This window comes from Ligilactobacillus agilis DSM 20509 (assembly GCF_001436215.1).
In the GTDB taxonomy this organism is placed as follows: Bacteria; Bacillota; Bacilli; order Lactobacillales; family Lactobacillaceae; genus Ligilactobacillus; species Ligilactobacillus agilis.
Map to the genome: position 1 here is coordinate 47,215 of NZ_AYYP01000063.1, position 51,424 is coordinate 98,638.

A 51,424-nucleotide genomic window follows, 5' to 3' on the forward strand; every position below is an offset into this window, starting at 1 on the left:
TTTGCGTTTCATTTGAGTTTTAACGGTTTTATAACGAGCAATCACGGTTCTAATTACAGATTGAGCCATTTGTGATTTAAGCATAAACAAACTACGTAAATTAGTATACAAAACTTTGTTTAATCGACTTTGTTTCATATCAAAATCATGATTAAAAATGTATCCAGAAACGTAATTACAAGCTAAGCGATATTGTTCCATCGTATTAGTAAAACTCGAAGCAATATCTGCGTTAACAAGATTTAATTTCACTTTAACAGCAACTTGCATTTCCATTAGGTTCACCTCACTTTCTTCACGGATAATTATAGCACTTTTGTTCGGCAAATACACATAATAAGGAGGCGAAAGGGTAAAAAGTAGATTCTTACGAATCTAAAGTGAGGGCTATCCCTCCAGTGGTTAAAACCACTGGTATCCCGCCCTAAATTAATGAATTTTTTGTAAAAAAATAAGCCCACCTCCCGCAGGAAGTGAGCAGTAAACATATTTAATAATGCAATGTTTGACCTACAAAGATTAAGTTAGCATTACGAATGCTGTTCTTACTTTGCAGATTATAAACGCTCGTACCTAACTTAGCAGCAATACCGCTTAAAGTATCACCGTAGCGCACGATGTAAGTTCGTTGAGCGTACACATTTCCAGTTACCTTTAACCGTTGTCCCGGATAAATTCTGTTAGGGTTGCTTAGACCATTCAACGCTTGTAATCTTTGCCAAGTTGTTCCATAATGACTAGCAATCCCACCTAAAGTGTCCCCGTATTTAACGTTATAGTAGCTTGAGTTGTTAGATTGAACTGGAGTTGTTGTTTGTAGAATTTCTACATCAGATTTGCTAATCCATGACATAACACCGTCTAGCAACACTTTATTACCAGATACTTGGATAACTTTATAAGAATTACCCTTGATAAAATTAGGAACATATTGACCTGTAGCCCAGCGAGTAGCAGAATAGTTCACTTTAACAGTATATCCTACTGTAATATCACGCTTAGGTGTGTTATCAGCTTTAATACCTGCATCAATCGCTTGAGTGTGTGTCTTAGGTTTCTCTGGATTACCATTCTTGTAGCCATTGTCAGTAATCCCAGTTAAGTCAATATCTCCGTCCAATCCACCAGCGATGTAAGTTGAAGTGAATTGAAAAACACCGATGTTCTCAAAGCTCGGGAAATAATTGTAGTTAGGCTCTGGCGTTACGGCATAGTTTGGATATTCCGCTAACCACAACTGACACAAAGTGGATAATAATTTTAAATCAGTGTTATTAACTAAGTAATCCTTATATCCATAAACCATCGGTGTATATCCCGCTTCTTTAATACGTTTAATTGCGTGAACAATTGCCTGCGTGTTCTGATAACCAGATTCAACGTCTAAAGCCACAATCGAACCTTTTGGAGTTTGAACCTTTGGTAAAAAATAATTCAATACATAATCTGCTTGACTATTTGAAGTCACATTCTGCCACCAAATATACGTATGTGCCCTCTTATTTTGCGCAATAGTTGAGCTTACTTGTGTTGGGTAAGTCCATTGGTCATATAAATCCCAACCAGTAGTGGTCCCACCAATCTGGCTGATTGAAAACTTGTCATGCGCGTATCCCCAAACACCATTTGTGCCTTGATACTTAGACCAATCGACACCATGGTCTCCTTTAGCAGCATAAACATTTACAGGCACTAAAAAAAGCCCAACCAAAATGGTTAGACCTAAAAGCCGTTTCTTATTTAATTTAATCATGCTTACCACCTTTTTCTTGGTGCTGAGACGCGAGTTTTAAAGCCTCGTTCGCAGTCTTGTCAATAGACTTTACTGTTTCCGTGTCGACAGTAACTCCATCGACCAAACCTAAGATACCGCCAATCGTCAAAATCGTATTAACCAGGTCCATGATTTGGCCGACGTCACCTGTGAATTTCAGGTTAAAAATCGCACACAGCTGCTGCGCTAGAACAATCAATAGTAGTACTAAAGAAGTAACTGTTTTGCGATTCAGCTTGCCATCTTTATCAAGAAATGCCTTAAATACTTTTTTCATTTTATCCCCTCCAATCGTTTAATTTTTTCATCGTGAAGTAGAATCGCCTTATCATGTTCTTCTACTTCATCTTCCAACTTTTTTAAGCTTCTGCGTTGTTCCTCAAAGTTATTATTAAGTTGCTTAATCGTACTAGTTAATTCTTTAAATTGCTGTTGCAGTGGATAAGTTCCAACACCAATAGCATTATTCAGTACTTTAGCGCCATGCCGAATTAACCAGTACACCGAACTAAAAAGGACGGAAATAACCGCCAAGATTGACGCTATCTCCGCCCAGGAATATCCTAGTAATGTATGCACATGCATTCACTTCCTTAAATTTAAACTACCTCCCACCCACCACTAATAACTAAGCTGTCAAAGTATTATCTTCTGGGAACATTTTATTGTAATCGTCCTGACTGAATTGTTTAACCTCTAGTAACAACTTAACATCATCCTTAGTGAAAAGCCCCATTTTATAAAAACTATTAACAAAACTATAAGTGTACATCTATTTTTCCTCCTTATTTACTGCATTTTGTAAAACTAATGTCTTAACTGCCCCTTGTAGGTCTTGCACCTGCTTAGTTAAATTGGCAATCATTACTACCTGCTGCGCCTGTAACTGCTCGGCTTCTGTTGGTTCTGGTTTAACTTCTGGAACTATATATTTTTTCTTCCATTCTTCTTCTGTCAAACTATCCCAAGAATTTGTACTTTCATTCCACGTTGGATTATATAAACCCGCCCCGTTACTATCTACCGGTTCAACCGTTGTTGCGTTTTCTGGTAAAGCGTAATTATCTGGATAATCGCTTACTGGATACATGTATCTTTTTGTTTCTTTATCGTAAATAAAAATTAACATATGATAACCTCCTACTTATCTTCTACTGATTGTACTCTAGCCCAAGGTCCCCATACGTTATTTGTTCTAATTCTGTAAAGCATCCCTACTCCAACTAATATCATTATCTGTGTGCAAATTTCAGTACTTGCTCCTATTTGTAACAGTGTTCCCCAAGCATTGATTTTTGAACCTTGTTGAGATTTTGGCCACGAGGAGTTTGTAGCTTCTCCCCACAAACCTACTGTATGAACACCTTGCGTTAAGTTGTTCAAATCCGTACTTGCTCCAGCGCCAATAAATTTGCCAATCTTAAAATTAGCTGTATCTTTTTGGTTTAAAGCCGTTACTCCATCATCAATAGTTTTAACCTCTTTAAAATTAGCGTTAATCTTATCCAAACCATTTTCATCCCCACGGGGAATACTTGTAATATTTACCGTCATTTTATGACCACTCCTATCTTAAATAAATTGCCTTATAGCCCACAAAGGCACAATAGACACCGTTTTGTAAAACTAACTTAGTATTTTCTGCTAGTTTATTGAAGCTAGATTGAAGTTCAATCGTGCTCTGACCGTTAGTACTTGCTATCACTTTGGCCGTTAAAGCTTCCCTGTTGCCTCCACCAAACATCCCTTTAGGTTCCGTTCCAATTGGAACTAAACCTAAGCTGTACTCTTGGTACATCAGGTTGACTGTGCTATCAACTGTTAAACTCTTAGCAACTACCAAACGGACTCCTCTCGTTCTAACCGTTATCGTCGCCTTCGTTCCTTCACGTTTCCCATTGTAGGCTGCAACACTAAACTGGTAACTTGTATTAGGCTGTAAGCTACTGAAACTATAACTTTTAGAACTGATAGTTGTTACTAAACTAGAGCCATTATAAATTCGATAATTCATTTTTCATCACGTCCAACTTAAAGTCACGCCACTAGATGTAACATTACTTGATGATAGATTACTTACATTAACTAAGGCTTCATAAACAGTTATTGTAAGCATATTAGAGGTTTTCCCGGCTAAACTAGCAGTAATCGTGGTAGTACCTACTCCCACCGCACGGACATTTCCGCTATTATCTACAGTTGCTACCTCAGTATTAGTACTTGCTAAAGTTGGGGTTCCGCTAGTCTGGTTAGGTGGCGTTACTGTCACCGTAATTTTAGCCGTACCACCAACCTCTAAACTAGTTTTGTCGATTGCTAAGGTGATAGTTGCAATTAGAATTTCTGCTGTTGTTACCGTGATAATATTAGACTTAGCGCTTTCTCGCAAACCATTGTAGGCTGAAACAGCGTAGCGATAAATTGTCTTAGGCTGTAACCCTGTATCCGTATAGGTTTTTGCATCCGTCACTTCTGCAATTTTGGTTAATTCACCAGAAGAGCCTACCCCTCTGTAAATATAAAACTTCATTTTAAAATCACTCCCAAATCAATTTCTCTGTAGTATCATTAATAGCCGTTGCATGTAAATTTTGTGGTGCTGTAATAACATTATTATCTTGGGAAGTGCTGTTACCACTATTTCCCTTAATAGCTGCAGTTGTATCAACAGTTCCTAAATCAAAACTTAGCGCCTTATAACCATCAATCAAGCGCCATTTATCTTGCTCAAAGATAGGCGCCCCTGTTAACCGATAATTGGTTGGTAAATGTACTAACACAGTATTAGCATCTTTGTACTCCACCGTAGCTGGCACATCAACGTTATTAGTTCCACCAAACGAACCCTTAGGTCCTGTCCCAATTCCATCCGGTTCCGTTCCTAAAGCATATTCGTAGTAGCGGACTTTTACATCTGGGTTCCTATTTTGATTATGCTTGATAGTGACCGTAAACCCACTAGGAACATAGGAACCGATTAATTGCTCTAAATATTCTATTCGATCATCTAGCGTTAAATAAGCACCATACCTTGAACTACTTCTTGCTAAAATAACTTCACTATCCTTAGTAGCGTTAGATATCACCGACTTAAATGCATTTTCTAAATCGGTCTGCCTGCTCTCAACTTGTGTTTGTCTTGCTACCAGGTCATTTTTAGTTCTAAGCACATCTAATTTAAAGGCAGCTTCGTCATTAACTAAATATTCCGCTATTTTTGCAGTAAATATCGTCCATTGTGCTAAAGCTTCGCGAACATCCTTACCATACATCTTTTCTCTCAACCACTTGGCTACTGTTTGCGCCACACGATCGACATCGCCAACCGATACATTACCATTCAATTTTCTAATGTCTTCATCTGTAATCGGCGTTTTATCTCTATACGTCACTTTCTCACTTCCTTTCAGTTAAGATAAGCCTTGAATTTGTCACTCGGTTCCGTATTCATATCAACGTTGCCAGTGATTCCAGACACACGGCCTTTGCTTGTATATTGCCAGAGATCATAAGGATGTGTAGGCTTAGTACTATTGACGATAGATCCATCATTTTGTCCATAGCTTGGGATCCAGATTGCACCAGCTCGAGCTGTGTTCAGATTAAAGCTATCATATAGATGATTAGCGATATACAAGACTATCCTGTTGTCTGGAACACCTAAAGCATTCAACTGTGACATAAACGCTTCGATCCCGGCTCGCATTTGCGACACATTGCCACCCATTTCTGTACTCTCGACATCGATCGCATAAAAAACAGGCTGTTGCTTACCTGCAACAACCCGTTGTGTACGTTCGTAAAAATCTTTAGCTTCTTGCTGTGCATCTGCTGTTGATGTGCCACGGAAGTACGCATATACTGCATACTTTCCACCAGCAGAGATACATTTCTGCAGATTTTCCATGTATTTGAGATCTTGATGCGACGATCCGTCTTGTATTCTGATAATGCTTAGCGTGACATCATCGCTAACAACAGCATTCCAATCGATCACGCCTTGCCACTCGCTAACATCGATAATCTTACCGATATGCAGAGGCTGAGGTTTATCTGGTGTCTGTGCGTTTACTTTATTTTCGAGATCTTTTAACGCAGCGCTTAGATCTTTAATTTCTTGTTGGGAGCTATTAAGTTTTTTTAGCAGATCTAACGTGCTCATTTTTTGATCACGGATCAAGCTGTAAAAAGCATTTCGTTCAGCTTCATAAGCGTCTTTAGCATTACCTAAATACTCATTAAGGGCTAACGGATCGTTGCTAAGAGTTACTGTCGTGTTCTGCACTTGGAGCAGATCAATCGTCATTGCGATCACCCTCTCGCTGATCTCGATACCTTGCAACTGATTAACAACTGCGATTGTATCGCCACAAGCTAACATATCAGCATTGTCATTAATATAAGACAGATCAACGTAACTTAATTGCAATTCGTATTTGATCGCTTTTTGTGACGCTAGGTAATTTCTGCCTTTTTGTAACAACATATCAGCCGTTGTGACATCATCCCACGTTTGCGCTTTTGTTCTGATTCCAAACTCTTTGATCAACTCTTCATCACGCAGATATACATCGCCGTCATTTACGCTTGCAATCGTTAATCTTGGACTCGATACCTCTGTCTTATTTTCATCCTCGTTGTGTCGCTCCTGCGTTGCTCCTAGTGGCTTTAACACTGTGATCACTTCGGTAGGATCAATATTTCTTGAGGATGATAGCATGTTATGTGCCAACTGGATCTTCTGCTTTGCTGCATTTCCAATCATCGGTTTATAGTCCAAGTACAAGATCCCTGCTTCATTTCTAAGTTTTATTTCACCACCTAGACGACTAACAAGCTTGTCCTGAATGTTTTCATAGGTGTCTTTAGTATCATCAACGAAACGATAAACGTTATCGGTAGAATTTGTTACGGTGACATCACCCAGTCTGATCTGCTTATAACTTTCGACTTGTTTGTTATGCTCATTTATAAGCGCCTGTAAGAAGTCTCTAGGCGTTGTATTATGATACTCGGCCCAAGGTTGCGCACTATCATGTAAAAAGCCCTCTAGTCCCTCACAGACAGCTGTTTTTTGAATGATTCCACTTGTGTCCATACTATCGGAGTAAGTCAAGACACGCCCTTCAAAAAGTACTCTATTCAGATCTGGTCGAACCACTTTAACAAAAAAATTGTACGGCTTAATGACTGAGTATAATTTGTGTGATGGATCCAGCGTAAAAGTAAAGCTATCATAAGCACTCACGCTTTTTGAAATGCTTGCTGATACTAATCTGATGCTCTGATAAGCGTCAGAATTAAGTAACATCTCTGTACCGTTCCAACCTTGTCGGATCGTAACACGGTAACCTTTACTCATTACTAAATCACCTCTTCAGTCCAATCAAATGATACTTTGCCATTTCCCACGATCGTGAGTAAATTTTCACCTTTAGCCAAGATCATATCTTCACTTGAATTACCTCCAGCACGCAGATGATATCTTTGATCACCTAACACTAGATCAACCGGCTTCTCGCATGTCACTTCTAATGTAGCTTCTTTATCGCCTGTGTTGATAAGTAAGATGTTTTCATACTCGTGCACATCAAACTCAGTCTCTTGTGCAGCATCAAGATCAAAGCAAAACGGATCCCACACATCATCAAATCGCTTTTTAAGTCGGTATGCGTCACACTGAAAGACAATCGTCAACTTTGAAAAGTTGTAATTTTCTTCTAACGTTGGCGCCGCTTGTACTTCACCCACAAAAGCATAGTTAGGCATTGCATCATCACGTAAAATCACCTTGCCGATCGGCTGATACAGCCAATTAGTGATCTGTGTCACTTTGCTATATAACTCATACGGATCTTCGCGTCCATATGGTAATTTGCACGGAAACGTAATCGTACGTTCATCATAGATGTTTTGCCCGTAAACATTGCTTAAATCGATGACTTTTGAACTATACGGCAAAGTTACTAAACTCTTGCGCTTAGCCGGTAATGTGATCTGTTTTGTATCTAAGACACGCAAACCAAAATCGCTTGAATGATGTCCGTTAAACGTAAAACCATACGGCTTAGAATTTGACATTTACCGCTAGCCCCCTTCTTCCTAAGTTATCTCTTTGCGATCGCTCTCGTGCGCCGTATTGCTCATAAGCTGTAGCAAAGCTACGTCCATCCACTTTGATTTGTTTGTCTGCGATTGCATCTAATTTTCGGTTGATCTCGGCAATTTGGCCACTGTAATCAATCGCGGCTGAATTTGAACCACCATTCGAGGTTACAACTGGTTGTGATGTGCTAGGCATCGTAGCATAGCCGTTGACTCCACTCGTCCGAGCACCGTCAATAATATGTGCAATCTTAGCACTAAAGCTATTAGGGTTGATCTCAGCGCGTTGCTTGATTGCGCTTGCTAATAAGCTATCAGCGTTCGGCTTGCGATTGTTGATCACAAACTCATCGCCGTCCTCTGCGATCCAAGCTAATTGTTTATTATAGACGTGTCCACCGTTGGCATAACCGTGACCGTGTCCGATCACAGCAAGCATGTCAGATCCGTAGCGAGCTTTAGCATAATGGATCGCTGCTAACATGTTATCGTACCCGTTAAAAATATCTTTATGACCCGGAAACGCGTGCGCGTTGAACGTCCTTGAAATAGTTTGTAATAACCCTTTAGCCAAATCACCACTGATTGTGTTTTGATCAACGTACCCATTTTGCACTGCTTTCGGATTGCCTCCAGATTCGCTTTGGATTTGACGCAACCAAGCTTGTACATAAGCATCTGATGTTGGCAAACCGTTAGCGGCTAACGCCTTTTTAACATATGGTTCCCAGCGTTTTGCACCTTCGCCCGGTGGGTTACCGCCAGATTCGTCAAACTTCTTCTTAAATCCGTCTAAAATACCTTTAAACCAGTCAACTGCTTGTTCAGGCACATATTTACCAGCACCCTCTCCGATGTCATGCCAAATAGCTTCAGCGCTATTCTTGCTCTTTTTGAAAAGTCCAGTTAATACACCTAACGGATCCTTGAGTGCATCTTCTAACTGATCAATCTTATCAGCTAGCCATTCACCAACATCACCACTGACATCACCGATCCAGTCTGCTGCTTTTCCTAACCAGTCGCCAAACCCGCCCTTATATTGTGGCAAGCCAAGCAACATAGCGGTTTGTTTAGCCGGCATAACAGCATCACCTGCTTCGAGATGTGTTAAGACGTTGCGCTCTTTCGGAACTTCAATAGATCCATCGCGTCTGAAAATAGCTTCTCGATAAGTTGGGCTTTCTTCGTCATTGACCAGAGCTAATGTTGATCGTGACATTCGACCACCCTTAGCAAGTTTAGGTATTGGTGAAATCGTTTGTTTCTTACCGCCGAAAAAGTGAACGACGTTGTTGATTCCACCAATACCGCCATTAAGGAAATCAATGACAGCGTTTAAGCCATTTCTAGCATTTTTCTTGATGCTATCCCAAATACCAGAGAAATAATCTGAGATACTACTCCAAACACGCTTCCAAGTTTGACTAATAGAATCGAGAATGCTAGACATGGTATCTTTCAAAGCGTTAAAGTTTTTTGATGCTTTATTTTTAGCGTTTGCGCTGTGTTCGCCGACATAATCGCTGACACTCCCCCACGCTTTACCAGTCACGCTTTTTACAGCATCCCACTTCTCACTAACTGACGATTTCAAAGCTTCGGTATTCCTTTTGGCAACTCTGTGCGCTTTATCGGTCATGTTACCGATCGTATCTTTGATGTTATTCCATTTATCGGACGTAAATTTTTTGATATTATCCCATTTGTCTCCGATCCAGTTACCGACTTTAGTGAAAGCTTTATGCACTGGCTTATAAACAGCTTCTGTTGCATCCACCACTGCATCTTTAATGCCGTTCCAGATTTTAGATGCTGTCTTTTTCAGTCCGTTCCAAAGATCTGTAACAACTTGGACTACCTTATCCCACGCTTTTTTGATAGGCTTATAAATTGCCAGCGAAACATCAATCACGGTGTCTTTGATACCATTCCAGACTTTTTCAGTTGTCTTTTTGATACTGTTCCAGACGCTTGAAGCGGTTTTAGATATTGCTTTCCAAGCCGCTTCAAGTGGTTTATGCACAGCTTTCCAGATGGCGACGATCGTAGCTGACACTAGGACGATAGGCGCTAAGATCACGGCACCAATCGCCTTAAATGTGATCTCAGCAACTTTCTTGATAGCATCCCAAGTAACAGACAGTGCCTTGCTCAACGGCTTCCAGACTTTTACTATGCCATCAATAATCGATTCCCAAACTTTCACTAAAGCTTTCGTTGCACTTTTCCAAGCGTTCTTGATCGTATCAATAACGCTATCAGCCCACTTCTTAAAGCCTTTATTGTTGTCATACAATAGCTTAATAGCTCCTGCGATCGGGTTAACGAGTAATAGACCTAGACCTTTCCAGTTCTTCTTGATCCAACTGATCACGTCTGATATACCATCAACGATACCGTGATAGATCTGTTTGCCGACTTTAGCGACTCCAGACCCGAAACTCTTAAGTGAGTCCCAAGTCTTATTTACCCAATCTCTAAATGGCTTGAAGTGTTTGTAAGCCTCGTAAACTGCGACTCCTAAAGCGATGACTGCACCGATAATCAAAACAACCGGATCTATCGCCATAACAGCATTAAACGCCGCCTGAACACCAGTAGCAATTTTAGTCGCATTGGACAAGGCTGTAACGCCTGCGCTAACACCATCAAAAATCACTTTGGCACCTTTAAGCGCTACAATAGCTGTACCAATACTTCCGATCGCAACACCTACCGCTTTTAATTTACCTTCATGCTTAGTGATCGCCGAAGCGCCTTTACCAGTATCGTTAAGTGCAGGAATAAGAGGTGATATTTTATCAAATGCAGCACCTAACGCTTTACCAACAGCATTGAGCACATCCGCGAATGTAGCGAATGCTGACTTAGCAATGACGCCCGCCATTTCTCCTAATGCTCGAACTACTGGCTTAATAAAATTCAAGACAATGTTTAAAGATTGTGAAACAGTTGAAAATACGCGTGCAACACCGCTAAAGTCCATTTTACCCTTAGCTTTATCAGCTTCATCGCCTGTTAGTCCTAACCCCTTAGCTAAACTCCTTACAATATCCACAGCTAGCGAAAATGCGCCACCTGCGATCACGCCTAAAAGCCCACCGATTGCTTGTTCGATAGGCTTGATTGCTTCCATCACTCGATCAAAGCTCTTCTTAAAACTTTCGACATTTTGAGTGACTTCTTTATTATTCAACACACCCGCCACGTTCGCCTTGAAACTCATCGCAAACATTGATAAAGTGTTACCGATTGCTCCAAATACACCGGAAAATACACCACCAAGCGCATCAATGACTTTTTTGTTATTTTCGATTGTCTTTGTAATCTTGCTAAACGTATCTTGAACAATGTTACCCAGACCATTGATAGGGCCCGTAAACTTATCTTTACCAAATGCGTCAATGATGTTCTTCATACCGTCGACAACTGCCGCTTGCAGGTTACCGATCGCACCTTCAAACGTTTTAGTTGATTCAGCCGCCTTTTTAGCGCCATCTGTTTGACCTAATTTAGTGATCGCGTCAGCAAATTCGTCAGCTGTGATCTGCCCATCAGCCATCGCATCCCTAAAGTTACCCGTATATGCTCCAGCATCTTTCATTGCTTTTTGAAGTACACCAGACGCCCCGGGGATCGCATCGGCTAATTGGTTCCAGTTTTCGGTAGTCAGTTTACCAGCTCCGGCGGTTTGAGTAAGCATCATTGCGACAGATTTAAACGTTTCAGCATTACCACCGGCTTGAGCATTTAAGTTCCCCGCGGCTTCCGTTAAGCCCATATAGTTCTTGATGCCGTTAGCGGCTAACTGAGCTGTTGTGTTTGAAATGTCATCAAGATCATAGACCGTCTTATTGGCGTATTCCATAACCTCATCAGATGTCTTCTTGATTTCCTCTTCACCGAAACCGCCAAGTTGCATCGTGGATCTAAACTTATCCATTGCATCCGAAGCATTTGCCCCTTCAACTGCAATATCCTTTAAACCATCTACAACGGTAGTAACACCGCTCGAAACAGCGCCACCAAGAAACGAGCCAGCAACGATCGTCTTTAGACGTGCAAAGCCTGTTTCTGTACTCTCGACCTCACTTCGGATAGCCTTGAGTTTATCACTAGCATTATCGTTTAACTGGACATCTGTCAGTAGCTTAGGCGGTATTCTTTTGAGCAAAGATTCATAATCGATCACTTCATCTTTTTGTGCTTGTGCTAGGATCTCTGTACGTAGTTTTTTAGGTACTCGCTTTAAAAGGCTTGTAAAATCATCTATGCCGGCTTTTCTAGCATCAGCGTCTAACTTTACCTTTTGCTCTTTTGGAAGCTTACGGAGGCTAGTGATGACTTTTTGCGTACCTTTTTGAGCTTCGCTATCATCAACTTTAGGTGTGATCGTAGCTGTTGGCTTCTTTAGTTCGTTGTCAACATCTTTTTTGACAGCTTTAGCTTCGCTGACAACATTATCAGCTGACTTTTTAAATTCATCATCCATCTTGTCACCGGTATTTTCACCGATTGCTGACAAGATCTTATTAATTTGTTCTTTGTCTGACTCCAGTTGTTGCGTCTTGACATCAAAATCAATAACAACACTTGCATCTGCTGCCATTCACTAGCCCCCTTTCCTAACTTGACCTTGCATAGCTTTAAACATAGCTGACAGTGCTGACGTTTGTTCAACTTGATCCTGTTTTTCTTCTGTAACGCTTGAATCATCTAACATATAGTAGTTCTTTGCTTCGTTCAACTGCTGTTGCGCTTTACTATCATCGATCTCGCTTAAATCTCGCTGTCTAATGGTGATTATGCGTTGCATATAAGATCTATCGCTCAAACCGTCAAATAATGCTTTGAACGTTCGCCAGTGCATTTTCCCGCGCTGTTCAAGTAAATTAATATGATACTCACTCATAAAGCTCGCAAAAATCGCTTCTGCGTCTTGTACGTAATCAAAATACTTAATTGGCGCTAGCCCAAAAGGATTTCCACCCTGTGCATTATTTCCGTAAGGTTCTGAGGTTATTTCTTCGCTTATCGCATCAAATACTAACTCGTAAAAATTTGGATCACTGGGAAGATCTTGATCATCTAAAAAAAGTTTGATCGCACAATCGGTCTTTTCAGCATCCGATAGATCTGCATCAGAAGATAACTGCAAGTATTGGATAACAGTATCAAAAGCTAAGTCTAGGTGGTATGTTTTACCCTCGAAAATCACTTTATTTAACGGATCTCGCGTTAAACTTAGCATATTACGTCACCTCTAGTGGTTTTTCTTGTACTTAGCTCGACGTTCTGCACGGTTTTTAGCTTTATTTTCACGCACAGCATCATTTGCAGCATTATTCAATAAGGCAACCAAGGCAGTCAATGCTTGAGTTGATTCATTGTAGTACTTATACAAGCGTTCGCCCTCACCTTCGCCTAACAGTTGATCTAAGGCGTCAACAACTACTACCTTGCCTTTATCGAAGGCTGCCATTAATTGTTCTTTTTGTTCGGCATATTCTTTCTTGGCAAATTGCTCTAGTTTAGCATCGTCATCAAAGTCTTTTGTTGCTTCTGCTACCTTAAGTTGCATATCAGCTACAAGCTTGGCAAATTTGTCGTTAAAGATAAGTTCATATTCTTCGCCACCGATTTGTACGATCTTTTTGTTATCGACTGTTAATTTTTGATCTAAGTTAAGTACTGACATTTAAATTACCCTTTCTTATTTCGTCTCACTTTTCTCGTCTCTGTTTTTAAATTTTATGTTTCTAGTTTTGGCTTGGTGTGATCACAGTTGTAGCTGGTGCAACTGTTGCTGTGTACGTTCCGTCACTATCTGGGCGATCGCTCATAGTCAACTTGCCATCGATAGCAACCGGTGCACCGTTAAATACGATCGTAACTTGGAAAGTTTGATTAGCATTAGCGTTCCCACCAGTTGGAACGATGTTAGAGAGTGTTACTTCTGCTAAAATGGCTTCACCGTTATCAATCCAAAGAGCACGCGTATGCAATGCGTTACCGATCGCAAATTGTTTAGATGCAACATAATCTTGTGCAGCATCCCCAATATGACGCTTACCAGTAACCGCTAATTGATAACGTTTTGATGTGACCTCAGTAGATCCAAAACCATTACCAGCATAGTCAGCATCAGATTGTGATGTTTCGTTGGCACTTGGTGTGATCTGCGTAATATCTAACGCTAACCACGCCCATTTACCTGTAGTAACATCATCTAAGTCTGTTGCATCTGTTGTATCAAGATATAATTTATTAACAACGTTTAGCGCTGCGCCATTTGTAGTTAATTCTGTACCCGCAATGGGTTTTGTATTTTTCGCCATTTATACGGCCTCCTATCGTTTTGTGTATACAAAAACGGCGATGTCTAATTCATACATCACCGTTCCTGCTGTATCTTCTAATAATTCACTTGGCGCACTCGATACTTCTAAATTGTTGAACCGGAAACTACCATTATCGCTTAATAGTTCATCTAAACCGTTCAAGTAGTTACTGATCGCAAATAATTTTTCTTTAGCCTCTCGTGCGCTTTTTGTTTTGATCGTGATCGCATAGTTGTATTGCCAAAGCTGATTACCTGAGTAGTCAGCTTCAACAACGTGTGATCCTTGCACAGGTACTAAGCCAATATCGCTATCAGGTGATAGATAAGCCACTTTGAGCTTTTGCCCTGTACCTTTTATGATCGACTTTGCTAATGACTCTTGAAGATCAAGGTCCATTCCACTGAGCCCCCTTTACAAAAGCTTCTTTGACTAATGCCATATCATGCTTATTACCTTTTAGCCGTAGATCCCAACGCCTTGAAGTACCCGGGGTCGTGTAATTATGCACGCGATACCCGGGAGCAGGGCCTACAAACCCGTAAAATTGAGCTCTAGCATAAACAGCACTGTAATTGATACTAGTCCCATCGCCGTTCACAAACGACATGCTCCGTAAATTTGTAGAAGCATCTGTGTGAAGCATAGGCACATACTTTTCCATTGCTTGATGCGCGTCATTAGCCGCTGCCTTTCGCCCACGAACTAAACTAGCATGACTAAATTTTCTCCTTAGTCCATCGCTATGGATATCAACTCTGATCCCCACTCAAATCACTCCCAATTTATATTGATAAAGTTCATTGCTAAAAGGATCTCTGGACTCACTGACGTTTGTCAAAGTGTATTCAACACCGTTATACTCGATCTTTGATCCAAGATGATTTTTGGTCAACTCAATAAACGGCGTAGTGATTCCAGCATATAACATGATTGTCGCATTAGATACGATCTGCCGATTGTTATTAGATCCTTCATAAACAGTTCGAGCATGGACCACGCAATTATCTAATTTGATCTCGTCGAAATTAGTAGACTCGCCGTAAATGTCGTCAGGATCTTCAACTTTAAGTTTCAAGATAATACTTTGATTGCACATGCTCTTTGGTGGTTTCAACATACGTCCACACCCCCAAATAACAGGTCCGTCTGATAGAGATAGTCTAAAGCGACATTATAGATACCTTTTGTACTGCTATCCTTGAACGTTCCCTCTGTTGTAACAGTGGTTCCATCAATGGAGACGCTTTTCACTGCTTTTTGAGCCATATCATATTCAGTTGATGCACCAACATCATTTGTGTAATCGATCTGAGCGACTAAAGCCAATTTGAACATCTTAACACGCCATTGATCTGGATCTTCATCAATGTTGTTTCTGATGTAAAACATTTGTGTAGCTGTATTCAAAAGCTTTGTCGCATCCCGTTCCAGCTTGATATATACCTCTTCATCTCTTACTTGTCCACCAAGTTCTTGGTACTCCGAAAAGCTCAGCATTTAGCTCAGTCCTCTCTTAAGCTCCTGTGCCACTTGTTGCAACTTCTGCACCCGGAACTAATGCAGGATCTAATTCAGCTTTGTATGCCACAACACCGATCGTACGTGGATCAATGCCATCTACAACTTCCCAAGTACTGGACTTACCAAATTCGTCCATGGTTGGGAATGTGCCTTTGGCTGGTGCAAATGATGATTTTACAGATGTACCAGCAACGTGGATCGTGCCTACACGTTTTTGAACGATCACATCAGTACCACCGTCTTTGATCGGATCATATTTAGTTTCAGTACTTGCTAAAATGCTGGAATAGCGAACTGCACCCGGAGCAAAAATATAAGATGTTGTTGTTGGCTTTTGCTTGTTGCTCAAGTCAACTGGAATATCGTCATCAAGTACGATCCGCAAGCCGTTATACGCTTCGAATGGCAAAGCACCATTTTGTGGCTGGATCGTTTCGATAAGATTTTGCATCTTCATCATCGAGTAAGTAGCAGAGTTGACCGCAATCGCACCAAAAGAAGTATCTTGCAAGTCGCCCATCAAACCGATAGCGGCGATAAATCCTTTAGCGCTAAATGCTGCATCTGTTGGCGTTTTAACAGTAGCGTCATAGAATTTTGCATTTTTTACTTTGCTGACTCCCATCACACCATTTAAAACAGCAAGCAACATCTTTTCATCTGCTCGTGTCCAGAAATTAGCAAAGCGATTGCCGATCGTTGTTTGAATAGGTGCGCCAGAGATCATTTGTGACAACGAAGTGTACCCAAAAGCTTTAGTTTGGTAAAACTTCAAGCCTAATTGCTTCCCGGATGTGAGTTGATTTACTTGAATATCATCCGTATCAGTCCAGTTGTCCGGATCTCCGTCTAAATCATTAATGAACGGTACTGTGATCTTTGTGCCAGCCTCTAATAAACGTGGTCCAAGATCTGGATCGGGTGTCAAAATACCACTTAGCACAAAGCGGTTAGTTTTAAGTGCTGTATTCAATACATAGTTCCCAAAGACCTCAGGAACAATCATATCTGATAAATGTGTTGTCATTAAAATTCCGCCTTTCTATTTATTGTTATTGCCGAACAAACTTTGCCATTGCGAAGGATCTTTTCGATATAGATCGGTCTGTTCGTCTAATGACATATTCTTAGGATCCTTAGCCACGTTAGAACTAGGATTACCACCGGCAAACAGGTTGACAGGGCCCTTTTTCTCTAGTTCTATTTGTTTTGGTGTAAACAAATAGGCATCCGTCTTTTGAAGTTCTTCTAACTGTTCGGCAATTCCGAATAGCTGACCATCTTCATCAACAGATACCTTGTCTAAATCTAACAGAGCAAGAACCGCTTTGGTATTTTTAGCCCCTGCATCTTTCAAAGCATTAGTGATTGCAAAATCTTTAGCTTGCTTCGTGATCTTACTTTGATAATCTTTGGCAGTTTGCTCATTTTCTTTTCGCAACTTATCAATTTCTTGGGCTAACTCTTGATTATCACCAACAGTCTTCTCAAGTTTCTTCAGTTGTTTGTCACGATCACCGATTTGATTTTGCAAATCTGCTACCTGTTCTTCTGCTCGTGCAAGTTTTCCCTTGATCTCATTTGTCGACTTACCATGTTGAGCCAAAACGGCTTGCACTTGATCGTCACTAAGTCCTAAATTCTGCAAAAATTCTCGTTGCATTATGCGATACCTCCTAACGTATTTATTTTACGTGGAACGCCCCACGCTGATCTGATTGCATAAAAAATAAGCCTTTTTACGACTTGCTTAGGTCAAATATTAGAGTTTTTTGTAACAAAAAACACCGGTTTCCCGATGTTTAAGCTTTATCCCAAATCGTTTCTAACTTAACTGCGTTATCAGTTGGATTACCATCAGGTGTATAAGCAGCACTTTCTGTAATGGCCAACAAAACTTTATTATCAAGATAATCACAACTTTTATCAGTAACAGCCAATCTTATTTCATTTGATCGCCTATCTACATATTGTTCAAACAGATTATATAATTCAGGAAACTTTTTCTGAATAAATAAATAATCCTTAGCATCAAAATATAAGTATCCGATTTCCATATTATCCAACTTTTGACTCATTTTTTATCTTCTTCCTTTTGGATGGTTCAATAGTAATTACAAGCCCTGTAATTTTGCTAACAAAAACTTTCCAACCATCGTATGCATATCCTTCCGCTTTATCGCTATCTTCTATCTGGTTACCATTTTTCAATACCTTATTAATAGTATCAATATCCGTTCCGATTCTTCTAAGAGGATTTTCCTTTGAATCCCTATGCGAATGGTCAAATCTTGCACCAAATATCCGTGGAATAGCGTGGTCAGATAACCCTTTTATTAGCAAACCGTTTTGGGTATAAGAACCACTTATCTTTTTATTAAATTCTCGATCTATATTGATAAAGTCTTGATAAGTTACGACAGGTTCTACCATTCCTTGTCTTCGCGCCTTTACATAGGCATTGACAATTCCTCCCGTATCTTTATTATACAACAGTTTCTTATACTCTTGCACATCTTTAGGAAATCCGTGTGGACCATATTCTTTATGCAACGCAGCTAACTCTTTTTTCAATACTTCATGGCTTCTAATCCTTGGATTACCAATTTGCTCACGATCATACTGCCGTGTCAAAAAGTCGTTATTCTTCACTATCTCTCGTAACTTAGACTGATACCCTCTAATGGCTTGATTAAACTTTCTCTCGCTTGATACGTCATTTTGCCGCCTGGCAAGATCCAAGTCGTACTTTAGACGTCTGATATTACGCTCGTAGTACCGTTGTTTTTGCTGAATCTTTTGCTTTTCGACTGCTTCTTTAGGATCGTATTGCTTTTGGAAATTATGCGACACACCTTTGATATACGGATATAATTTGTGTCCACAATTTATTCCAAAGCATCCACTTGGTTTACCATAACCGTAATCATAGATGCTAGGATATTCAGGATCATATCTTGAACTTTCTCTTGGGACGATATTGACTATCTTTCCTTGAATAGGGGCGCATGCAGGTCTTGATGCTGGATGACTAGACATAGTTGCTAGCACACTATCAAAATCTTTCATGCTTTGAATACGAAGATCGTTATAAGTTCTAGCTGTAGTAGTACGGATTACAGTGCGAGTATAGCCTTCTAAGCTCCAGTTGTGTCCGGCTTTGTCTACTAAATTAGTTTTGATACCATTATCACGCCATTTATAGATATTGTCCTTTAAGGCTCTGTCAGGCGTTTTGAGACCTGTTTGCACTTCTAAGACTGTTTGATTGATAATATCTTGATAAACTCTCACAGCCCCATTTCTCGCACGATTAGTGGATAATAGCGACTGATTAACATTATTATCAATATCTCTAAACGTTTGTGCAGCATAACTATTAACGATGCTGTTCACTTCTGGACTGATCGGCTTATTTTGTTTCAGCGCATCTGATAGTTCAGCATTGATGTCCTTTGCGACTTCTAGCCCATCATCTTTGATCAAATCATAGATATAGCTCTCAGCTTTCCCAGAAGTATTTGCGACAACTCGGATCGTATCCTTAGTAAGAGCGCCAATTTTAGCTAAAGCTCTTAGACGCCATTCTAAAATACTATCTGGATCATCTTGATTTATTAATTCAGGTCTCGTTGCCTTGAAGTTATCTATCAGCAAATAAAAGATCTTTTGTTGTAGCTTAACGTAATAATCAGCTATCTTGTCCGCTTTCGCCAACATCTGTTCTAGTTCCATCGTCAGCACCTCCGAACAAGCCTACCTCACCACTTGGATCAGGATCATTACCAACCTTTTCACTGTTGAGTTGTTGCATCCATTCATCAGCAGTCGCCTCATCCAAGCTATAATTGCGCATCCAAAACTGTTTTAGAGGTAAAGCATTAGCAGATAAAGCTTGCAGATCGTTTTTCAGTTGCGCATCTTGATCAATAAATACACCATCGTTGAAATCGATGTTAATATTGACCTTTTGCACATCACCAGTCCAGCGAGCTTTACCATCGCTAAAGAGTTCGCCACATTGAGCAAGCTCTAAAATAGCGTCTACTAACTGAGTGATCGTCTTTTCGACCATGGTCAGATAACTTGATCTAGTTTGATACGTCATTGAATTGTTTGAAACTACTTCTGTCGCAGTTTGTATACCGCTGGCACTTTGGGTAAACGTTCCTTGCGAGAGTCCGATCTCGTTTTCAAACTCATGCAAGAAAAATTCCATTGTGCTTGAATACTGATCCACACGGATTGCAACAGACATATCATGAAAGCCAATAGCGTCATCATCACCGTACATAGCTTGGTAAACTGTTTCATCTGGATCAAACATTGGTGGATGAGTATCATTATCTCTCCGCCTTGAATTAGCATTTGGACGTTTTAACCACGACTTAGGAACTACCATACGTCTTTTGCCTGATCTAACGTCCCAAATAAATTCATCATGGGTGCGATTGATCGCATCTACTGTCGATCTAGCGTTATCGATCAAACCTAACCCCAACGGGCTTTCTAACATTTTGTTGTTAGCCCCGGGAGTCTTGAAGAAAGCGAACAAAGGTTTAACTAGACCCGTTAGCGTCGCCGTTTCTTGCGTATCAGCATATTCTTCAATTGAACTTAACGGGACTTGCACCCCAACACTATCAGCGCTATCCGATCGGTAAAGCTCATTTGTGATCACATAGTTGTCGCCTTGCCATTCGTGGAACTCAAGGAGCGTATAGTAAACATTCTTGTCATCTTCAACGACTGTTGTCTTACTTGCGATTGCAGCCTCTTTGACATCGTTTGTGTTAACATGCAACGGATAAAATTGGTCTGCCGTGATCCAAGCAAGTTTTATCTTGTCATCTTGCACATAAGGTCTGATAGCTCCACTACCTAAGGCGATCCATTTTTCAAGGTATTCTTCAAAAGTTAAGTAGAACTCATTATCTAAAAAGACACTTTCAAGCAACTCATTTGCCTTCTTGTCATCTCCGATCTCGACCTTGCATCCCTCGTTAAAGATGATCGAGGCTAATCGTCTTGCAGCTAACTTAGTTACGTTGACAGTTTCATACTTACGCGTACGCTTATCGCCATAGCTATTAATAAATTCAATAGGCTTAAAATCGTTAGAATAATACTTCTTAGCTACGTTTATGCGTGTATATTCACTTGGGTCCATTGCAATCCGTCTATCATCAGTAACTAACGTCAAACTCTTTATCATGCCTAAACTTGCACCACCTTTCCTAAACCAATTTTTTACCGTTGAAAGCACGCTCATGTTGTCGCCTCCTTTACCACTTCAAGTCAAAGTCACGTTCGTTATCCAAGCACAGATACATGAACTGATCGCAAGTATGATCTTTTTCCTTGATAACTTTAGGATCATCGCTATTCAATGTTTTCTCGTCCCACCGATAGTCACGATGTTCGGATAAAAAGACTTGATTATTTTCAATATCCAGCACAAAAATACGACCTTGCGCAAGCATATCCTGCGCCCGGTCGATCATCTCAACTTTTTTCTTTTTAGCCACTTTGTGCCAGTGCACACCAAACATCGAATAATATTGATTATCTAACGCACCATCTGCACTATCTGCTGTCATGTTGGCTGGATCCATATTATAGCGATCGCATATTCCTTCAACAAAGTCATGCACATCTTGTGCCAGTTCTGTCGGTGGCTTTTTGCGCACCTTACCCGCTGGGCTGTAATAATACGTATCTAACACATAAAGATTACCGTTCACTGACAGACCATAAGCGCCACAGGTAGTTGCAGATACATCGTGACCAATATCCATTGAAAAATAAAGATCAGTCAGATAATCATTATCAGGTATCTGGTCCACCTTTTTGAATAAATCGAAGTTATAGACGTTAGTACCAAGTCCTACGACTTCACCTAAGTAAAGCCACCGATAATAGTCTGGATCATTTTCTTTGTACTTTTCGATGAGCTTTAGTTGTTGATCAGTGGTAAAGCCTAGCTCATCATCTAGGTAAGTGCTCGTATCGATAAAATAGTCTGGATCGTTTTCTTTATCAGTCACCCACTCATTTACCCAATCATAAGGGTTTCTTGGTGGGTTATAACTAAAGAATACTTGCACCGTATCAATATACCTCGCTTTTTGCCGGATAAATGTCGGGATCGCTTGATCAAATACATCTGGGCCCTTCATGTTCGCAGCCTCCTCAAACCATACCGAAACAATGTCACGTACCGTATTTGACTTAAGTTTGAAAGGATCATCAGCACCATAAAAATAAAACGTGCTTCCGGTCCGTCTATGCACAATCCTGAGCGGTGATGAGTATGCTCTGAACTCATCGGATACATGCAATAGGTCCATAGCCCACAAAATTTGATTATAGACACTATCGCGCAAGTATGTTGCATTCTCACGCACACAGATCACGTTAGCCTTACGATTTTTTTGGGTCTGTTGCAACACATTGACAACTAGACGTAAGCTGATCACAGATGACTTGAATGACCCACGACCGCCCTTAGCGATGATATACGGCTTTTTAGTGTTCCACATACCGTAGAAATGTGGGTTTATCTGCTCAGATAGCTTTACAATATTAGTCATCTTGTTTAGCCTCCTCAATGTCATTTAAAACAACTGTCTTAGGTTTGTCGCTTGTATCATCAGCACTTGGCAGACGCTCAAGCAATTCTTTCATCGCTCTTTGTTTGTCATACATCTCGACAACAGCTTCGCCATCGTTGATGCGAATACTCTTGACGTTCGATGTGTCGATCGTATCGCTATCTTTAAGCAAGACTAGATTTTCATAGTAGAATGCTTGTTCTCCTGTTTCTGGGTCGATTTTAGGATCTAAACGATAGTGTCCATTAGCATCTTCATACTCACCCGTGTCGTCAGGTACTTTATTCCACTTAAGGCGCTTAACTGTCTTAAATTCTAAAACGTCTGTAACGTCGCTGTGAGCTTGTTTAAGATAGCTGAGCATAATATCATTAGCCGTTGCATAAAGTTCAGCAGACTGCTGTTTTTTTAGCTCTGTGAGTTGCTTTTTTACCTGAGCATTTCTGAGCAATCTAGGTCCGTTTGTCATTGCTGTTGGATAGTCAGCGCCATAAGCTTGCTGATACGCCCAAGTAGCGTTGTATCGTTGCAAGTAATACAAACAAAAGGCTTTTTGACGGTCTTTTAGCTCATCGTTTTCGACTAGCTCATCGATTACATCCGGGCTTCTTGCCTGTGCAACTTTGCTCTTTTTTGTGTGCACCCTTTTTGCCTTTTTGTGTGCACCCTTTTTTGTGGTTGCATCTCTTTGCCAACCATTGCGACTTTTCCAAGATTTGACAGTATTAAGTGACACGCCATACTTTTCGGCGATGTCCTTATACTTCATTCCGGCTAAATAGTCCTTTTCAGCATCTTCAATGCGACTCACTTTATATCACCCACCTCCTAATTTGTAATTTAGTTCAATTACTTCTTGCCGTCTTTCTTGCTAGTCTCACGATCAAGCTTATTGATCAAATATTCTTCTAAGCCACAGCTCACAAGAGCAACGTCTTTTGTCTGTTTCATATTGCTCCCTTTCTGCAAAATAAAAAGCCAGCCTGGCTAGACTGACTATTCTCTACATTATTTAGGTTTAATTTATCTAATATTCTTTTTTCCTTCAAAACTTCGCTTTCTAAAACTATTCTTTTCTTCTCTTTTATACCAAACTTTTCTATAATCCAATCCATATACCTTCAACTTCTCTCCAGCGTGTTGTTCTAATGCTTTTAATTGTCCGGAATAGTTAGTATCAAACATATTATCTTTTTTATATAAATATTGTCTGTCTTTTCCTAAAACATCACGAACTGTCAATAATGACTAGACTTTATATTGAGATGAAATTCAAACAAAAGCAAGCCGGTGGATTTGCACCACACGAGTTTTCTAACCCAGCCACCCGATCGCGCTTGGTTTTAAGCTGGAGCTTGCATAATACCACTATAAGGGCAGTGGCCACCCGCATACATCATGGCATGCTCACATGCTCCTTCATTCTCAAAGGAGAGACATCATTCATGGCGGAATGATTTCATTACGAAAAACCAACATTTTTCGTGCCATCGGCACATTAACATAATATTACATAAAGTATCCGCTTGTCGTCCGCTCTTTTTCCGCCAATTTTCCGGTAAAATTCCATTTTTTATAAAATAGCCACATTTACAAGAGCATAAAAAAACGATATACTGAAGTTGTATCTATCAGCATATCGTTTCGTTCCTAGTCGTTCCCTAGGAACTTTTTTATTTATATCCAAACATCGCTTGGATAATCGTATCCACTTCGACGGGAACTTCAACCTTTTCGACAAAAGACCAGTCCCTGCTGTTGACATCTAAAGCCGTAAGCTGATTACACAGCAATGTACCTCCCGTCTTAGAATTATGTTGTTGTTTATCCCAGCTATATACTAGCGGATAATTTCTAACAGTAGTAGTAAACGGAATGGCAATTACGAATGGGCTTGTCCTATTTACAAGTTGTTCACTCACCACCAACCAGGGACGTCTCCCTCTTTGTTCACTATTACCGCTAGGTTTAGGACCACTTGAAATCGAAATGATATCCCCTCGCCCTAATACTTTTTTGGCCATGTTGCCTGCCACCTTTATAAAAATATTTCCGTGTTAAACGTTACTAGCTTCACTCGCACGGATAATATTAATATAGCTCTTCGCCAACTGCTCCACCCTTATTAACAACTTCAAATGGATAGTCAGCATCTAAATCATAACCTTCAAATAATTTTTCTAACATCTTTTTTTCTCGCTTAGGTTTAAGAATAATTTGATTATCTTCAACTTTATAAAATAGTTCATCTTTGTCACCTAAGTCTAGTTCTTCTAGTACCTTTTTGGGAACTCTAATAGATAGACTGTTCCCCCACTTTGCCAATGTCAATGTCCCGGTTCTTTCGTTCATATCATTTTGCCTCCTAGTGTTGATTATTGTATCAACATAATTATAATATCATATTTGTATCTATTTGTATATACTTATGTATCGCATTTATTTTTGTCTAATAACACAAAAAACCTTCCGTCTTCAGAACGTATCTGCCACTAACGTGGAACGGAAGGGATTGATATCTATATACGTATTATAAACAGCAGTTCAATCAATGTAAACATGCAAATCCGGGCAATAATAGCCTTGCACTTCAAAAATATCCGCAAACTCATTTAAAGCCCGCTTCTTAACTTCGTAATATCGTGATTTTTCAAAGTGCAACTGCTCCATTGCACGAACAGAAGATATCTTACCTAAGACATCATCACAGACAATCTTCATCTCAATTGAACCTTTGCTAAGTGTAGCTGCAACTGCATCAACAATTACTTTAGCTGCTAGATACCGGCTCATCTTTCTGTCTACACTATTACCAAAGCTGCCTGATGACATTCCAGATAAGCTAGGTGATTGCAAATTTTTAGGATCCGCAGTTAAACAAATCCGCTTTAATTTCGGATAGCAATCCTTATTTGTTAAGAATTCTAGCACGCTTTCTGCTGTTTTATCATAGTCAACCCGAGGTATATCTAGGGTTATTTGCTCGCTTGTCATCTCAGCACGCTCCCTTTATGATATAATAAATTGTTGATATTGAGAACATGCTGAGGCTGCTAGTCGTTGCCTTGGCTTTTTTGTTAGGCTTCTACACTTACTTTTCTAACTTCTAACTCTGCTAACTGCTCAGCCTCTTCCCAATTCGTAGCTTTAATTAGCAGATTAGTCCAAATTCCGTTAAGCTCAACGTAAACTAAATAATCTTTCACTTTCTCTTTCCTCTCCAAAACTTGTAATAAATCCAGCAACCCAAGCCAACCACCGCAGCTATAAACGCTAAAACGTCTTTAAACATTTCAAACATGATCTGTAACGTCACATATTCATCAATCATCTCTTACACCCCAATTCGATTTCTCTTGTGTACTTTCTTTTATGCGTTCTTTTCAGACTCTTGGAACGCTTTTTGCGGCCAGTCTTACGATTCAACTCGGCTATGATTTTAAGCTCGTAGCCACAGCTTACTAGGCCGTAATCTTTATCAATCTTCATTAATCTTCATCCAATCAACTCGCTATAGTCATAGTCAATGTTGGTTTTTACTTGAGTTTTAATTTTCTTAGTGGTTCCTAGCACGCCTACTCTGAAATCGTGCTTACGGAGCACTACAACTTCAACTGGCACATGATATCTCTGAGCAAATAACTTAAACTTAAGTTGACTCTTATCATCTATCGCATACCCGTTAAAGCCATTCTTAACGTCATAGACGTGTTTTATTAGGCCACCGTCTAGAACTACGAAGTCAGCTTTATAACTCACAGAGCGCACGTTATGCGAGCCCAGCGGGAATTTATCGACTAGCACTAGGTTCTTTTGTACTTCAAACTCATAACCGCTGTTTTTGATATAACGCAGGTAGAAGTCTAGTTCCTTTTGTGAGTCAAACTTGTAACCATCCACGGTTGATTTTTTGCCGAAGTGGCTAGCGCTCGTCACCTTACGCCTTGTTATCATCACTTGCCTCCTTGTATTCTTTTTCAACTAATATAACCGCCTTTTGTGCTTTGACACTTGTCCTTGCTATCCAATCTAATAAATCATCAAAGGCATTGCGCTTGTCGACGCCTTCTTTTTGGACCATGTAGGATAAGTTTAAAGCCTTATCTTGCATTCGTACTATAGCTAGTGTTGTAATTTGCAGCTGTTTCTTTAGCTTCTCTTCGTTAGTCATTTCCATTTCCTCCTGTAATCTACTTGTCTAACTCGTAATTAATACAAGCGGTAATGTCGTCATATACACCAAAAAGATAAAAATCAACCGCATTGACCTTTTTCACCTTGTTTTTCGGATCTTCTATGAAATCGTTAACCAAATCTTCGATATCAGCTTCATAGCCTGATATAAGCTTAATCCTCGTTCTTGCCATTAGTAGTCGTCCTCCTCTTCTAAATCTTCTACTCGATAAAACTTAATCCTAGGCTCTTTAATATCGCCCTTTTTAAAGTGCGTTGCTAAACTACATACGTTATTCGGTGTTATATCAAACCACTTCGCTAGCTGCTCGATAGTACCTAGAGTTATAACCTCGTCATCTTGCGTATAAGCAATGTATAACTTAGCCGGCCTCATATCATCCATAGTTGCTCCTCCATTCATAATCGCTCATTTATCTTCAAAAAATTTCTAATATATCTAACTTGTTGCCAAAGATATGGATCATTATCATTCCTATAACTTATTGATGACCTCCAATCCTCGACTCGCTGTTTGACATCTAAAATAACTATAGTTGGCACTTTATGCTGACTTATTAAACGTGATAGCTCATCTATAGCCGTTACTTCTTGCATTTTATGAACACACTCCATTTAGTTTTAGATTTTTTATCGCCTAGAATCGGCTGACATTGAATAGCTTTTATTACATCTCGAAACGGAATTTGCTCCTCGTTCCACTTAAAAAGCAATATCCCATTATCTTTCAGCACTCTTTGACATTCCCAGAAGCCTTTGTATAAGTCGTTTTGCCAAGACATCAAATCTAAGGTCCCATATTTTTTCGCTAACCAGGATTCTTTTCCAGCCTTAATTAGATGAGGCGGGTCAAAAATAACAAGGTCAAAGGTTACATCCGGAAAAGGCATATTTCTAAAGTCTCCAATTACATCAGGATCAATTTCAGCAATTCTCTCTAGCTGTCTATCTTTGTAGCGGAGAACCTCACGTCTGATATCCATGTACGTGGTGTGTGGTTCGTTTCGTTCATACCAGAACATCCGCGAACCGCAGCATGCGTCAAGTATTTTCACCCTCTATTTCCTCCATTCATCAAACATACACATCGGCAGCATGTAGGCAAAGTAATCAGGCGGACAACCCTCAATAATCATTTCCGCTTGATTTTCAGTTAGGTTCAAATGCTCCCAACCTTGCCCTTCACCGCGCACAATCACTTTCCACCGGTATCGCATTATGACACCTCCAGACCTGCCTCTAGGTCATCTAGCACTGAAACAGCCTCCTCAAGCGCCGTTTGCGCTTTGTTTAAATACTCATCTACGACTTTCAAATCGCTAGCGGATAAGCTTGAGCGCAATTCATCAGACATTTTAAACTTAAAGCGTTTGTCGTCATAAACGCCTAGCAGCATTTCCAAATCAAGGCTAAAATTATCTAAATTCGTATACATAGCCATCCCTCCTAAAATCGTTCTTGGATAACATGAATGATTTCTCTAATTACAATCGTTAAAAACAGCGTGGCCGTCAGCGTTAAAGCAACTGCGATTGCTAGTAGAAATACTAGTAGCAGGTACTGGCTCACTGCTATAATCCAAGCCATCACCAGTTCTTAACTCCTCTCCGTGCTTGCTCTGCTCTCAAGTAAGCAAGCGTTTCTTTGACCCACCTTTTGGAAGCCTCTATTTGTTCCTTAGAACGTTTTTGAGGTTTAAACACATAAATTCCTTTGCTTTCATTTTCCACGTCACTAACCCCCTCAAATTTAAATCTGATAGCTAAAGTAAGCCTGAGTATGCACGCTTACTCTTCAAATCTTTGAAATCAAGAATCCGTTCGCTGGTTTGGCTGTTGATTCCCTTCATAATTCGGTCAACCACCTTCGGGTTGTAAGTTTCTTGTAACTGCTCCAGAGTCAAGTTCGTTGTTACAATCGTGTGATTGCGCTGATTAAAGATTTCATACAGCATCTTCTGCGCCATGATGCTACCTTCCCGGCCGTCTGAGTTCATCACACTTTCGGTTCCTAAATCATCAATTACCACCACATCGGCAGAGATGATATTGTCTAAACTAATCTTTAGCCAACGGCCCCCATTAAACTTGAACTCTTTGAACGCTTCATAATACTCGTTAATGTTGATGAACAAGCACTCTTTGTCGCTTTTATCTAGAATGAAATGTAACATTGCTGCAGCTAACAAAGACTTGCCTCGGCCACTGCCGCCGGTCATGATAACATTTAAAACTTTGGTGCCAGGTTCAATAAATTCTTTAGCTAACTCGTAGCCTTTGCGTCTAAATTCAAGTTCTGGACTATCTGCCCGGCCCTTGAAGTCGTTGAAGGTCTTAAGCGCAAGCTCGCTATCTCCCCAGTAGCTTCTGTTGAAATAAATGTCCCGGCGAATTAGCGATCTGAAATTATTGACTAACCCTTTGTCTTTAGTCGTAACTTGTTCTTTTTGACATTCAGGACAAATTGCCGGCCGATTAGGATTAATACTCGCAAAGAGCTTACAGCCATGCTTAGGGCATGTTTCTTCAACTTCTTTGACGCTGGCCAAGCTAGAAAGTGACATCATACTCATTTAACTGACCTCCCCACTTAGATTTACCTGAAGTTGGCTTCTTGTTGTAGCTTCTATTTCGTTTTTGCTTATTTGCTTCAAATTTAGCTTCTAGTTCCTTAGCCTCTTCAACTGACTCAAGCCCAAGCTGGATATACCTTTCTAGAATTGCTTTGAAGTAGTTGAAATTAGGATGCTTAGCACTGACTGAAGTTTGTTGGGCAGCATAAACTATTAACTCTGAATTTAACTTCTGAATATAGTCAACTAACAATTGCTGGTTAAACGGAGTAATCTGAATTCCGCATGCCTGTACTTCACCAAATATGTCTGTTTCATCTAATTTTCCCTGCTCCCCTACTGCTGCTACTTTATTTATACTTGTAATATTTAAACTTGTAGTATTCTCTTCGGCTTTTTTGCCTATAGGGGTAGCGACTTTTTTATCAATACCCTCCCGTTCTTTTGAACTATACCTATCGGCTTTTTTATCTATAGGGGGTGTGGCAACAGGATATAGCCGTCGTTCAATGACTTCTTTTGTCTGCTCACTTCTAATTTCTTCTCGTTTCACATACCCAAGCTTTACTAAGTCACTCACCCATGTTGATACTGTATCTTTCGAGACTTCGTACAGATTAGCAAAGTATCTATTACTAGCCGTGCAGTATCCGTACTTGTTAGATAAGGCCGTAATTTCGCTAAAGAAAACTTTCTCACTGGCTCTAAGTCGTTTGTCATACCTGACATTAGCAGTCAGAATTGAATAATAACTTGGTTGTTCATGCATGATCTTGCCTCCTCTCTAGGGCCTCCCACCCATCCGGCATTGTAAGCATACTGGCTGTTTATTCTATCCCAAGCTAATCTGTGTAGCACCTACTAGGTTATTGCTAATCGTTGATTTACCGCGGCAATATTCGCACTTACCACAACCAACTGGCTCTTCTTTACTGTCAACAACGGCTTTGATATGAGTTTGCTTTTCTTCGATTCGTTCTAAAGCTGTATCTAAAAGTGCTTGCTCATCATCACCGTCAAAAGTAATCCCCATCAGTTCACATGGTGTCTGTTTGCTGACTGCGAAAATCAGCGGCTGACAAGTAACACCAAATGTTTGTCTAATTAGTTCTCTATAAACTGCCATTTGCAAGTCATAGCTAAAAGCTTGAACAAACGGAACTTTGATATTGCGTCCCTCTTGAGTCTTAACCCAGGCTCCTTCATGTAAATCTCTAGAGGTTTTAATGTCATAAAAGAACTCATTTTCAAGATCTAAACTGTCAATCTTTCCCATCCATGGGACACCGTGAATTTCACCAGTGACAATAACTTCCTTTTGACCCGGAATGTATAATTGATTAAAAGCTTCATCTGCTTTAAGCCGGTCAATCATCGCATTAGCAACTTGGAAATCAGCCTTTAATTTTCCTTTGTTCTTGCCAGTCTTGGCAATCATCTTGTCTGCATTCGTACCGTCGCCTTTATCTTCGTCCAAGAATGCCTGGTGGGCTTCTGGACTCTCAAAATATGAATGTAGGTAATTACCTACTAAGAGTGCTTTTTCGTCTCTCTGTGGCTCCCAGTCGCCATTCAGCTTAGCTAAGGCAGCAGCTTCACATCTCTCGAAGTCAGTAAAAATACTCTTGCTTAAATAGTGACGGTTAGCTTCGTTGCTATAATAATTTTCTACTGTCAATTTCATCGTTTATTCTGCCTCCTTGGCTGCCTTTTGGCGTTCGATTTGGTCTTTAAAAATGTCAATTTGTTCTTCTTCAGGATCCCTTGGGTCACGCTTTTCTGGCATTTCGGTAACGGGCACGGCCCCTTTAGCCTCAATATGCTTTGCAGGTTCTTTTTTAGTTTGAGACTTGCTCAAAGCTTTGCTAATTAAAGAACTAGCTGCACTTTCCTTCTGAGCTTGCTTGCGTTCTGCTTGATTAGGCACTACACTTGCTGTTTCTGACTTGTCATCTTCTGTATAGAGCGAACCGAGAGAATCTGGAAATGCCTCACGCAAAGCATTGACAAGAGCTGTCTTACGAATCATATTTGCAGGCATATCTTTCCAAGTTGCCTGTTTCTTATTGAATTCGTCAAATGAGATTTCGATATGGATTGGCTCTTCACGGTCATCCCGTTTAACTTCGGCCCACCCGCCTACGATAGTGTCAGAAGGCAGAGCAAAAGCACCTTGTGAGTAGATAATTTCGTTATTACGAACAACAATCACTCCAGCTTTGCTTCCGCGGAAGTGTTCATTAGCTTCGGCCCGTTTCATGAACGCTTCTTTAGAAGTGATTAGTTGTGCAGGTTGAGATCCAAACTTAACGATATAGGCCTCGTTTAGGAACGGATTCAAGTGCTGATACTTGCACAAGTTAATGAACATCACTACCTCTTGATCTGTAACCTTGCCATTCCCGGACACGAGGTAATTCCTTACTGTGCTTGGTGCAAGCTTAACGTCCTCACCATTGGCTTGAAATGTGACTGAGTGTTCTTGATTAACTGCTGGTGTATTTGCTACCTGTGCTCCTTGTTGTGTATATTGTGCTTGTGTAGCGTAGTTTGGGCTTTCATATCTAGTATTCATGTTATTTCTCTCCTTTTATTTGCTTCTGACTTCTTCGATTTTTCTGAACCAGCTAACTGCATCCGTTAAATGCAAGCTTTCAGCTTCGGCCATGTCTCTAGGGAACATAATTTGTTCCCAAATGTTGCCTCGTTCATGTCTTTTACCGTCTGCTTCCGTCACGCAGAAGTTAAACATTCTATCGAAATTTCCAATTAGTTGTTCTTCTTTAACTGCTAGTCGTTCTTTGCCAAAACCGACATTAGTTTTAACAAACACTCTTTTTTCTTTCATAACTGCTCCTTTTCGTGATACAATAATCACGAATTTTAATGTTTTTTAATTTGTTTTTTGGCGCTCAGATTGCCGTCTGGGCGCTTTTTTATTTTCAAAGTGATTTCCCTTAGGCCGCTCAAAAAATAAGCTGTAGAGCGTGCCAACGAATATCATGGCAACGATACTATTTGGAATCAACATCACTTTCCTCCTCCCAATAAGGTGGCTCAACCACCATGATGCGATATAGGACTAAGCCTAGCCCAACTATCAGCAAAAAGTGAGCTATATACCAATTACTTTGGCAGACGGCCACGCCGATTAAAAATGACGCGACTACGTATTCCCATTTCATCTTTTAAACCCTCCTGTTCTTCCTAATCCATTCAATTACCTCAGGATAATAGAACCACTTAGACTTTCGTGACTTCTCATAAATTGGAAGCCCCTCAGCTAAGAGTTCCTGGAGCTTTTCATCACCAATTGACAATTCCATTTTTAAGTCTTTAGCTGTCATCAACTTTTTGTCTGTCTGTATTTGGTTAGAAACCACATTAATCGTGATTCCTTCCTTCTTCCCTTCTCTAAGTAGTTGAGAAAGAAAGTCTTCTGATGCACTAAGTGTTAATTCCATTTAAATCACCCCACATTCTTACTTAATTCTTCGTTGATGGCGGCCTCAATCTTGCGGGCCCCATACTTGGTGTATTCCCACCGAAGCCGGCCGTATTCGTCGAAGGTCTTACGACAGAAGATATTTTGATCGTTGAAAATTGGCTTTAAGTGTTCCCGGTTAGCAAGCTCGCCAATAATCTTGACCCATTCGTTAGGCAGGCGTAGCTGCCAGGCGATTTCACTAGCTGAGAAGTAAGGCCCGTCATACTCGATTTCAGGTTCACTCAAAGCGACTTCCTCGGCCAGCTGTGTATTTGTCTTAATTCCTTCTTCCGCCAAGAGGTCACGAATAAAGCGCTCACCTTTGGCCGTCCATTTGAGCGTCTTACGAATTGTCCGCTCGTTTGGAGCGTATTCCTCGTAATCTGCTAACCCTAGCCCGGCATAGTTAGCATAGAGCACCCACGCTTTCTTCTTGCCAGACTCTTTATAAATCACCCCCTTAGCATGGAGAAACTTGTTTAATTCAACCGCCGACATGCCATATTGCTTAGCAATCAAGGTGGTTGTGATAAGCCCCTTGTTGCTAAGGAACTCATCGTAATAATCCACCTTGGGTTGATTAGCTTCGTTAATTTCAACCTGCTCTGCTAGCTGCAACAGAGCTTCATGGTAATTCTGCGGCAGCTTGAACGGTGTAGCTTGCTGTTCTTTATAAGCTTTTTCAACTTCGATGAAGTACTGACGAGCCTGCTTTCCCTTTTCTGTTCTCTGAATCATCGAAATCTCTTTAGCCATGTCTAACGTCAAGGCGTGGTCTGTTCTTGGACGGCCACCTAGTTTTTCCGTTTTTTCGGAAAAACTTATAAAATCAACGTTTTCGGTAAATCCGTATTCCACCATTCGATTAAACCATTGTGTATATTTTTCATTGACTTCTAAGAACTCATGTAAATCCCTACCGCTCACAACTGATTTACCATCGTTATCTTTAGTAACTCTGATTAATTCGTTCATCATCTTTATTCCTTTCTTTAAACAACTTAAAAACGTTAATAATATACAAAATCAACTAGTTTAACTATTTTATGTAGTTAAAAGCTGTAAAAAAAATCTCTTCCTTAGGAACGTGGAAGAAATCCTCTACCTTCTGCATCATTGCAGGTCTAGGGTTAACCCGACCTGTTTCCCATGCTGAAATGACCTTCTGTGTTGTCCCCAGAGCCTCAGCTAATTCTGCTTGTGTTAAATCATGTTCGGCTCTCAGAACTTTTAACCTCGTTGTCATCTAATCATCTCTCTTTCTAAAGTAATCCAAGCTGACGTCCAAGGCGTCCGCTATTTTAATCATGTTTTTAAATGAAGGCTCAGCGCCATCCTTATAACTTTGTAACGTTGTTTGTCTAATTCCTGTTAATTTGCTCAATTTGTATCTTGACATCTTTTTAGCTTTAAGTAGCTCTTCAAGTTGATTCCACATAAGTACACCCCACTATATATAGCATTTCAAACATTGATTACTACAATATATCGTAATATAATAATGCTAGCAAATAAGCAGCCTCCTAAAAATGTTTATTTGCCAATATTTTGAAAGAAGGTATATTATGAACTCCCAAAAAGAGGTTAGTGTTAGTTTCGTTCGTCCAATTGACCCTAAAGATGGTTATAACCCTGAACATTTCGAATATATAGAGAAAAAACTATCTAAAGAAATAGAAGATATTGAGAATAGTTCTTATTCTTTCGTGTGCAACGGACTAGTGAGTGATTCAACTGGTGTATCTAGCATCACAAGAACAATTATTAAAAAAATATTCAACGCTGATATTGTAATTGTTGACATTTCTACACTAAATCCTAATGTTATGTTTGAACTAGGATTAAGGCTTAGCCTTCCTAAAATGACAATTATTATTAAAGACGATGAAACAACTCTTCCTTTCGATATTAAAGATTTCTATATTCTTAGCTATCCACATTCTTTATCTGGAATCGATTTAGACAAATTTGTAAGTGATTTTAAAGTTCGTTTTGTTAAAACTTGGACAGATTTTAATACTACCGATGGAGAAAACACATTTATTCATTCTTTTTACGGTAGTAATCTTATAAGTCCTGAAATTAATACCCAAAATTTAAATGAAGCTATCGATAAACTAGGAAATATGATTGACCTCATGCAACATAAATATATTGCTTATGATCCACGAGACAGATGGGATAGTTTCGACTTTGAACATGACGTTTCTTCTCCGGTTCCTCTAGATTGATAACTTTTAAGAAGTACTATTTTTCAGTACTTCTTTTATTTCTTCAGCTAACTCAAATATTTTTTTCTCATTTTCAGCTATTTTTGCTTTTTCAAGCGCAATCTTAGTTTCAAAATTATAAGTAGCCCATTCCCAAATAACTTTATTTTCGGGATGTTTAATTAAATCCTCATCACGTTTATCCTCTATCTGCTTTAAAACATGCTCTAAATTATCAAGCAACACATACGTTTTCATTTTGTATTATCCTTTCTATTTAATCAGTTCCAATCCTCCTAATATATACTCATTGATGGCCAATGACCGCTTCAGATATTTATCTATCTCCACTCAAGGAGACGGAAAATTTATATACCCAGGAAATCCAATAAAACTAAGATGAAAATTCCGATTGTTACCCAGAAACTTATCTTCTCTCTCGTTTCTTTTTTCATGTTGTTTGTCAGTTCCTTTCAAGGTATACTAAAGCCTAGGGGATTGCTCCCCTGACTTCAGTATTTTTGGTTAGAACCAAGATAAGATTTTATCAATGATTAGAATGATAAATGTTCCGACTCCAATATAGAACTTTATCGTTTCTCTTCTTTGTTCCTTATCTTGGTTCTTTTTTTCTGACCTTTTCAAGAACCGTTCTCCTTTCCTCATTTGTTAAGGCCTCATCAACCTTATGTGTATATAATATACTATTTTTTGTTGTATTTCAATACTTTTTTAATTTTTTGTTGTTCAAATATCTACATTTTGTTGTTAGCTCTATTAAAAGTGGTATTTGACCCCAAAAAAGTAATATAATATAACTATAAAATCAATTCAATTAGGATGGTGATACTTATGCCTACAAAAGATGCTGGATTATTAGGATTAAGAATTAAGGAACTAAGAAAAGAAAAAGGGTTACGACAATCTGAACTAGCAACTACTCTTCATGTTTCACAGCAAGCTGTGGGTTCTTGGGAAACGGGAAGAACTGTTCCTGGAGCTGATACATTAAATGTTCTCGCCGACTACTTCAACGTCACGACTGACTACCTGCTGGGGCGGCCGGAGAAGAAGAAGGAAAAGCAGAATGTCGAATTAACGGACGATGATATTATCATGACCTACCAAGGTAAGGAACTCTCGGACGAAGATAGAGAAATTATTAAACGCTTGATGAACGGGAAATAGGTGATTTGTTTGGACGAACTAATTAGATGGTTACTTAATTATGCCTTTGACAAGGGTATTAACTACATAATTACGGACCAGCTCGATGAGGATATCCCTTCTTGCGCAATTCCAAATAAAAGCACAATCATCATAAACAGCAAATATGGTAAGCCTACCGAACTCCCCTTCACAATCGCACACGAAATAGGCCACGTCTTGAACGGTGAAGCTGACGTACTTTATTTTTCAGGTTTTAACAACCATTCAAAAATTGAGATGCGCGCTAATCGTCGGGCCGTGAAATTGCTGCTTGAATATTGTAACTGTCATGATCTATCGCTTGAACCGGCTAAATTTGCGGAAACCTTTGGCATCCCTAGTAGCTTTGAGGATATGGTTAAGGAAGAAAGCGCCAGGTATTATCTGGGACGATAATTTTAAGGTCGTTGGTGTGGTCGTGATTTAACATTATTTTTATAGAAAGAAGATGTAATTATGGCTAAGTACTGCCTAGAATGTAATACTAAGTTAAATTTATTTAAGTTTCCAGTAAAGTTCAAAGATGGTTCAGTATGTAATTCATGTGCTAAGAAGTACGACTTCCCAGGGGTAAGTGAAATAACTATTGAAATGCAAATAAACGCTAAATCTGTAACTTGGGAGCATTACAAGAGCCATCCAGAACTTATTAAAGAATGGAAGCAAGAGGCACAAGAAAGAAAGGCTGAAATTGAAGCTAGAAAGGAAGAAGCTAGACTAGCTAAAGAAGAAAAAAATCGTTTAAGATGTCCTAAATGCGGTTCAACTAACATTCAGGTCCTAGGCAAGCAAAAGAAAGGTTTCTCCGCATCAAAAGCTGTCGGTGGTGCACTTTTAACTGGTGGTGTTGGCACTCTAGCAGGATTTGCAGGCAAAGACGGAAAGAAAGTAGAATTTGTTTGCATGAGTTGTGGCAGAAAATTTAAGAAATAGAAAAATATGCTTTACACGCCCAAATGGAGGCGGATGCAAACAAATTTATGCTCAAAGAAGAAGTTGAGTCATACTTAGCCGAACACGGCAAAGACGGATTTAGTGCGGTTAAATTTCTAGAAAGATACAATCTGCCCTTGAACTATGAACGGCTTGTCTTGGATGTTGTTGCTGGGATGTAAGAAAATTATTTATTTTAGTCAAAAATTAATGTGGGGTAATATATTTGAATAAATACGACTTAACTAATTTAAGCAAATCGGAAGTTATGGAGCTTATAGAATATGAAAAAAATCCAGAAAATTTAATGCAGTATCACGAAATACATGAACAAATAATTTCTACTCTAGTATTTAAGGCAAATACATACCGTTGTAAAGTCAAAGACGCTTATAACGATATACTATATATTTTAAATATTCATACAACCCCTATAAGTACTAGATTTTCTATTGGACTACGGTTTACAGGGATCAATAAACACCTACTCCGTTTAGATTTTGGAGATACATTAAGGCATACTAATAATCGAGGGGAAGCTGATGAATATATTGTTTATGGTTCTCATGCACATTTCAATTCGTCAGATGATAAATATTCAAATAAAAATGTTATCCCTATAGATAAATTATCTGAGTTTAAAAATTTAAAGTTACTTTATGATGTACTTTGGGAATATATATAATATACTAATATAAAAGAAGGGACTGATATAGATGGCACAGGCTGAATTTCTGAAAAATAATTACATCAACTGGTTAAAAGAAAAATTAGTCTTTACGGATGTTGAAAACGGATATGTTTCTATCAGCACTCCTTTTATAGATAGTAATTACGATAATATAGAGTTATTTGCACGTTTTATTTCTAAAGACAAAATTGAAATTACTGATTTTGGAGAAACTTTATTCAATCTCGAAGAATCAGGTTTAAAAATAAATAAACGTTCCAAAACTATATACCGGTTATTTGAAGGTATATTAAATGACTTTGGCATTATGTACAATAAAGAAAATCAATCTCTTAGTATAACAACAGATGTACAGCGTTTTCCAACTGCTAAAAATAGATTATTACAAGCTGTCATGCGTGTTAATGATTTGCTCTATCTTAATAAGGAAAATGTTAGTTCAACATTTAACGATATTATGACTGACTTTCTTATTAAAAGCAAAATATTATTCTCACCTAACATTGAAATTGTCGGTCAGAATGGCATATCTTCTCATTTTGACTTCTCTATTCCACTACCAGAGGGTAAAGAACGTCTAATCAAAACTGCTGCTCGGCCTAATGATATTAACCAAGCAAAAATATTTAACTTTGATGTTAGGGAAACTGCAAATAGTAGGGACGCTAAATATGTACTATTACTCAATGATTCTAATAATCCTATTGGAGGTAATATGAACACAAATGCTTTGGTAGGACTAGACAAACATCTAGCAGAAGTTAAAGGATTCGAAGAAATTCAAAAAAAGCCTAATTTATTAGCTTCTTAAATAAAAAACGCAAGCATAAGCATTTTAGCTTATCTTAGTTGGACTTACTATCCATACCCGCTACTTTTGTTATAAACATTAGCATTAATATTTTCAATACACAATTATCATAACAATGTTATATAAAACGAATATACAAACTTAAGCCCGTCAAATGGCGGGTTTAAAAATGCGCCCTAAAGAACATCAGTTTTTATTTATGAAGAAGGAGAATCATCATGGCATCTATAACTAAATTAAACGGTAAATGGAGAGTTCGTGTGTCTTGGTATGATGATCAAGGTCAACGACACTTCAAAACTAAGGCAGGTTTTTCAACTAAAATTGAGGCAAACCAATGGGCAAGAGCGATTGAAGTGCAAAAAAATGACGGCAGCATATCAGATAAAAATATCTCATTAGCGGACTACTACAAAGAATGGTTTCAAACTTACAAAGAAAATAAGGTAAGTGATGTCACTGCTAATCGATATAAAATTATCTATAGAGAATTAGTTAAGCATTTTGGAAATACAAAACTCGAAAAAATTACTAGACGTAGATATCAGTTATTTATTAACGAATTTGGTTCAACTCATGCACCAGACACTGTTAAAAAAACAAACTCCATTATTCGAGCTTGTGTTAAGTCTGCTATTATCGATAATCTTATTTCTAAAGATTTTACGCAGAATATCGAACTAATATGGAACGAGGACAAAATGCGTAAGGTTGATTATTTAAACGTAAGCGAACTACAACGACTAACGCAATACATCCGTGATCATCTTGACCCAAGATACACAAGTTACTATATGATTTATACCGCCATCATGACTGGAGCAAGACTTCAGGAGATAGCCGGGCTTACATGGGACGATATTAATTTAAACTTTAAAACGATTGATATCAATAAAGCGTGGGACTTTCACAATAAAAAATTCTCACCAACTAAGAACAAGTCTTCAGTCAGAATTATTCGCATTAACTCTGATTTAGTTGAAGTGTTAAAACAATTAAAGGTTAATCATAATAGAATGGTATTCGCAAATAGTTTGGATAAGATACCAACTTCTAACGGCTGCAATAAATCGCTGAGGTATGCTCTAAAGCAGCTGAATATAAATAAACCTAGTTACCATTTCCACGCCTTACGACACTCTCACGTTGCGCTGTTGTTATATAAGAATATTGATATATTTGCAATTTCTAAAAGATTGGGCCATGCTGATTTAAACACAACAACCAGAGTATACGCTTATTTAATTGACGAGTTGAAACAACGTTCTGATCAAGATATCGAAAATGTTTTGAATGATTTAAGCTACGAAAATAATACTACCCATTATAAAGCCAATGTTGAATAACGTCATTGTGTGTCACTGAAAATGTCACCAAGTTTAACAAATGCTAGTAATCATTAACAACTAAAATATTTATAAATCAATGTTCAAGAACTACCAACAACTACCCAAAATCTATAATTACGCCTGCCAGTGGCATAATTTAGTTTTTTTTACCGGTACTAACGGCGATAATCCCCGCTAGTACCGGCTTTTTATTTTTGCTTTGGCACTCAAAAACAATAATTTTAAAAATTCCGCGACGAAATGGCGACGAAATTAAAGTAAGCCACTTATCTCTGTGAGACATTAAGGACTAAATATAATTTGTAGGTATCATGTATATTATTTTTCACTACTTCAATCCTAACTTTATGCGAGCCAATTTTGTCTTCAAAATCTAAATGTTGTCTCGTTGTTGTCCTCATGATGCAATGTCATTTTAGGTAAAAAAAAAACGCGCCCCCGCAAGGACGTTGAGTGCCAATTATAAAAAAATCCGGTAATTTTTCAAGGTGATATTAACTATCTCTTTTTGCGTTGACTTAGACCGTTTTCTAATTAAAGTCCGCACCATCTTTTCCAAATGGTTAGTTGCTAATAACTTTTCGGTTACACGATTATCAATCTTCAATGCCAACTGCTCCCTTTTACTAGGAACCGCATATGTCTTACTTAACTCGTCACTAGCAATCACATTATCTAATAATTTCTTGATAAAAGTACTCTTACTTTCAGCCATAATTGCAACCCCTTTCTTAGCTTTCATCTTCATGATACAACTTTCAATTCCTTTTTTCAAAAAAAGAAGCCTCACTCGACTAGAGTTTGGCTTCTAAAAAATTATTTAACTAATTCTGCAATGGCTTCGGCATAAATTGCTGCTGCACGCAAAACATCATCAACAGGGATAAATTCGTTAGCTTGGTGCATTGTATCAGGAACCCCAGGGAACATTGCCCCAAAGGCTACCCCACGCTTCATCAAGCGGCCATATGTCCCGCCACCAACGACCATTCCATGTGCTTCTTGACCAGTTTGGCGTTCATAAACACCCAACAAGGTCTTAACCAATGGATCTTCAGGGGAAACATAGTGTGGCACTTGTACACGCCCTTGATCAATCGTTACATTCATCGCAGCCGTAGCCTTAGTTAGGCTAGCCTTGATATCATTTTCATCCATACCCTTAGGGAAGCGGAAGTTCAAAGTGATTTTACCGCCCTTGTTTTCATCAAATGCAAAAATCCCAGAGTTCATTGTCAAATCGCCCATGATTTCATCACTAAAGGTAGCACCTAGAGCGTTCATCCGTGAATCTTTGTGTAAGTACTTAGCGGTAAATTCAATGAAGTTTTTAGCATCGCCGGCTAAGTTATAGTTAGCTAGGAAAGTTGCTAAGTAAGTCCCGGCATTTTCACCATTTCTTGGTTCTTGGGCGTGTGCAGCCTTACCAATTAATTCTAAGACAACGTTACCAGCTTCTTCGTAAGCTTGGCCACTAACTGGATTAGCAGCTACAAAGTCAGCAAATGCAGCTTCAACATCTTCTAACTTGATTCCAGCTAAGACAGCCTTAGCATCACGGGGAACCATGTTTTCACGTAAGCCTGCTTCAAAGTGGACAAGTTTAACTTCCGCATCACCATTAGAACCAGCAAAATTAATGAAGAAGGATACATTCCCCTTTTCCCCATTAATAATTGGGAAGAAAGCATCTGGTGAAAAACCAAAGTCAGGAGCCGGCATCTTTTCAAAGTAATGGCTCATTCCCCGCCATTGACTTTCTTCATCAGTTCCAAGAATAAAGCGAACCTTCTTATTAACTGGTAGTCCTAATTCCTTAACAATCTTTAAGCCATAATAAGCTGCCATACTTGGCCCCTTATCATCGGAAGCACCCCGGGCATAGAGACGTCCATCCCTAATAACTGGTTTAAATGGGTCAGTATCCCAGCCCTTACCTGCAGGCATTACGTCAACGTGACCTAAAATAGCCAAAGTTTCGTCCCCTTGACCATAAGCGATGTGACCTGCAAGTCCATCTAATTCCATTGTTTCGAAGCCGTCGCGCTTCCCAATTTCTAAAAATTTGTCTAATGCAGCTTTAGGTCCTGGACCTAACGGAGCATCTGCAGTCGCAATACTTTCATCACGAACACTTTCAATTTCTAACATTGTTTTTAAGTCGTTCAATAAATCGTCTTTACGTTTTGCGACTTCAGCTTGCCAATCAATAGCCATCTAATCACTCCTTTAAAAGTCTACAGAACATATTTTACCACATTTTCCAAGACTTGCGCCTAAAACTAGACTATACTTATCTTGAAACGGAGGATTTTTTATGGAACAAATTAAACAAACTATCTTAAATAAAGTTATTCGCCCCCGCCCCCTGCACAGCTATAAGGGCAATTACGGCCGCATTATCACAATTGGTGGTAACTATAACTTAGGTGGAGCAATTATCATGTCAGCTAGTGCCTGTGTTTATGCTGGGGCTGGGTTGGTAACATGCGCCACGGATAAACACAACCTAAATGCCCTGCATACTCGCCTCCCCGAAGCCATGTTTGTTGATTATAGTGATTTTTCAGACCTCTTAGAGAACCTAACCAAAGCCGATGTTATCGTTCTTGGCCCTGGTTTAGGCTTAGATAAACTTGCCCAAAATATTTGTCAGTTAGTCTTAAGTAACCTCTCACTAGACCAGTTGATAATTATTGATGGTTCAGCTATTACTCTGTTGGCAGCTAATCCTGGCCTACTAACCTATTTAAAAAAGGGCCAAGCCATCTTTACTCCACATGAAATGGAATGGCAGCGACTGAGTCAAATCAAAATTGCTGACCAGATTCCCTTAAAAAATAAGCAGGCTCAACTTAAATTAGGCCAAACCGTAATTCTAAAAAAATACCATACTGAAATTTATCATCCCGAGTGCGATACTCCCCACCAATTAACGATAGGTGGCCCATATATGGCTACTGGCGGAATGGGGGATACTTTAACCGGGGTTTTAGCCGCTTTTTTAGGACAATTTAGCAGTGCCCCCTTAACAGACGTTATCGATGCAGCTGTGTACACCCATAGCGCTGTCGCTAGCAAGTTAGGCGTAAATAACTACGTAACCTTACCTAGCGCCATTATAGCGGAACTACCCCACTTTATGAATTGCACAATCAAGGAATAAGTAAAATGGTGCTAGAAGTAACCGTTGGTTGTTACTTCTAGCACCATTTTACTTAGTCAGTGAGGCTAACTCTTCTTTTGTCAGGGGTCGATACTGGCCAGGCTTTAAGTCTGCTGGTAATTCTAGTTGTCCCATCTTTAAACGGTGTAACTCCAAAACATGCATCCCCACCGCTGCAAACATCCGCTTTACTTGGTGATACTTTCCTTCCGTAATTTCAATTATTACCCGGGAAATATTTGCGTCTTTTTGACTGCTAATCACCTCTAACTTAGCTGGCTTAGTAACCTCTCCATTTTTTAGGGTTAATGGCTTAGCAAACCTAGCAACCGTTTGATCAGTCACTATCCCTTCAATCTTAGCTTGATACACCTTACTTACGTGCTTTTTGGGTGCTAACAGCCTATGGGCTAACTCCCCATCAGTTGTTAATAATAACAATCCCGTTGTATCTTTATCTAATCGTCCCACTGGAAAAAGGCCTAATTTTTGTTCCCCCGCTCCTAATAAATCTATAACCGTCCTTTGGCTCTTATCAGTAGTGGCGGTGATTACCCCCTTGGGTTTGTTAATAAGCAAGTAGTAATTTGTTTGATAGTTAACTGGTTGATGGTCTAATTCAACCTGACTATCTGCTTCGACTTGGATTTTGGGACTTGTTACTACTTTGCCAGCCACGGTTATCCGCTTTTGCTTTAAAAGCTGCTTTACTTCTGACCTTGACCCAACTCCACTAGCTGCTAAAAACTTATCTAACCTCATATCACACCTACCTAATTCTTAAAAGCTGTCTTAGTCTCGCTACCCGTGGACCTAAAATTTTGTCGGCCATATGTGTTTTCAATGTAAGGTATACGTAGATATAACCACCACTGCCTGCAGTTACTATTAGTTCTAATATAGCTACTATCCGACTTTCACTATCAAACAGGGTCGTCCATAAAAAGTTTAAACTAACTACTACTACAAACATAGCCAAACTTAAAATCATCAAAGCGTTGAAAGTATGCTGAACCCGTTTAAAATTCATGCCATAGCCACGCCGTAAATAGCGTAACATTAAGTAAATAGAACAACTCATTCCAATTCCACTAGCAACTAAGGGCCCAAACGCTTCCAGTTTGGCGGTCAAAGGGAATTGAACTACTAGCTTAACAATTAAGCCACAAATAGCGTAGCCCACGGCCCGTTTATTTTCATATAAACCTTGTAACAGGCTAGCAAGCACAATTAACAGTCCCTGTGTAATTGCCGTATACGCAGCAACCTTTAAGACTGCAATTCCATATGCACTATAACCATAAAAAACAATGTACAGTGGCCTTGCTACGGCCGCCATCCCCAGAGCGCTCGGTAGCATTATGAAAAAGAATAATTCTAACGAGTCGCCCAACTGTTTTTTAGCATCCCGCTTTTGGCCCTTGGTCACAAATTCTATTAGTAAGGGGATTGCCGTTGCAGCTAAGGCTGTTGCTAGGGAAACAACAATCATTATTAACTTATTAGCGTTAGCAGCAAATAATGCATACATTTCATCAATGTAATTACTGCTATAGGTGCTAACCTTAGACATTACCCAAGGAAAAGTATATTGATCAATTAAATTATATAAATTAGTAGCAATCCCAATAAAAATAAAGGGCAGCGACTGGGCTAGTAATTCCTTTATTAACTGCCCATCAGAAACCTCTAGTGAATTACTACTATTAGCACGTAAATAGTCAAACTCCCCCTTCTTTTTTAAATAGCAGTAAGCCAATGTTAAAATACCACCAACGGCCCCAACAAAGGCCGCAAAGGTGGATTGAACTACCCCCGTTTGGTAGGAACCATTTATAACCTTCATAATAATAAAGGCAGTTACCAGCATATAAAAGACTCTGATAACCTGTTCAACCAACTGGGAAAGAGCCGAGGGGGCCATATCTTGATAACCTTGAAAGAAGCCACGTGTTAAACTCATCAGTGGGATAATTGCCAGCGCCGTCGCTAATGAGCGAAAAACTGGTACAGTCCTCATATCCCCGGCCGCTAACACCGGAGCCGCTCCCCATAGAATTCCTCCCATAATTATTCCCAGCAAAAGCATTATTACAAAAGATTTTCTATATAAGCGCCGCCCAATCTCATATTCATTCAACGAATTATAGTGTGCAACTTGCTTAGCAACCGCAGAGGGAATCCCCGCTGTCGAAAGCATTAAAAAAACAGCGTAGACCGTGTAGCCCTTTGCGTATAAAGCATTAGCTTGCAGGCGGTGTTCACCAAACCATGCATACCAAGGAATAATATATATTGCGCCTAATATTCGTGAAAAAATACTCGCGGCTGTCATCCAGGCAGAGCCACGTAACATCTTCTCTTTGGCACTCAGTGTTTGTTTATTTTTCATAAAAAAGCCGAGCCTACTTTCTTAGATATATACTAGTCAATTTTACACTCTTTTATTTTAGCTAGCAATAAGCGCTTCACTAGCCCTAAATAAAAAACATGGCGGGATTTCTCCCAACCATGCTTAATTCTAGTTAATTTAATTTTTTCTTTAAGATGCTATATGCCACTGCTAGCGCTAAAAACCATACTAGAGAAAACAGCAGCGAAATCAACGTACTCGTATTAAATGCCAATAGCACTAAGACTCCGATAAAGAAGATAATTGTCAATACGTTAGTTATTGGGAAAAGCGGCATAGGAAAGACCGTTTTTTTCTTTGGATTAGCTTTACGATACTTATAATGACACCATACTAGGGCAATCCAAACAAAAACAAAGCTAACCGTTGCCACACCGGAAATAATCTCAAAAACTGTCGCAGGCAAAACGTAATTTAGAATAACAATCAAAAATAGTACGCTAGATGAAAATAGTAACGCTTTAACTGGCACACTCCGATTATTAGTAACTCCTAGCGCTTTAGGCGCCTTTTTACCGTTGGCAAGCACAAATAAAGTCCGACTGGTACTAAAAATGGCACTATTACATGCAGAAAGTGCCGCCGTCAAAACGACCACGTTAATAATTGCTGCCGCAAACTTAATTCCTATCCCCTCAAAAACTTGAACAAACGGACTTGAACTAGTTACAATTTCGTTCCAAGGATAGATGCACATTAGAACAAACATTGACCCAATGTAAAAAAGACCAATTCTAATTGGTAAATTATTAATTGCCCGTGGTAAATCATACTCTGGATTAGCCGTTTCCCCAGAAGTTAAGCCAACCATTTCGATACCGGTAAAAGCAAAGATAACCATTGGAAATGCTGCCAGCAAGCCCAAGGTTCCTTTAGGGAAGAAGCCGCCATGATTAACCAAATTCATAATTGTCACATGGTGCCCGCCAATATCAGCAGAAGTGAATAATAAAATTAGCCCAGTTACAATCAAGGCCATAATAGCTAACACTTTGATGCTAGAAAACCAAGTCTCTAATTCCCCAAACAATCCAACGCTAAAGAGGTTAAAGGCTAACAAGACCAGGATAATAATTAAAGCCGTTAACCACTGGGGCACTTGGGGAAACCAATAACGAATATAGATTCCACTAGCCGTTAAATCAGCCATCGCTAAACTAATCCAACATAGCCAGTAGGTCCAGCCAATAATAAATTCAAATCGACTTCCTAAATATTGCCTGACAAATTCGATAAAAGATGTTTTGGTTGTATCTGATAAGACCAACTCACCAATTGCGCGCATCATAAAAAAGCAAAAAATACCAGCAATTAGGTAAGCTAAAATTAAAGCTGGACCGGCCTTTTGAATCGCCGATCCTGACCCTAAGAATAACCCTGTTCCAATTGCACCACCAATTGCTATCATTTGCACATGCCGGTGGGTTAGAGCTCGTGATAATTCATTTTTCATGGAAAAGCTCCTTTATAATTTGGGATTTTCAGAAAATTTTTGTATTGTACCTACCATTTTATAAAAAAATAGTCCCAGTGGCAAGCATATTTCCGAATAAATATTTTTTTAGGCATAACAATATTCACTTTTTGTTGCACAACTTATTTTTGACTAATTAGTCAATTTAATACTTGACTAATTAGTCAAAAATAATTAACATAAGGGTATGGGAAGAAAAAAGAAATTTAATCAACAAGATGTCCTAACCGCTATTGGTGAGACTTTTATAACTTATGGCTACGAAGGTACTTCACTTGACGACTTAGTTAAAGCAACCGGGCTTTTAAGAGGTAGCCTCTATTCTACGTTTGGTAGTAAACGGGGAATGTTCGTAGCTGTACTCAAGCAAAATATCGAGGTGAAAGCAAATTTCAATACCACTCTTAATCTCATCATTATTGCGTTAATGGAATTAACTGCACATGACTTAGAAATTAATCAACTTGTAAGTGAATGGCTAACTACTCAAACTTCAACTAACCTCCCAACTTTAATTGGTGAAGCCGTTCTTACGAAAGGATGTGTCCCTCATGGAAAATAATCTCACTTTTCAAAATCAGACTTTAACCATCTCCCCCCGTGGAATTAGTAAATTGTTAGCCCTTAAAAGCAAGCTAGCCATTCCTTTTAACCATATCGTTGGTGCAACCATCGACCCAGGAATTTTAAAAGACTTTAAAGGTATTAGATCTCCCGGGACTGCCGTTCCTGGCCTTTATTACGCCGGAACTTTCTATAATCAACAAGAAAAATTATTTTTTAACATTAGGACCTCAAGTACGCCAGTCGTTATTCAACTAAGAAATGAGGAGTATGATCGGATTGTTATTGGGGTTGAAAATCCCCGCAAATTGGTCGAATACTTAAACAATCTTATTTACTCTAACTAAAAAATCACCGCAGATTACGGTTACCCCGTTTCTCTGCGGTGATTTGTATTAGTAATTCTTGTTATTTAGCGACTACGATTGAAACTAGCTTGCCAGGAACAGCAATTACTTTCTTAACTTCTTTTCCAGCAAGTTCTTGCTTAATCTTGTCGTCATTTAGTGCTAAAGTCTGTAATTCTTCCCGGCTAGCATCCTTAGCCACTTGTAAGTGTTGTCTTACCTTACCGTTTACTTGAACCACAATTTCGACTACATTTTCAACTAATTTGCTTTCATCATAAGTTGGCCACTTAGCATAAGCAATGCTTCCAACGTGGCCTAACTTCGTCCACAATTCTTCAGCAATGTGTGGCACGATTGGCGCAATTAATTTAACGAATCCTTCTACATATTCCAATGGTAAGGAATCTGCCTTATAACAATCATTTACGAAGACCATTAATTGGGAGATAGCTGTATTAAAGTGAAGGGCTTGGTAATCTTCAGTTACCTTCTTAACCGTTTGGTTATAGACCTTATCTAACTTACCATTATTAATGGTTGTGATGCGGTCACGTAATTTATCCTCATCATCAATAATCAAATTCCAAATTCTATTAACAAATTTGTAAGCTCCGTTTAAGCCGTCTTCACTCCAAGCAATTGAAGCATCTAATGGGCCCATGAACATTTCGTATAACCGAAGAGTATCTGCACCATATTGTTCTACAATATCGTCTGGATTGACTACGTTTCCTTTTGACTTGGACATTTTTTCGTGGTTATTTCCTAAAATCATTCCTTGGTTAACCAACTTTTGGAATGGTTCTTTAGTAGGAACAACCCCTAAATCATAAAGGAATTTATGCCAGAAGCGAGCATACAACAAGTGCAAGACCGCATGTTCAGCGCCACCGACATATAAATCAACTGGAAGCCATTTTTCTAATTTAGCCTTATCAGCGATTGCTTCGTGGTTGTGAGGATCAACGTAACGTAAGAAGTACCAGGAACTACCAGCCCACTGTGGCATGGTATTAGTTTCACGTTTACCCTTACGTCCGTTTTCATCTACCACATTAACCCAATCTTCAAGGTTAGCTAGTGGGCTTTCACCTGTTCCAGATGGTTTAATGTCATTAGTTGCAGGTAAGTACAATGGTAATTCTTCTTCAGGGACTAGTGTTGTTTCGCCATCTTCCCAGTGAATGACAGGGATTGGTTCACCCCAATAACGTTGGCGTGAGAATGTCCAGTCACGTAGTCGATAGTTAACCTTCTTGGCACCGATACCTTTTTCTTCCAACCATGCTATTGCCTTGGCAATCGCATCTTCTTTATTTAAGCCATTTAAGAAATCGGAATTAATATGCTTACCTTCACCAGTGTAAGCTTCTTGTTCGATGTTGCCTCCTTCAATAACAGGGATAATTGGCAAGTCAAATTTCTTAGCAAATTCATAGTCGCGTTCGTCATGAGCAGGAACCACCATGATTGCCCCTGTACCATAAGAGGCCAAGACATAATCAGCAATCCAAACAGGAACTTTTTGGCCGTTAACCGGATTAATTACGTAACTACCAGTAAAGACCCCTGTCTTGTCTTTAGCTAAGTCGGTTCTTTCCAAATCAGATTTGTGAGCTACTTCATCGATGTAAGCATCTACCGCTGCTTTTTGTTCACTAGTTGTTAGCTTAGCTACTAAATCATGTTCGGGAGCTAAAACTAAACATGAAGCCCCAAAAATAGTATCTGGTCTAGTTGAGAAAACTTCAATCTTGGTTTCGGCGTCATTTTCTAAAGCAAACTTAATACTTGCACCAACTGAACGCCCAATCCAATTTCTTTGTTGCTCCTTGATTGCTTCCGGCCAATCCAAGTCATCCAAATCGTCAATCAACCGGTCTGCATAGGCTGTAATTTTCAAAACCCATTGCCGCATAGGCTTTCTGATAACAGGAAAACCACCACGTTCTGTCTTACCATCAATAACTTCTTCGTTAGCAACAACTGTTCCTAAATCTGGACTCCAGTTAACAGGAATTTCTGCTTCGTAAGCTAAGCCACGCTTGTACAATTGTTCAAAAATCCATTGAGTCCATTTATAGTAGGCAGGGTCGGTGGTGTTAACTTCACGATCCCAGTCATAAGACAACCCCAAGGACTTAATTTGGCGCCGGAAATTATTAATATTTTTCTTAGTAAATTCCCGCGGAGAATTACCAGTATTTAAAGCATATTGTTCAGCTGGCAGCCCAAAGGCATCCCAACCCATTGGGTGCAAGACATTATATCCTTGCATCCGCTTCATTCTTGAAATAATATCCGTTGCTGTATACCCTTCTGGGTGACCTACGTGTAAGCCTTGGCCTGATGGATATGGGAACATATCTAACGCGTAGTAATTTGGCTTGGCTTCTTCTTCGGTCGTTTTGAAAGTCTTATGTTCTTCCCAATAACGTTGCCACTTTTTCTCAATCTCTTTATGATTGTAAGACATTTGTACTCTTCCTTTCACTTTCTAAATTCCTAAACGCAGCTAAAAACAAAAAAGTCCCATACGGGCCTAAAACCCATATAGGACGAAATTCCGCGGTACCACCTATATTCCAGTCTCTCACAACTGGCACTCAATTTCATAACGGGAAATACCGTCTAAACTTACTTAGGTTCAGTTTAGAAACTCTAAGGTGAGTTCGTTAAATAACTAATGTGTGTTCTCAGCTACCACACACTCTCTTGGATTAGTCCATTTAACTACTAGTCCTTATCTACGTTTAGTGTTGTCATTATCTTAGCAAAATCAAGTTGCAATTGCAAGTTAATTTAGCCGTAGATGTTGGCCAACATAAATCAAATCTGAATTCAATTTATTCAAGGCTTTTAGCCGGTTAACTGTTGTGCCGTGTGCAGAAGCAATTTGCCATAGGGAGTCACCGGCTTTAACCGTGTAACTCTGAGTTGGGGCTTTAGTAGTTGGGGTGACATCATTTACAGATTTTTTCATAGTGACAGTCAACTTTTGATTTACATAAATCGTGTTAGAGGTCAAATTATTCAATGACTTCAGTTGAGCAATCGTTAACCCGTGCTCATTGGCAATCTTCCACAAGGAATCGCCAGCCTTAACCGTATAGCTACCGCCTTGGTTACCGCTGTTTGTACTCTGGGATGCACTTGGTTTGCTTACCGTATTACTTTGATTGCTACTTTGGCCTACCTTTAGCACTTGGCCTGGGTAGATGAAGTTTGAGCTTAGGTTATTTAAACTCTTTAGACTATCTATACTCATCCCATACTTATGCGAAATCCCCCACAAGGAATCACCAGCCTTAACCGTGTAGCTACCACTTTGGCTACTGCTGTTTGTACTTTGGGATGCGCTTGGCTTGCTGGTCGTGTTACTTTGATTATTACTTTGACCTACCTTTAGCACTTGACCTGGGTAGATGAAGTTTGAGCTTAGGTTGTTTAAACTCTTTAGACCATCTATACTCATCCCGTACTTATGCGAAATCCCCCACAAGGAATCGCCAGCCTTAACCGTGTAGCTACCGCTTTGGTTACCGCTGTTTGTACTCTGGGATGCGCTTGGCTTGCTTACCGTGTTACTTTGACCTACCTTTAGCACTTGACCTGGGTAGATGAAGTTTGAGCTTAGGTT

At 39.4% G+C, this 51,424-nt stretch carries 70 protein-coding genes, 1 pseudogene and 1 other annotated feature; of the genes and pseudogenes, 11 read left to right on the forward strand and 60 right to left on the reverse strand.

The genetic code is table 11. The features are described from left to right. From FC14_RS10930 to FC14_RS08345, 52 genes and pseudogenes are all read right to left on the reverse strand, one after another. A pseudogene (locus tag FC14_RS10930) lies at positions 1 to 276 on the reverse strand (RNA-guided endonuclease TnpB family protein); the annotation flags it as partial. Between the two features lie 214 nt (positions 277 to 490). Continuing rightward, a complete protein-coding gene (locus FC14_RS08140) occupies positions 491 to 1,753 on the reverse strand; it encodes a LysM peptidoglycan-binding domain-containing protein (RefSeq protein ID WP_056977294.1) in 1,263 nt (420 codons plus the stop codon). Then, a complete protein-coding gene (locus FC14_RS08145; RefSeq protein WP_056977296.1) occupies positions 1,746 to 2,051 on the reverse strand; it encodes a phage holin in 306 nt (101 codons plus the stop codon). The genes FC14_RS08140 and FC14_RS08145 overlap by 8 nt, the downstream gene beginning before the upstream one ends. Then, positions 2,048 to 2,353 carry a hypothetical protein gene (locus tag FC14_RS08150; RefSeq protein WP_056977298.1) on the reverse strand — a complete coding sequence of 102 codons (306 nt, stop codon included), beginning with the start codon at positions 2,351 to 2,353 and terminating at the stop codon, positions 2,048 to 2,050. The genes FC14_RS08145 and FC14_RS08150 overlap by 4 nt, the downstream gene beginning before the upstream one ends. A gap of 49 nt (positions 2,354 to 2,402) precedes the next feature. Then, entirely contained in the window at positions 2,403 to 2,546 is a 144-nt protein-coding gene (locus FC14_RS10425; RefSeq protein ID WP_082618723.1) for an XkdX family protein, read from the reverse strand. Beyond that, positions 2,547 to 2,903, reverse strand: coding sequence for a hypothetical protein (locus tag FC14_RS08155; protein WP_056977300.1), 357 nt, complete (start codon positions 2,901 to 2,903; stop codon positions 2,547 to 2,549). It lies immediately after the preceding gene. An 11-nt stretch (positions 2,904 to 2,914) separates the two neighbouring features. Next, complete coding sequence (locus FC14_RS08160) at positions 2,915 to 3,328, reverse strand: pyocin knob domain-containing protein (RefSeq protein ID WP_056977302.1); 414 nt, start codon at positions 3,326 to 3,328, stop codon at positions 2,915 to 2,917. Positions 3,329 to 3,341: 13 nt separating this feature from the next. Beyond that, a complete protein-coding gene (locus FC14_RS08165; RefSeq protein WP_056977304.1) occupies positions 3,342 to 3,788 on the reverse strand; it encodes a fibronectin type III domain-containing protein in 447 nt (148 codons plus the stop codon). Between the two features lie 6 nt (positions 3,789 to 3,794). Further along, a complete protein-coding gene (locus FC14_RS08170; RefSeq protein ID WP_056977306.1) occupies positions 3,795 to 4,304 on the reverse strand; it encodes an Ig-like domain-containing protein in 510 nt (169 codons plus the stop codon). 7 nt (positions 4,305 to 4,311) lie between these two features. Continuing rightward, positions 4,312 to 5,166 carry a hypothetical protein gene (locus FC14_RS08175; protein ID WP_056977308.1) on the reverse strand — a complete coding sequence of 285 codons (855 nt, stop codon included), beginning with the start codon at positions 5,164 to 5,166 and terminating at the stop codon, positions 4,312 to 4,314. A 14-nt stretch (positions 5,167 to 5,180) separates the two neighbouring features. Then, on the reverse strand, positions 5,181 to 7,136 hold the full coding sequence (locus tag FC14_RS10935; RefSeq protein ID WP_082618724.1) for a phage tail spike protein: 1,956 nt from the start codon (positions 7,134 to 7,136) through the stop codon (positions 5,181 to 5,183). A gap of 2 nt (positions 7,137 to 7,138) precedes the next feature. Further along, positions 7,139 to 7,855: a phage tail family protein gene (locus FC14_RS08185; RefSeq protein ID WP_056977310.1), complete on the reverse strand. Its 717-nt coding sequence runs from the start codon at positions 7,853 to 7,855 to the stop codon at positions 7,139 to 7,141. Beyond that, positions 7,842 to 12,491, reverse strand: a complete 4,650-nt coding sequence (locus tag FC14_RS08190; protein ID WP_056977312.1) for a tape measure protein — start codon at positions 12,489 to 12,491, stop codon at positions 7,842 to 7,844. Before FC14_RS08190 ends, FC14_RS08185 begins: the two co-directional genes overlap by 14 nt. Before the next feature lie 3 nt (positions 12,492 to 12,494). Continuing rightward, positions 12,495 to 13,133 (reverse strand): Gp15 family bacteriophage protein, encoded by a 639-nt coding sequence (locus tag FC14_RS08195; RefSeq protein WP_056977314.1) that lies wholly within the window; start codon positions 13,131 to 13,133, stop codon positions 12,495 to 12,497. Positions 13,134 to 13,145: 12 nt separating this feature from the next. After that, positions 13,146 to 13,580, reverse strand: a complete 435-nt coding sequence (locus FC14_RS08200) for a hypothetical protein (protein ID WP_056977316.1) — start codon at positions 13,578 to 13,580, stop codon at positions 13,146 to 13,148. A 61-nt stretch (positions 13,581 to 13,641) separates the two neighbouring features. Further along, positions 13,642 to 14,220: a phage tail tube protein gene (locus FC14_RS10940; RefSeq protein WP_056977319.1), complete on the reverse strand. Its 579-nt coding sequence runs from the start codon at positions 14,218 to 14,220 to the stop codon at positions 13,642 to 13,644. 12 nt (positions 14,221 to 14,232) lie between these two features. Beyond that, positions 14,233 to 14,622 carry a minor capsid protein gene (locus tag FC14_RS08210; RefSeq protein ID WP_056977321.1) on the reverse strand — a complete coding sequence of 130 codons (390 nt, stop codon included), beginning with the start codon at positions 14,620 to 14,622 and terminating at the stop codon, positions 14,233 to 14,235. Next, the gene (locus FC14_RS08215; protein ID WP_056977323.1) at positions 14,612 to 14,992 is read right to left on the reverse strand and encodes a minor capsid protein; all 381 of its coding nucleotides are present in this window, start codon (positions 14,990 to 14,992) and stop codon (positions 14,612 to 14,614) included. Before FC14_RS08215 ends, FC14_RS08210 begins: the two co-directional genes overlap by 11 nt. Continuing rightward, the gene (locus FC14_RS08220) at positions 14,993 to 15,343 is read right to left on the reverse strand and encodes a putative minor capsid protein (RefSeq protein ID WP_056977325.1); all 351 of its coding nucleotides are present in this window, start codon (positions 15,341 to 15,343) and stop codon (positions 14,993 to 14,995) included. Beyond that, a complete protein-coding gene (locus tag FC14_RS08225; protein ID WP_056977326.1) occupies positions 15,337 to 15,723 on the reverse strand; it encodes a head-tail connector protein in 387 nt (128 codons plus the stop codon). Before FC14_RS08225 ends, FC14_RS08220 begins: the two co-directional genes overlap by 7 nt. A gap of 16 nt (positions 15,724 to 15,739) precedes the next feature. Beyond that, entirely contained in the window at positions 15,740 to 16,774 is a 1,035-nt protein-coding gene (locus FC14_RS08230) for a hypothetical protein (protein WP_056977328.1), read from the reverse strand. A 15-nt stretch (positions 16,775 to 16,789) separates the two neighbouring features. Next, the gene (locus FC14_RS08235; RefSeq protein ID WP_056977330.1) at positions 16,790 to 17,410 is read right to left on the reverse strand and encodes a phage scaffolding protein; all 621 of its coding nucleotides are present in this window, start codon (positions 17,408 to 17,410) and stop codon (positions 16,790 to 16,792) included. 139 nt (positions 17,411 to 17,549) lie between these two features. Next, positions 17,550 to 17,825, reverse strand: a complete 276-nt coding sequence (locus FC14_RS08240; RefSeq protein WP_235719942.1) for a hypothetical protein — start codon at positions 17,823 to 17,825, stop codon at positions 17,550 to 17,552. Beyond that, positions 17,806 to 19,482 carry a phage minor capsid protein gene (locus FC14_RS08245; protein WP_082618725.1) on the reverse strand — a complete coding sequence of 559 codons (1,677 nt, stop codon included), beginning with the start codon at positions 19,480 to 19,482 and terminating at the stop codon, positions 17,806 to 17,808. Before FC14_RS08245 ends, FC14_RS08240 begins: the two co-directional genes overlap by 20 nt. Beyond that, the gene (locus tag FC14_RS08250) at positions 19,439 to 21,019 is read right to left on the reverse strand and encodes a phage portal protein (RefSeq protein WP_056977332.1); all 1,581 of its coding nucleotides are present in this window, start codon (positions 21,017 to 21,019) and stop codon (positions 19,439 to 19,441) included. The genes FC14_RS08245 and FC14_RS08250 overlap by 44 nt, the downstream gene beginning before the upstream one ends. Positions 21,020 to 21,032: 13 nt before the next feature. After that, positions 21,033 to 22,340, reverse strand: coding sequence for a PBSX family phage terminase large subunit (locus FC14_RS08255; protein ID WP_156655777.1), 1,308 nt, complete (start codon positions 22,338 to 22,340; stop codon positions 21,033 to 21,035). Continuing rightward, positions 22,333 to 23,172: a terminase small subunit gene (locus FC14_RS08260; RefSeq protein ID WP_056977335.1), complete on the reverse strand. Its 840-nt coding sequence runs from the start codon at positions 23,170 to 23,172 to the stop codon at positions 22,333 to 22,335. The genes FC14_RS08255 and FC14_RS08260 overlap by 8 nt, the downstream gene beginning before the upstream one ends. Positions 23,173 to 23,384: 212 nt before the next feature. Then, positions 23,385 to 23,603 (reverse strand): hypothetical protein, encoded by a 219-nt coding sequence (locus FC14_RS10590; protein ID WP_156655778.1) that lies wholly within the window; start codon positions 23,601 to 23,603, stop codon positions 23,385 to 23,387. 431 nt (positions 23,604 to 24,034) lie between these two features. After that, on the reverse strand, positions 24,035 to 24,385 hold the full coding sequence (locus FC14_RS08265) for a type II toxin-antitoxin system PemK/MazF family toxin (protein ID WP_056977337.1): 351 nt from the start codon (positions 24,383 to 24,385) through the stop codon (positions 24,035 to 24,037). Between the two features lie 67 nt (positions 24,386 to 24,452). Continuing rightward, positions 24,453 to 24,713: an AbrB/MazE/SpoVT family DNA-binding domain-containing protein gene (locus FC14_RS08270; RefSeq protein WP_056977339.1), complete on the reverse strand. Its 261-nt coding sequence runs from the start codon at positions 24,711 to 24,713 to the stop codon at positions 24,453 to 24,455. Positions 24,714 to 24,905: 192 nt separating this feature from the next. Then, positions 24,906 to 25,355 carry an ArpU family phage packaging/lysis transcriptional regulator gene (locus FC14_RS08275; RefSeq protein ID WP_056977341.1) on the reverse strand — a complete coding sequence of 150 codons (450 nt, stop codon included), beginning with the start codon at positions 25,353 to 25,355 and terminating at the stop codon, positions 24,906 to 24,908. Between the two features lie 83 nt (positions 25,356 to 25,438). Then, entirely contained in the window at positions 25,439 to 25,567 is a 129-nt protein-coding gene (locus FC14_RS11050) for a hypothetical protein (RefSeq protein WP_260904987.1), read from the reverse strand. A 289-nt stretch (positions 25,568 to 25,856) separates the two neighbouring features. Further along, on the reverse strand, positions 25,857 to 26,315 hold the full coding sequence (locus FC14_RS08280) for a DUF1064 domain-containing protein (protein WP_056977343.1): 459 nt from the start codon (positions 26,313 to 26,315) through the stop codon (positions 25,857 to 25,859). Beyond that, positions 26,299 to 26,532, reverse strand: a complete 234-nt coding sequence (locus FC14_RS08285) for a hypothetical protein (protein WP_056977345.1) — start codon at positions 26,530 to 26,532, stop codon at positions 26,299 to 26,301. The genes FC14_RS08280 and FC14_RS08285 overlap by 17 nt, the downstream gene beginning before the upstream one ends. A 19-nt stretch (positions 26,533 to 26,551) precedes the next feature. Next, on the reverse strand, positions 26,552 to 26,728 hold the full coding sequence (locus FC14_RS10595) for a hypothetical protein (protein WP_156655780.1): 177 nt from the start codon (positions 26,726 to 26,728) through the stop codon (positions 26,552 to 26,554). Then, positions 26,728 to 26,940, reverse strand: a complete 213-nt coding sequence (locus tag FC14_RS08290) for a hypothetical protein (RefSeq protein WP_056977347.1) — start codon at positions 26,938 to 26,940, stop codon at positions 26,728 to 26,730. The genes FC14_RS10595 and FC14_RS08290 overlap by 1 nt, the downstream gene beginning before the upstream one ends. Before the next feature lie 14 nt (positions 26,941 to 26,954). Then, the gene (locus FC14_RS11140) at positions 26,955 to 27,170 is read right to left on the reverse strand and encodes a DUF6877 family protein (protein WP_356705830.1); all 216 of its coding nucleotides are present in this window, start codon (positions 27,168 to 27,170) and stop codon (positions 26,955 to 26,957) included. After that, positions 27,140 to 27,610: a class I SAM-dependent methyltransferase gene (locus tag FC14_RS08295; protein WP_056977349.1), complete on the reverse strand. Its 471-nt coding sequence runs from the start codon at positions 27,608 to 27,610 to the stop codon at positions 27,140 to 27,142. The genes FC14_RS11140 and FC14_RS08295 overlap by 31 nt, the downstream gene beginning before the upstream one ends. Positions 27,611 to 27,613: 3 nt before the next feature. Next, a complete protein-coding gene (locus FC14_RS10600) occupies positions 27,614 to 27,772 on the reverse strand; it encodes a hypothetical protein (RefSeq protein ID WP_156655781.1) in 159 nt (52 codons plus the stop codon). Continuing rightward, positions 27,772 to 27,990 (reverse strand): hypothetical protein, encoded by a 219-nt coding sequence (locus tag FC14_RS08300; protein ID WP_056977350.1) that lies wholly within the window; start codon positions 27,988 to 27,990, stop codon positions 27,772 to 27,774. Before FC14_RS08300 ends, FC14_RS10600 begins: the two co-directional genes overlap by 1 nt. An 11-nt stretch (positions 27,991 to 28,001) precedes the next feature. Next, entirely contained in the window at positions 28,002 to 28,142 is a 141-nt protein-coding gene (locus FC14_RS10605; protein ID WP_156655782.1) for a hypothetical protein, read from the reverse strand. Continuing rightward, positions 28,142 to 28,285, reverse strand: coding sequence for a hypothetical protein (locus tag FC14_RS10610; protein WP_156655783.1), 144 nt, complete (start codon positions 28,283 to 28,285; stop codon positions 28,142 to 28,144). The genes FC14_RS10605 and FC14_RS10610 overlap by 1 nt, the downstream gene beginning before the upstream one ends. Before the next feature lie 32 nt (positions 28,286 to 28,317). After that, positions 28,318 to 29,127: an ATP-binding protein gene (locus FC14_RS08305; RefSeq protein ID WP_056977352.1), complete on the reverse strand. Its 810-nt coding sequence runs from the start codon at positions 29,125 to 29,127 to the stop codon at positions 28,318 to 28,320. Continuing rightward, positions 29,105 to 29,896: a helix-turn-helix domain-containing protein gene (locus FC14_RS08310; RefSeq protein WP_056977354.1), complete on the reverse strand. Its 792-nt coding sequence runs from the start codon at positions 29,894 to 29,896 to the stop codon at positions 29,105 to 29,107. Before FC14_RS08310 ends, FC14_RS08305 begins: the two co-directional genes overlap by 23 nt. Positions 29,897 to 29,959: 63 nt before the next feature. Continuing rightward, on the reverse strand, positions 29,960 to 30,811 hold the full coding sequence (locus FC14_RS10615; RefSeq protein ID WP_056977356.1) for a PD-(D/E)XK nuclease-like domain-containing protein: 852 nt from the start codon (positions 30,809 to 30,811) through the stop codon (positions 29,960 to 29,962). A 3-nt stretch (positions 30,812 to 30,814) separates the two neighbouring features. Beyond that, positions 30,815 to 31,702, reverse strand: a complete 888-nt coding sequence (gene bet, locus FC14_RS10620) for a phage recombination protein Bet (RefSeq protein ID WP_156655784.1) — start codon at positions 31,700 to 31,702, stop codon at positions 30,815 to 30,817. 15 nt (positions 31,703 to 31,717) lie between these two features. Beyond that, positions 31,718 to 31,975, reverse strand: coding sequence for a hypothetical protein (locus tag FC14_RS08325; protein WP_056977359.1), 258 nt, complete (start codon positions 31,973 to 31,975; stop codon positions 31,718 to 31,720). A 166-nt stretch (positions 31,976 to 32,141) separates the two neighbouring features. Then, complete coding sequence (locus FC14_RS10630) at positions 32,142 to 32,312, reverse strand: hypothetical protein (RefSeq protein WP_156655786.1); 171 nt, start codon at positions 32,310 to 32,312, stop codon at positions 32,142 to 32,144. 3 nt (positions 32,313 to 32,315) lie between these two features. Then, on the reverse strand, positions 32,316 to 32,591 hold the full coding sequence (locus FC14_RS08330; RefSeq protein WP_056977361.1) for a hypothetical protein: 276 nt from the start codon (positions 32,589 to 32,591) through the stop codon (positions 32,316 to 32,318). Positions 32,592 to 32,596: 5 nt separating this feature from the next. Continuing rightward, complete coding sequence (locus FC14_RS08335; RefSeq protein WP_056977363.1) at positions 32,597 to 33,592, reverse strand: antA/AntB antirepressor family protein; 996 nt, start codon at positions 33,590 to 33,592, stop codon at positions 32,597 to 32,599. Between the two features lie 61 nt (positions 33,593 to 33,653). Then, the gene (locus FC14_RS08340) at positions 33,654 to 33,860 is read right to left on the reverse strand and encodes a helix-turn-helix transcriptional regulator (RefSeq protein ID WP_056977365.1); all 207 of its coding nucleotides are present in this window, start codon (positions 33,858 to 33,860) and stop codon (positions 33,654 to 33,656) included. Beyond that, the gene (locus FC14_RS08345) at positions 33,861 to 34,052 is read right to left on the reverse strand and encodes a helix-turn-helix domain-containing protein (RefSeq protein ID WP_056977367.1); all 192 of its coding nucleotides are present in this window, start codon (positions 34,050 to 34,052) and stop codon (positions 33,861 to 33,863) included. Between the two features lie 127 nt (positions 34,053 to 34,179). On the opposite strand from FC14_RS08345, the gene FC14_RS08350 reads away from it, so the two are divergent. Further along, positions 34,180 to 34,845 (forward strand): hypothetical protein, encoded by a 666-nt coding sequence (locus FC14_RS08350; protein WP_056977369.1) that lies wholly within the window; start codon positions 34,180 to 34,182, stop codon positions 34,843 to 34,845. A 6-nt stretch (positions 34,846 to 34,851) separates the two neighbouring features. Here FC14_RS08350 and FC14_RS08355 read toward each other — a convergent pair whose 3' ends face one another. After that, entirely contained in the window at positions 34,852 to 35,082 is a 231-nt protein-coding gene (locus FC14_RS08355; protein WP_056977371.1) for a hypothetical protein, read from the reverse strand. A 594-nt stretch (positions 35,083 to 35,676) separates the two neighbouring features. On the opposite strand from FC14_RS08355, the gene FC14_RS08360 reads away from it, so the two are divergent. The 7 genes from FC14_RS08360 to FC14_RS08385 all read left to right on the forward strand — a co-directional run bounded on the left by FC14_RS08360 (position 35,677) and on the right by FC14_RS08385 (position 39,814). Next, on the forward strand, positions 35,677 to 36,012 hold the full coding sequence (locus FC14_RS08360; protein ID WP_056977372.1) for a helix-turn-helix domain-containing protein: 336 nt from the start codon (positions 35,677 to 35,679) through the stop codon (positions 36,010 to 36,012). 9 nt (positions 36,013 to 36,021) lie between these two features. After that, on the forward strand, positions 36,022 to 36,429 hold the full coding sequence (locus tag FC14_RS08365) for an ImmA/IrrE family metallo-endopeptidase (RefSeq protein ID WP_056977374.1): 408 nt from the start codon (positions 36,022 to 36,024) through the stop codon (positions 36,427 to 36,429). A gap of 60 nt (positions 36,430 to 36,489) precedes the next feature. After that, complete coding sequence (locus FC14_RS10440) at positions 36,490 to 36,966, forward strand: DUF4428 domain-containing protein (protein WP_082618727.1); 477 nt, start codon at positions 36,490 to 36,492, stop codon at positions 36,964 to 36,966. Positions 36,967 to 37,013: 47 nt separating this feature from the next. Next, positions 37,014 to 37,148, forward strand: a complete 135-nt coding sequence (locus FC14_RS11055) for a hypothetical protein (RefSeq protein WP_268872183.1) — start codon at positions 37,014 to 37,016, stop codon at positions 37,146 to 37,148. A 44-nt stretch (positions 37,149 to 37,192) separates the two neighbouring features. Beyond that, positions 37,193 to 37,651, forward strand: a complete 459-nt coding sequence (locus tag FC14_RS10945) for a DUF6978 family protein (RefSeq protein ID WP_235804526.1) — start codon at positions 37,193 to 37,195, stop codon at positions 37,649 to 37,651. Positions 37,652 to 37,682: 31 nt separating this feature from the next. Continuing rightward, positions 37,683 to 38,468: a DUF1828 domain-containing protein gene (locus FC14_RS08380; RefSeq protein ID WP_056977376.1), complete on the forward strand. Its 786-nt coding sequence runs from the start codon at positions 37,683 to 37,685 to the stop codon at positions 38,466 to 38,468. A gap of 218 nt (positions 38,469 to 38,686) precedes the next feature. Then, the gene (locus tag FC14_RS08385; RefSeq protein ID WP_056977378.1) at positions 38,687 to 39,814 is read left to right on the forward strand and encodes a site-specific integrase; all 1,128 of its coding nucleotides are present in this window, start codon (positions 38,687 to 38,689) and stop codon (positions 39,812 to 39,814) included. A gap of 463 nt (positions 39,815 to 40,277) precedes the next feature. Here FC14_RS08385 and FC14_RS08390 read toward each other — a convergent pair whose 3' ends face one another. Both FC14_RS08390 and pepV read right to left on the reverse strand, forming a co-directional pair. Next, on the reverse strand, positions 40,278 to 40,592 hold the full coding sequence (locus FC14_RS08390; protein ID WP_050611834.1) for a hypothetical protein: 315 nt from the start codon (positions 40,590 to 40,592) through the stop codon (positions 40,278 to 40,280). Between the two features lie 41 nt (positions 40,593 to 40,633). Next, the gene (pepV, locus tag FC14_RS08395; RefSeq protein ID WP_056977380.1) at positions 40,634 to 42,034 is read right to left on the reverse strand and encodes a dipeptidase PepV; all 1,401 of its coding nucleotides are present in this window, start codon (positions 42,032 to 42,034) and stop codon (positions 40,634 to 40,636) included. A gap of 100 nt (positions 42,035 to 42,134) precedes the next feature. Between pepV and FC14_RS08400 the strand changes: the two genes are divergently transcribed. Continuing rightward, on the forward strand, positions 42,135 to 42,983 hold the full coding sequence (locus FC14_RS08400) for an NAD(P)H-hydrate dehydratase (RefSeq protein ID WP_056977381.1): 849 nt from the start codon (positions 42,135 to 42,137) through the stop codon (positions 42,981 to 42,983). A gap of 48 nt (positions 42,984 to 43,031) precedes the next feature. On the opposite strand, the gene FC14_RS08405 is transcribed toward FC14_RS08400, so the two are convergent. The 3 genes from FC14_RS08405 to FC14_RS08415 all read right to left on the reverse strand — a co-directional run bounded on the left by FC14_RS08405 (position 43,032) and on the right by FC14_RS08415 (position 46,849). Further along, positions 43,032 to 43,745, reverse strand: coding sequence for a pseudouridine synthase (locus FC14_RS08405; protein WP_056977384.1), 714 nt, complete (start codon positions 43,743 to 43,745; stop codon positions 43,032 to 43,034). Positions 43,746 to 43,752: 7 nt separating this feature from the next. Continuing rightward, complete coding sequence (locus FC14_RS08410; RefSeq protein WP_056977387.1) at positions 43,753 to 45,375, reverse strand: putative polysaccharide biosynthesis protein; 1,623 nt, start codon at positions 45,373 to 45,375, stop codon at positions 43,753 to 43,755. Positions 45,376 to 45,508: 133 nt separating this feature from the next. After that, a complete protein-coding gene (locus FC14_RS08415; RefSeq protein ID WP_056977388.1) occupies positions 45,509 to 46,849 on the reverse strand; it encodes an amino acid permease in 1,341 nt (446 codons plus the stop codon). A 208-nt stretch (positions 46,850 to 47,057) separates the two neighbouring features. Here FC14_RS08415 and FC14_RS08420 point away from each other — a divergent pair, with 208 nt between their 5' ends. Further along, on the forward strand, positions 47,058 to 47,432 hold the full coding sequence (locus FC14_RS08420) for a TetR/AcrR family transcriptional regulator (protein WP_056977390.1): 375 nt from the start codon (positions 47,058 to 47,060) through the stop codon (positions 47,430 to 47,432). After that, entirely contained in the window at positions 47,422 to 47,781 is a 360-nt protein-coding gene (locus FC14_RS08425; RefSeq protein WP_056977392.1) for a hypothetical protein, read from the forward strand. Before FC14_RS08420 ends, FC14_RS08425 begins: the two co-directional genes overlap by 11 nt. A gap of 61 nt (positions 47,782 to 47,842) precedes the next feature. Here FC14_RS08425 and leuS read toward each other — a convergent pair whose 3' ends face one another. Then, positions 47,843 to 50,260 (reverse strand): leucine--tRNA ligase, encoded by a 2,418-nt coding sequence (gene leuS / locus FC14_RS08430; protein WP_056977394.1) that lies wholly within the window; start codon positions 50,258 to 50,260, stop codon positions 47,843 to 47,845. Positions 50,261 to 50,335: 75 nt separating this feature from the next. Continuing rightward, positions 50,336 to 50,543 (reverse strand) — a binding site (T-box leader). A 38-nt stretch (positions 50,544 to 50,581) separates the two neighbouring features. Further along, positions 50,582 to 51,424, reverse strand: an 843-nt coding sequence (locus FC14_RS10950) for a LysM peptidoglycan-binding domain-containing protein (protein WP_235804527.1), incomplete at its 5' end; no start/stop codon positions are given.

Bases quoted from the DNA above. Each gene is read 5' to 3' on its own strand.
- FC14_RS08140 (WP_056977294.1), bottom strand. From the start codon at position 1,753: ATGATTAAATTAAATAAGAAACGGCTTTTAGGTCTAACCATTTTGGTT.
- FC14_RS08145 (WP_056977296.1), bottom strand. From the start codon at position 2,051: ATGAAAAAAGTATTTAAGGCATTTCTTGATAAAGATGGCAAGCTGAAT.
- FC14_RS10425 (WP_082618723.1), bottom strand. From the start codon at position 2,546: ATGTACACTTATAGTTTTGTTAATAGTTTTTATAAAATGGGGCTTTTC.
- FC14_RS08155 (WP_056977300.1), bottom strand. From the start codon at position 2,903: ATGTTAATTTTTATTTACGATAAAGAAACAAAAAGATACATGTATCCA.
- FC14_RS08160 (WP_056977302.1), bottom strand. From the start codon at position 3,328: ATGACGGTAAATATTACAAGTATTCCCCGTGGGGATGAAAATGGTTTG.
- FC14_RS08165 (WP_056977304.1), bottom strand. From the start codon at position 3,788: ATGAATTATCGAATTTATAATGGCTCTAGTTTAGTAACAACTATCAGT.
- FC14_RS08170 (WP_056977306.1), bottom strand. From the start codon at position 4,304: ATGAAGTTTTATATTTACAGAGGGGTAGGCTCTTCTGGTGAATTAACC.
- FC14_RS10935 (WP_082618724.1), bottom strand. From the start codon at position 7,136: ATGAGTAAAGGTTACCGTGTTACGATCCGACAAGGTTGGAACGGTACA.
- FC14_RS08185 (WP_056977310.1), bottom strand. From the start codon at position 7,855: ATGTCAAATTCTAAGCCGTATGGTTTTACGTTTAACGGACATCATTCA.
- FC14_RS08190 (WP_056977312.1), bottom strand. From the start codon at position 12,491: ATGGCAGCAGATGCAAGTGTTGTTATTGATTTTGATGTCAAGACGCAA.
- FC14_RS08195 (WP_056977314.1), bottom strand. From the start codon at position 13,133: ATGCTAAGTTTAACGCGAGATCCGTTAAATAAAGTGATTTTCGAGGGT.
- FC14_RS08200 (WP_056977316.1), bottom strand. From the start codon at position 13,580: ATGTCAGTACTTAACTTAGATCAAAAATTAACAGTCGATAACAAAAAG.
- FC14_RS10940 (WP_056977319.1), bottom strand. From the start codon at position 14,220: ATGGCGAAAAATACAAAACCCATTGCGGGTACAGAATTAACTACAAAT.
- FC14_RS08210 (WP_056977321.1), bottom strand. From the start codon at position 14,622: ATGGACCTTGATCTTCAAGAGTCATTAGCAAAGTCGATCATAAAAGGT.
- FC14_RS08220 (WP_056977325.1), bottom strand. From the start codon at position 15,343: ATGTTGAAACCACCAAAGAGCATGTGCAATCAAAGTATTATCTTGAAA.
- FC14_RS08225 (WP_056977326.1), bottom strand. From the start codon at position 15,723: ATGCTGAGCTTTTCGGAGTACCAAGAACTTGGTGGACAAGTAAGAGAT.
- FC14_RS08230 (WP_056977328.1), bottom strand. From the start codon at position 16,774: ATGACAACACATTTATCAGATATGATTGTTCCTGAGGTCTTTGGGAAC.
- FC14_RS08235 (WP_056977330.1), bottom strand. From the start codon at position 17,410: ATGCAACGAGAATTTTTGCAGAATTTAGGACTTAGTGACGATCAAGTG.
- FC14_RS08240 (WP_235719942.1), bottom strand. From the start codon at position 17,825: ATGAGTCAAAAGTTGGATAATATGGAAATCGGATACTTATATTTTGAT.
- FC14_RS08245 (WP_082618725.1), bottom strand. From the start codon at position 19,482: ATGGAACTAGAACAGATGTTGGCGAAAGCGGACAAGATAGCTGATTAT.
- FC14_RS08250 (WP_056977332.1), bottom strand. From the start codon at position 21,019: ATGAGCGTGCTTTCAACGGTAAAAAATTGGTTTAGGAAAGGTGGTGCA.
- FC14_RS08255 (WP_156655777.1), bottom strand. From the start codon at position 22,340: ATGACTAATATTGTAAAGCTATCTGAGCAGATAAACCCACATTTCTAC.
- FC14_RS08265 (WP_056977337.1), bottom strand. From the start codon at position 24,385: ATGGCCAAAAAAGTATTAGGGCGAGGGGATATCATTTCGATTTCAAGT.
- FC14_RS08270 (WP_056977339.1), bottom strand. From the start codon at position 24,713: ATGAACGAAAGAACCGGGACATTGACATTGGCAAAGTGGGGGAACAGT.
- FC14_RS08275 (WP_056977341.1), bottom strand. From the start codon at position 25,355: ATGACAAGCGAGCAAATAACCCTAGATATACCTCGGGTTGACTATGAT.
- FC14_RS08280 (WP_056977343.1), bottom strand. From the start codon at position 26,315: ATGATAACAAGGCGTAAGGTGACGAGCGCTAGCCACTTCGGCAAAAAA.
- FC14_RS08285 (WP_056977345.1), bottom strand. From the start codon at position 26,532: ATGACTAACGAAGAGAAGCTAAAGAAACAGCTGCAAATTACAACACTA.
- FC14_RS10595 (WP_156655780.1), bottom strand. From the start codon at position 26,728: ATGGCAAGAACGAGGATTAAGCTTATATCAGGCTATGAAGCTGATATC.
- FC14_RS08290 (WP_056977347.1), bottom strand. From the start codon at position 26,940: ATGGATGATATGAGGCCGGCTAAGTTATACATTGCTTATACGCAAGAT.
- FC14_RS11140 (WP_356705830.1), bottom strand. From the start codon at position 27,170: ATGGAGTGTGTTCATAAAATGCAAGAAGTAACGGCTATAGATGAGCTA.
- FC14_RS10600 (WP_156655781.1), bottom strand. From the start codon at position 27,772: ATGCGATACCGGTGGAAAGTGATTGTGCGCGGTGAAGGGCAAGGTTGG.
- FC14_RS08300 (WP_056977350.1), bottom strand. From the start codon at position 27,990: ATGTATACGAATTTAGATAATTTTAGCCTTGATTTGGAAATGCTGCTA.
- FC14_RS10605 (WP_156655782.1), bottom strand. From the start codon at position 28,142: ATGGCTTGGATTATAGCAGTGAGCCAGTACCTGCTACTAGTATTTCTA.
- FC14_RS08305 (WP_056977352.1), bottom strand. From the start codon at position 29,127: ATGAGTATGATGTCACTTTCTAGCTTGGCCAGCGTCAAAGAAGTTGAA.
- FC14_RS08310 (WP_056977354.1), bottom strand. From the start codon at position 29,896: ATGCATGAACAACCAAGTTATTATTCAATTCTGACTGCTAATGTCAGG.
- FC14_RS10615 (WP_056977356.1), bottom strand. From the start codon at position 30,811: ATGAAATTGACAGTAGAAAATTATTATAGCAACGAAGCTAACCGTCAC.
- bet (WP_156655784.1), bottom strand. From the start codon at position 31,702: ATGAATACTAGATATGAAAGCCCAAACTACGCTACACAAGCACAATAT.
- FC14_RS08325 (WP_056977359.1), bottom strand. From the start codon at position 31,975: ATGAAAGAAAAAAGAGTGTTTGTTAAAACTAATGTCGGTTTTGGCAAA.
- FC14_RS10630 (WP_156655786.1), bottom strand. From the start codon at position 32,312: ATGAAATGGGAATACGTAGTCGCGTCATTTTTAATCGGCGTGGCCGTC.
- FC14_RS08330 (WP_056977361.1), bottom strand. From the start codon at position 32,591: ATGGAATTAACACTTAGTGCATCAGAAGACTTTCTTTCTCAACTACTT.
- FC14_RS08335 (WP_056977363.1), bottom strand. From the start codon at position 33,592: ATGATGAACGAATTAATCAGAGTTACTAAAGATAACGATGGTAAATCA.
- FC14_RS08340 (WP_056977365.1), bottom strand. From the start codon at position 33,860: ATGACAACGAGGTTAAAAGTTCTGAGAGCCGAACATGATTTAACACAA.
- FC14_RS08345 (WP_056977367.1), bottom strand. From the start codon at position 34,052: ATGTGGAATCAACTTGAAGAGCTACTTAAAGCTAAAAAGATGTCAAGA.
- FC14_RS08350 (WP_056977369.1), top strand. From the start codon at position 34,180: ATGAACTCCCAAAAAGAGGTTAGTGTTAGTTTCGTTCGTCCAATTGAC.
- FC14_RS08355 (WP_056977371.1), bottom strand. From the start codon at position 35,082: ATGAAAACGTATGTGTTGCTTGATAATTTAGAGCATGTTTTAAAGCAG.
- FC14_RS08360 (WP_056977372.1), top strand. From the start codon at position 35,677: ATGCCTACAAAAGATGCTGGATTATTAGGATTAAGAATTAAGGAACTA.
- FC14_RS10440 (WP_082618727.1), top strand. From the start codon at position 36,490: ATGGCTAAGTACTGCCTAGAATGTAATACTAAGTTAAATTTATTTAAG.
- FC14_RS11055 (WP_268872183.1), top strand. From the start codon at position 37,014: ATGCTCAAAGAAGAAGTTGAGTCATACTTAGCCGAACACGGCAAAGAC.
- FC14_RS08380 (WP_056977376.1), top strand. From the start codon at position 37,683: ATGGCACAGGCTGAATTTCTGAAAAATAATTACATCAACTGGTTAAAA.
- FC14_RS08385 (WP_056977378.1), top strand. From the start codon at position 38,687: ATGGCATCTATAACTAAATTAAACGGTAAATGGAGAGTTCGTGTGTCT.
- pepV (WP_056977380.1), bottom strand. From the start codon at position 42,034: ATGGCTATTGATTGGCAAGCTGAAGTCGCAAAACGTAAAGACGATTTA.
- FC14_RS08400 (WP_056977381.1), top strand. From the start codon at position 42,135: ATGGAACAAATTAAACAAACTATCTTAAATAAAGTTATTCGCCCCCGC.
- FC14_RS08405 (WP_056977384.1), bottom strand. From the start codon at position 43,745: ATGAGGTTAGATAAGTTTTTAGCAGCTAGTGGAGTTGGGTCAAGGTCA.
- FC14_RS08410 (WP_056977387.1), bottom strand. From the start codon at position 45,375: ATGAAAAATAAACAAACACTGAGTGCCAAAGAGAAGATGTTACGTGGC.
- FC14_RS08415 (WP_056977388.1), bottom strand. From the start codon at position 46,849: ATGAAAAATGAATTATCACGAGCTCTAACCCACCGGCATGTGCAAATG.
- FC14_RS08420 (WP_056977390.1), top strand. From the start codon at position 47,058: ATGGGAAGAAAAAAGAAATTTAATCAACAAGATGTCCTAACCGCTATT.
- FC14_RS08425 (WP_056977392.1), top strand. From the start codon at position 47,422: ATGGAAAATAATCTCACTTTTCAAAATCAGACTTTAACCATCTCCCCC.
- leuS (WP_056977394.1), bottom strand. From the start codon at position 50,260: ATGTCTTACAATCATAAAGAGATTGAGAAAAAGTGGCAACGTTATTGG.